We start from the raw sequence: 56,951 nt of genomic DNA, 5'->3' as shown, positions 1-56,951 counted from the left end.
TTGCCGGCTTATAGCACCGGTGAGCTTGGTGCCGCTGGCGGGCTTTATCGGTTTTTACATTTATATCTGGCTTATAGCAATGCAAACCAGCAAGGCGTAACCCTGCAGTGCGAGATTTCGGAGCGGTTATACCGCGCCGTGGCCGTTTTCAGCTGGCAGCAAGCCGGCAGCATCTCTGAATTTTAAGGACAATTATTGGCATGGCTGCGCATTCTTTAACCCTTAAATCCCGCTCGGGCAAAATGTATTTATTTTGCACTGAAAGTCAGGGACAAAGTGGCACGCCGTTGCAGTTTGCCAGTCGTGATGCGGCGACTAACTGGATCCGCCAGTCGTTTGACCGCAGTGCCAGCCAAAGCGACAGTATCCGCCATGTTTATCAGTGGTTCTGCAGTCAGTTAGTTGCGGCAGATTTAGCTGCTCCCTGGAGCGCGGTTCGCGATGCCGAGCTTTGCCGCACGCTCGCTAGCGCGCTGCAAGAGGGAAAGCTGCTTATTCTGCAGCTACCAGAGCGTAAAGCTGTGCTGACTGCGCCCGAATCAGTTACGCCACCGCCTGCCAGCAGTAAAACGCTGGAGCGCGGAGGTAAAGCTACAGACGCGCCCGCTGCCGCTACTGACAGTGTTGTGTCTGAGCAGGTCGGCGCGAACGCTGCCAGTCAACAGACCCCGGAGACTGCTAAAGTTGAGACCTGTGGCGACCCGGTATCCATGTGTACCGGTGAGGAAATTCTTGAATTAACTGATTTTGAACTGGCCGGGCCCCTGCCTATGGCGTGGCGGCGTACCTATCGCTCCAGTCAGAGTCATCAGAACATCGGTTTTGGTTATGGCTGGCGCAGTAATTTCAATTTGTATATTGATAGCGTGACCGACGAAGCCGGTACGGTGTCGCTGCAGTTAGTTAATGAAGAAGGGCGTCAGTTGCATTTCACCATGCCGGCACCCGGTCAAACCAGCTATCAGCTGGCCGAAGAGCTGGCATTGCGCGCAGAAACTGATGGCAGCCTGGTATTGCTGAAACCCGATAATAGCCATTGGGTATTTGTGCCCGCAGTAAAAACGGCGCAAAACGAGCACAATAGGTGTTGGGTGTTGCATCAGGTGATGGACAGTGTCGGACGCTGTCTGCAGCTGTACTATAACCAGCAAAGCCGGTTAAGCCGGATAGATTACACCGGCAAAAAAGGGATTGAGCTGCATTACAACAGTGCGGGTTTGCTATGCCGGATTGAAGCGGTAAGCCTCAGCAAAAGTAATAAGAGTGATAAAGGGTCGCAAGCAACCGGTATCGTGCTGGCACAATATTACTACAATGATGAAGATGAGCTGATCAGTGCCGTTAACAGTGGGGCGGAAACTGAAAAGTATCAGTACAGCCAGCATTTGCTTACTGTGCGCCAACGGGCCAGTGGCTTTTGTCATTACTTCAGCTGGCAAGGCAGCGGCCCGGCCGCCCGCTGTGTGCGTAACTGGGGCGACAACGGTATTTATGACTATCGTTTCAGTTACGATGACACAAATCACAGCGCTACCAGCATTGATGGTAATGGCCATCGCTGGCAGTATTTTCATAACGAACGTAACCTGCTGCTGAAAAAAGTGGCGCCCGATGGTGCAACCTGGCAATACAGCTGGAATAAGCAGGGTAAAAAAACCACCGAGACCTCGCCTGATGGCAGCAAAACCCGCTTTTACTACAACGACAACGGCCAGCTGGTTACCCTTGAGCAGGCCGATGGCGCCATTACTCATTTTCAATATAACGAACTGGGCCAGCGCAGCGTAATTATTGACGCTGAAGGCCGCCAATGGCGTCGGGAATACAGTGCTGCCGGGCTATTGCTAGCGGAAACCGGCCCCGATGATTTAGTTACGCGTTATCAATATGGCAGTAATAATCAGCTGGAAAGGGTATATCTGCCGGGCGGTAGCATTCAGCGCTTGCTGTGGAGTGACGAAAGCCAGCTGCTGGCACTCAAACACAACGATGCGCTGACCAGGTATAGTTACGACAGCCTGGGCCGCTTAAATGGTGTGGTTGATGCCAGTGGTCTGGTTACTGAGTACCATTATAATCTGGCAGGTAAGCTGTTAAAGCAAGTTCAATATCCAGCAGATAAAACGGCAGAGCCGCTCGAGCAGCATTTTAGCTATGACAGCAGCGGCCGGTTACTGACGACCACTAATGCTAATGGCGACGTTATCGAGCGTCAGTATGGCGGTTTAAGCCAGCCAACCAGTTTACTGCAGGCCGATGGCAGTGCATTTAATTACCAATACGATAACGAGCGCAACTTAACAGCAATTATGCGCAGCGACGGTGCCCGCTACCAGCTGGAGTATGATGCACAGGAGCGGCCGGTAAGGTTACAAGGCTTTGATGGTCGCCAGCAGCATTTTCAGTATGATTTAAATGGCTTAATTGCCAGTGTGCGCGACGGCAGTAAACGCCAGCTGAAAGTAAAACGTGATAAACGCGGCCGCATTACCGAACAAACCGCGCTACATGGCCAGAGCCTGGCCAGCAATCATTTTCATTACGATAAAATTGGCCGGGTACTGCGGGCCAGTAATGGCCAGCGCAAACTGCGCTTTAATTATCATTTAAACGGCCAGCCAACCGAGATTTGGCAGGACGACAGCTGTATTGCGCATCAATATAACGAGCAGGGCAAGTGCAGTAGTACCTTATTACCTGACGGCACCACCCTGGATTACCGTTACAATGAAGAAGGCCAGTTGGCCCAGCTGGCGGTAGATCAGCAGCCGCTGTTATGGCGTACCTTCGATGCTGCCGGCCGCGAAACCGCCCGCGAGTATCAAAGCGGCTTGCTACTGGAGCAGCAATTTGATGCCTTTAACCGCTTAACCACTCAGCAGTGGTGCCGCGGTAGCCAAAACCAGCAACGCCAGTACAGCTATACTGCGCTGCATCAGCTGAAAAAAGTAACGGATAACCAACTGGGCACTACTGAGTACCAGTACAACAAGCTTGATCAGCTCGTCAGTAAGCAGCATAGCGATGATTCTGGCCAGAATGAAAACCATCAGTGGGACAGTTTTGGTAATCCCGCAGGCGATGGTATTGAAGTTAAGCAGGACCGCCTGCTGCGTTATCATGATAAACAGTTTCAGTACGACGACAGTGGTAACCAGCTCACCGCCACGGTTGGCGCCAGTGCCAGTGCCAGCACCGGTACAAATTCAAAAGTGGCTGCAACTACGCAGCAGCGTGAATTTAATGGCTTTAACCAGTTAACCAGTGTCAGTTGTAACGGTGTCATCAGCCGTTATGAGTACGATGCCTTTGGCCGGCGCAGTGCCAAAATCAGCGGCGGCGAGCGCACTGAATACTTCTGGGACGGCGATAAGCTTATCGGTGAACGCAGTTCTGGCAATAGTATCTGGTATATCTACGAGCCAGGTACTAACAAACCGCTGCTATTGCTGAAAAATGGTGAGGTATATTATTACCAGCTGGACCAGCTGGGCACGCCGTTATCCCTAACCGACAGCCAGAACAATATTGTCTGGCAAGCCAGCTATTCAGTTTTCGGTAAAGCATTTGTAACGCGTAACGAAATTAACAACCCAATCCGCTTTCAGGGCCAGTATTTTGACAGCGAAACCGGGCTACACTATAACCACTTTCGCTACTACGACCCCGAAACCGGCCGCTTTATCAGCCAGGACCCAATAGGCCTGCTAGGCGGTATTAACCACTACCAATATGCGCCTAATCATATCAATTGGGTGGATCCGTTGGGGTTGAGTTGTAAAGAGGGAGACGCTTGTAAACGGTTTAAAACTAGTGATCAGGCTGGCTTACATATTATGAAAATTGCTAACCCTTTGTCTAAAAGGGATAACTTGGAGTACGGGGGGTTAATATTTAAAGATAGTGGCGGTATGTATGGATTTACCGGTCCAATTATAGGTGACGAGGATGGTGTTAACCCTTTTAATGGTTCTGCAGCTGTCCCTGAGAATACCGTCGAAGTTGGATATTGGCATACACATGGAGAGTATTCTGCATTTGACGAAAATGACAATCTAATAAGGACAGGTGATCCATCATTGGATGACCTCAACAGTGACCACTTTTCAGTTCCAGATATAGATATTGCGAATGCTAGAGGAAATGTTTCACCAGAATATAAAGGATATGTTGGGACCCCAGGAGACATTTACAGAGGTTATGATGCAAAAATTAAAAAACATTATGTACTAGAGAAACCAAAGCATGATGATGATTAAAATACTATTAGCTTTACTAATTGTAGTTAGTTATAACGCTAAAGTCGTTTTAGCAGCGGGTGATGGAGAATTTATGGACTTAACAACAAACGCACGATTTGATGGTTTTGTCATACTTGGCATTAATTCGGCGTATGAGGATTTTGAAAAGTTTGGTTATGAAATAGCAAACTTTACGGTAATTATAAATGCCTCGGAAAACCTGACAGTCACCTTTGTTCCTAAGTTTCATCCTGACGAGGGGCATACTCTCGGCGGTCAGACTAAGTTTGGTCGACAAGTTTCCTACATTATTGATAAGTCTACAGGCGATATTGTCACAAAAAACTTCGCAAGGTAGAGTATTTTTATGTTTCCCGTACATCACGACAACAGTGGTAGAACATGCTTGATGTTGTTATCTAATTGCCAACAACATTGTGAAATATTAATTGCCACCCTTAGTTTCCTCGTTCTCACCTCGAAGCGAACTTATAACTTTTGATTATATTACTGACCTTGAGGCGCTCGAAAAACACCGACTGCAAACTGATATTTCAGGAGTGTATTTGAAAGCATGGCAAGCATTGAGTAATAACCAAGTATTGCAACCAAGTATTGGACAGGCACAACTTAAACTAAATTTAGGATAACCAAATGATGTAGATTTAGGACAGGCAATCAACTTACCAGTGCGAGCTCCAGATGAGTATCTATGGTATTACTCTGACGGAAAATTAGCGCCAATGGGTATGACTGACACCGGCGATATTGATAAGTCAAAGCCAGGAAAGATAAATACTTTTACACCGAAGAGTAAAGAATAGAACTATTAAATGAAATTACTTTTAATTGTTACATTATTCTCGTCGATGACTGAATTTAATCATATTAAAAATGAGGATAAAGCGGTGCCTATTTCAACTGGTAGTACGTTCTTCGTTAGTTCAGATGAACTTCCAAAACTTGCTGATGCGGCGAATAATGGCGATTTAGATGCTGCAGTTAGGCTTTATAAGCATTTTAGGTTTTCGAAATTGGATACTGAGAATGCTATTAATTGGTTACAAAAAGCAGCTGAGTTGGGTGATAAAGTGAGCCAATATAATTTAGCGTACTACTATCTGCAAAACGACAACATTGAATTAGCAAGACATTGGGCTTTAACAGCCATGGCGAACGGTGTGACAGAAGCCTCAGAACTACTTGAGGAAATAAATGGTAATCAATAATAGCCGTGTCATCTTCATATATTTTAAATCCTTGAGAGTTTTTGTTAAAAGGTAATGTCATGCAAATTGCCCTAAGTGCGGCCAAATGGACAGAGCAAAACCAGCAACTTATCTGCCGACTTGGCAGGGCGCTAACCGCTGAAGAACAAGCTATTGTAGATTTAGGACAGGCAAACAACTTAAAAAATTTTGCCAGTCGCCTGACAGATTTATGCTGGTTTGAATATGCAGTGCTAATGCGACAAGTAATACTGAAAGACAGTGTTAAACGAGTAAAGCTCGAGTGAGATGTGACCTATACAGTTTGTTTTCAGGTATGACGTTTCCCGAACGCAAGGTTGCGGCGCTAAGTATTTTTAGTGGGGGGGGGAACGAGATGGTCAGGCAGCGGCGCGGTGGGCTCGTCGGCTAAAGAAGATTGTGTAGCGAGTCTCGAATTGGGTAGCCCGAGTCAGCCATTCCTGCTGGCTGAGATTAAGCCGCTGCAGAATGGGGGGTAGTAGTCCTGCAATTAAGCCGCTTTTGTCGGTGCTGATAGCGCGACCTGTATAGTCCAACAGCAGCAGATAGTCAGATAGGTTAAACAATATGCCTTGTTGTGGTTGGTCAACCAGCGCTCCCTCGAAAGGCAGCAGAGGTTTGAGAGGATGCCTGAAATGGTGCAGATTACCTTGCCGGGTTTGTTCAGCAATAGCTTGTAACAAATCGAATGAGGGCGTCAGCCGCTCTTTGATGCTGGTGTAGTCAGAGCTTTCCGGTGTCTCAGCCATCTCAGTGCGCACCGGGTTCAAGTCGACATAGGCCATGCAGGATAACAGAGCCTCTTCAGTCAGCAGTGCCTGAGATTTAAATCTGGCCTCCCAGAAATGTCCGGTGCAGCCGTCTTCCTTGTTGGCCTGGCGGGCAATGGGTTCGTTGAGGCATTTCATAAACCAACTCAGGCTGGTCAACCGCTGGCGGTAAACGTCTGCAGTATGGTGCACTGTATCAAGCTCGGCGGCGCTAAGTGTACCGTTGGCCAAATAGCGCTTCACCAGCAGAGTACTCTTGTGAAGGCTGGTCCAGCGGGACAGCACATCTTGCAAATCCCAGTTACTTGCTTGATCTGGCTGAATTTTTACCACGATGTGCAAGTGGTTTGACATAACCGCATAGGCGCAGATGTCGATAGCAAATAGTGAGGCCAGCAGGCGGATGCGCTGCTCAATCCAGGCTCGGCGGTGTTCGTAATTTTCACCCGTCTCATTGTCAATACCACACAAAAAAGATCTACGCACGCAACGAGATACCACATGATAGTAGGGTGTATCTTCAACGGCGATGAGGGCTTTACGAGGCCTGGGCATAACATATCCGGATTGCTGTTTAAATATACAGTATTTAGGTTAGTAACCGAATATTAAGCTGTCAAGGTTCTGGTGGTTGAGTGCAAAAAAGTTTTGTTTGGCTATGCCTGTCCATTTCAATTGTCGTGCCTGTCCATTTCAATTGTCGTGCCTGTCCATTTCAATTGTCGCTTAACGCTGGGCTATGGCATTTATCTTAAGTAGGGCCACTTAACCACACGTTTGCTGTCGCACGAGCTGCGTCATGTTCACCAATACGAACAGGCCGGTTCGGCCGAAGCCTTTCTAAGCCGTTATATCGGCGAAATTATCCAGTTTGGTTATCTGGATTCGCCCTATGAAGTTGACGCCAGAGATCATGAGATAACTTTTTAACACATAATTCGCCGAGTTATTATTTTAGTGAGGCGCTCGTCGCTCCTCACCCCAATATCGCCCTTCCTGCAATACTAAATGCCGCTATCATGCCTACCAGCCAGATGGTGGAGCGTGGGGTAGCATAATCGAGCCAGTAGCATAGTAAATACAGGATGCGGCTGGCGATAAATACCCAACCCAATATTACCGTGGTGTTATCTACGGTGCCTGCGCCTGCAGCGATGGCAGTTAATACTGCACAGCCATAAATAATAAGGGCCTCGAAACTGTTGTAGTGAGCAGCGTTAGCACGCTGACCAAAGCCTTTTAAGGCGGCTTGTTGCTCTCTGGGATTATTGTTGTCATATCCGCCGGCTTTTTGCATGGCAAAGGCCAGTGGTGCTTTGGCTAAAAAGGGCAGTAGCATGGCGATAAACAGGGTGAGTAACAGCGAACTAAGCATTGAAAAGCCTCCGGTACAGCGTTGATCTTATTGCTGAGTTAAAAAATGTAGTATAGCTCCAGCTTACTGCTAAGTGAGTGACCTTACCAGTTTAAATCTGGTACTCTGTTCGGTGGGCCACAATAAAAATAATTGCCCGCTAAGATACTTAAAAGCAAAAATACTAAAAGCATAAAGATGGAGCAAATCTTGTGAAGCACTCAGTAAAGCACACATTTAAGCACAAAATCAGGCACAAATTTATTTCAATTCCGGTTTCAGTTATAAGTTTAAGCTTGTTATTCGGCTGCACTGAAGCCGAAATATCTGAGCCAAAACCAGCAGTAGATAAAGGCGCCCTGGTATTGGTTGGGGGCGCGCTGGCGGGCTCTAACGCCGAAGTATACCAGCACTTTATTGAGTTGGCCGGTGGTGAACTGCAAGCCCGGATCGCGGTTATTCCGGCCGCCAGTGGCCAGCCGGTAAAATACTTTAAGCAATTTCAGGAAGATATGCAGCGCTATGGTCTGGATGAAGACCAGATGACATTGTTCCCGGTAGCCGTTGCTGATGATAAAAGTACTAAAGACGTTGATGAGAGCCAGTGGCGCCGCGGTGCCACCGATAGTAAATTAGCTGAGCAGCTTAGCCAGTTTACCGCCGTCTGGTTTTTAGGCGGTGATCAGCTGAATATAACAGCAACACTGGCTCCCGATGGCCAGAAGTCAGTGCTACTGGAGGCTATCTGGGCACTGTATCAGCGAGGCGGTGTGGTCGGGGGAACCAGTGCGGGCGCTGCAATGATGAGTGACGTGATGATTGCCGCCGGCGACTCCTGGGGCGCACTCACTGAGGGCACGACAGAAAGCTATAACGGTATGCAGGATCAGGAAAACGGGCCATTAATGCTGGCTCAGGGCCTGGGTTTTTTCCCGCACGCTATTATTGATCAGCATTTTGACCGCAAAGCCCGTTTTGGCCGCTTAATTGTGGCGGCTGAGTTAAACAAAGCCACCTTCCCAATGGGCTTTGGTATTGACGAGAATACCGCCCTGGTTTATACCGCATACAACAACAGCGCCCAGGTTATCGGGGCCGGTGCCGTTACTGCTATAGATGTGAGTAACGCCAGACGACTCGATAACCCGCATGGTTATCATATTGAGAATGTCCGGGTTAGTGTGATGCAAGGGGGGGATCATTATCATTTTGATACCGAGCAGTTTGTGGCGAACCCGCTGAAATCTGCCACTGTTGGCCATGAGTATCTTAATCTGGCAAAACCGGTGGTTTCAGGCGTGTTCAGCCGCAATAGCAGATTAAAAGACATGCTGACCTTTGATCTGGTTGATAATAAAGGCACTAAGGAAGTCGTCAGTTATCTGCATCAGGGGCAAGGGCTTGGCTTTACCCTGCGCTTTAGTCAGGATGACTACACCACCGGCTACTGGCAATACCTGGATGGTTTACTGGATAGCGGCAGTGCTTTTGGCGTAAAGCTGGATATTGTGCCTACACAATTCAGTATTAAGCCATTAACTGCGACAACAGCTGTGGCAGATAAAGAAACAGCTGATAACAATTAATCTCAGCCATTATTTAGCCCTGCCTTCATAAGGCTTCCAATTGATACTGGCCGCTGGCAAATGCCGTGGCCAGTTCGTGGGAGCGTTCCAGTACAATTTGCCAGTTAGCTAACCGCTGCGCGTCACTGAGTTTAAAGTCATTTCTGTCGGGTATTTTACCATTAGGTAAGCTGGCTACCCAGCTGGCACTGGGGCAAAGCAGTACCACATTATGTAAATGAGCCGGCTTCGCCCGGCGCCATTTTAATGCCTTGTCGAACCAGCCCGGGGTAAGGTGAGGATAAAAATGCGGATACAACACCAGGCCGTGGCTACTGAACGGCAAGTCGAAATGATAGTCGGTAATACCGCCATCATAATACAAGCCCGGGCCGGCTCCGGCGATGTCTTTTACCGGTGACAAGACCAACGGAATAGAGCCACTGGCCATTACCGCCTGGCGCAAGTTTGCCTGGCTTAATGGCACATGCTGGGTCGGCAGGCCGGTATAGCGATGAAAGGGCGCCGGGCTATGCTCTGGGTAAAACTGTACCCGCTGATAAAAGTGTTGCAGGTAGCGCCGGCCCAGTAAATTTGCGCCGGCGGCCAGGGTTAACCCGGCTGCCTGCCATAATTTGCGCTGACTTCGGTTGATCCCTCTGGCTTTGGCAACGATCAGGTTTAGCTTCATCACCGGATTGTCCAGCACCTCGGTTACCTGCTGCTCGCTTTGAAAAACCTCGTCAATAATTGCTGCAGAAATGCGGGTGACTTGGTCAATATCAGCGCCTGCAGGGTAGCAGATGGTCGAGTAAGCTTTGGCAAAGCGCTGGGAGGCAGCAACCGGATCCGCCTGGGCATAGCAGGCAAAGCGCCAGGCGCCGGCCGAACTGCCGAGTAAATGCAGTGGCTTAGTGCGGCCGGCAAAAAAGTCTGCCAGCAGGTACTGATCCAGTCCATACAGGCTGAACCATTTAGGGCCACCACTGGCACCCACCATTACGCTGATATCGTCGGCCTGCAGGCCATGTTGTTTAATATGGGCCATAGCGCCGGGGCCGGCCAGCACACGTAGTTTATTCAAAACAGCGGGGTTCTCCAGTTACAGGTAAACAGTTAAGCGGCCTTCGTTCAGAATGGCCCGAACAGGGTTTTATGCATCCGTTCGGCGTAATCGTCGGTCATGCCGGAAATGTAATCACAAATCACCCGCATACCCTGGCCATGCTCACTGGCACTGTGCCAACGCTGTTGGGTGTTAAGCGGCAATAAGCGGCTTGGATCAGAGGCGAACGCATCAAACAGCTGCAATAACATGTTCTGGCAGCGAAACCGTGACTGCTGAATTAACGGTTGGCGAATAACACAGTTAAACACCAGTTGTTTCAGGCTGTGCAGCAACGCAGTTTCGGCGCTGGGTAAGCGGGCGTTATAACGGATTAACGGCTCAGCGGCTTGTGGCAGTGCCTGATAAACCTCTACCGAGGTAATAAGCCGGTTTACCAGGGCTCCGATGGCGTCTTTTCGGATATGATGTTCGCTACTGAATAATTTGGCGCCCAGTTGCTGCATGTCATCCCCGGTGTAGTGCTGCCACTGACTATAGCTGACATTGCCCAGCACAATGGCATCTTCTAAGTCATGCACGCCGTAAGCAATATCGTCTGCCAGCTCCATAATAGAAGCATCCAGCGATTTGTAGCGCGACTTTATAAAAGGTGACTGCGCCAGGGTATCCACCTGCTGAAAGGCGTCGCGGTCGGCAGCGCTTAACGGTTGCAGTATCCAGTCCAGAATATCGGCGTCGGCCTGATAAATAGCTTTTGCGGGTTTCCAGTGGTTCAGGTTAAGCGGGTTATCTGTGGTGCTTACGGCCGGCAACGGTGGTTGTAACACCGGATATTTCAGTAAACCCAGCAAGGTGCGTCTGGCTAAATCCATGCCGTGCTGCTGGGTATAGGGCTCCAGTTTGGCGACTATCCGTAAAGTCTGGCCATTGCCTTCAAAGCCGCCATCAGCCAGCATTTTATAATTCAACGCTGTTTCACCACCGTGACCAAAAGGAGGGTGGCCAATATCATGGGCCAGGCACAGCGCCTCCATCAGGCTTGGATCCGGCAGTATCACCTTAATATTCTCTGCAGATTTTTTCACCAGCTGGCTAACTAAACCTGTGCCAATTTGGGCTGCTTCCAATGAGTGGGTCAGCCTGGTGCGATAAAAATCGTTCTGACCAATGCCTAAAATCTGCGTCTTCGATTGTAAGCGGCGAAAAGCGGCGGAATGCAAAATGCGGGCCCGGTCGCGTTGCCAGGGCGAGCGCTGATCATTGGGCCGGTCATGGCTGTCTTCTGAATGTCGCGCTGACCAAATTGCTAACATAACCTTCCTTAATCATGGTAAAACAGCTTAGCAAGACCCGCTATACTACGCGACAATTGATTTTAATTCGAGCACTCGACACCGGCTAAATTATACTGTATAAAATAACAGTTAAAATTAATCAGGGGCAGCAAAATGGCAGTGGTAATTAAATATATTGTAGAACGCAATGGAGTAGAGAAAATGACTTTTACCTCAAAAGCGGAGGCTGATGCCTATGACAAAATGCTGGATACCGCTGATGAGTTAGCCAGTTTTTTAAATGCCAGTAGCTTATTAGCTGACGAAGCACAAACCGAAAGCCTGGCCTTATATCTGGCCCAGCATAAAGAGGCGTTACTGGTGGCACTGGGCGCGAAAAAGCCGGCCAAAGCGGCAGCAAAGCCAGCAGCTGCGCCAGGCGATACCGCTAAGACACCGCTGAAAGCCGACAAGAAACCGGCAGCAGAGCAGGCCGCCTGAGCCAGCAGTGTTAGTCAGCCATAGCAGCCGGCAAATCGGGGATCAGCATAGCCGGTAGCGTTAACAAATTCCGGCTAGCGCTAGCGGGGTAATTTCTGCCAGTAGGCTTTTAAGTCTGCTTTTACTTCGGGCAACAGCAGATACAGCGCCAGAATATTGGGCACGGCCATTAAAAATATCATTGAATCAATAAAGTCGAATACTGCCATTACGTTTGGCACAGCACCTATTGAGACAATAAGACAAAACAGCACTTTATAAAGCTGAGTCAGTCGCTGGTCGTGGCCGACCAGATAGCGCCAGCCGGTTAAACCGTAATATGACCAGCTGATCACAGTTGAAAACCCAAACAGTAGCAACGCTACCATTAACACCCACGGAAACCAGCTTACTACCGAGGCGAAAGCGCCTGAGGTGATCTGTACGCCGTCCAGACCCGGTGTCTGATAAGCGCCGGTTAAAATAATTACCAGTGCGGTAATGGTACAAATGACAACGGTATCGATAAACGGCTCCAGCAACCCGACAAAACCCTGGCTAACCGGATCCTTAGTCCGGGCGGCAGCATGGGCTATAGGCGAAGAGCCAATACCCGCTTCGTTCGAGTAGGCGGCCCGCCGAAAACCCTGAATAAGCACGCCGATAAAGCCACCGTAACCGGCTTCAGGGGTAAAAGCGCCCTGGACAATTAACCAAAGAGCAGAGGGAATAGCACTGAAATGAGTAAACATCACCAGTAGTGACGCTGCCAGATAAATACCGCACATTAACGGTACCAGTTTACTGGTTACCCGGGCGATACTTTTTAAACCACCGATAATAACCGCACCAACCAGCAGCGCATATACTGCGCCAAACAGCCAGGCATTTTCAAAGCCGGTGACGGTTTTAACCTGAACAAACCCCTGATTAACATGGACAAAACCGGCTGAACCAAAAATAACGAATACTGAGAATGCCATAGCCAGTACAGTGCCGGTTAGTGGCAGGTTACATTTATCCAGCGCGGCTTTAATGTAGTACATCGGGCCACCGGATACGCTGCCATCGCTGTTAATTTGCCGGTATTTTACTGCCAGGGTACATTCCACAAACTTGGTCGACATGCCGAGTATACCCGCCACTATCATCCAGAAGGTGGCCCCCGGGCCACCGAGACTAATGGCAATGGCGACGCCGGCAATATTACCGGTGCCAACAGTACCTGACAGGGCGGTACTCAATGCCTGAAACGGGCTGATTTCACCGGTAGCCCCGCTGCTTTTATTGTTCTTCAGCAGGCCAACGGCATGGCCAAAACCCCGCACGTTAATAAAGCCGAGGTAACAGGTGAAAACCAGTGCACCGCTAATCAGCCAGATTAATACCATGGGTATAGCAACGCCATTAATTTCAAAGGCATAAAATACTACGGCGGCCAGCTTTGAAGTCAGGCTTTCAAACGCCTGTTGAAACGAAAAGTCAGTGATCATTATTATATTCAGCAGTATGGACGGCTATTTATTAATATAAGCCTACTGTTAAATCAAAGTAGAAACAAGAAATTAAACCCAGAGTTGCGGTGATTAACCACCAGAACAAGGCATCTGGTGGCCTGAGGGAATAAGCGACCGCTGCATCTGAGCCGGTCGCTGTTATTGTTAGCGGTACTTTACTGGTTATAGCCCGGTAAAAACTGACCAAGCTTGCCAAGGGCTGCCGCCAGTTGCTCTTTATGAGGCAGAAACACGATGCGGAAATGATCAGGTTCCGGCCAGTTAAAGGCACGGCCATGCACCAGTAGTACTTTATGCTGACGCAAAAAATCCAGTACAAATAACTCATCGTCTTTTATCCGGATTTTTTTGCGGTCTATTTTCGGAAATAAATACATGGCGCCTTTCGGGCGCATGCAGCTTAAACCATCAATTTCTGTTACCAGCTTATGCGCCAGGTCCATTTGCTCATATAAGCGGCCACCCGGTATCACCAGCTCATTGATACTCTGATAGCCGCCCAGTGCGGTTTGCACGGCATGCTGACAGGGTACATTGGCACATAACCGCATTGAGGCCAGTACATTTAAGCCTTCTATATAATGGCGGGCCAGGTTTTTCGCGCCGGAAATAAACAACCAGCCAACCCGGAAGCCAGCTATCCGGTAATTTTTTGATAAGCCGCCAAAGGTCAGCATAATAAGATCATCAGCCAGCGACGCCGTGCTGATGTGCTCAGTACCGTCATATAATACTTTGTCGTAAATTTCATCGCTTAACACTACCAGCCGGTGCTCACGGGCTATTTTCAGTAGCTCCAGTAAAAAAGCCTGGTGGTAAACTGCACCGGTAGGATTATTCGGATTAATCAGTACTATTGCTTTGGTTTTTTTACTGATCTTTTGTTTAATATCGGCAAGATCCGGATACCAGTCCTGCTGCTCATCACAGCGATAGTGAACGGCTTTACCCCCTGCCAGATTAACGGCTGCAGTCCACAAAGGGTAGTCGGGCGAGGGGATCAGCACTTCATCGTCATTATTCAGTAAAGCCTGCAACGACATTAAAATAAGCTCTGAGACACCATTGCCAATATAAACATCATCAGCATCGGCTCCTCTGATACCGCGCTGCTGATAATACTGTGCTACGGCGACCCTTGCCGGATAAATACCCTGGGAGTCTGAATAACCCTGGGCCGTAGGCAGGTTATGAATAACATGCTTAAGAATTTCATCCGGAGCCTCAAAGCCGAAGGGCGCCGGATTACCGATATTCAGTTTCAGAATACGGTGACCCTCTTCTTCCATTCGTCTGGCTTCCTGGGCCACAGGGCCGCGAATGTCATAACATACTCCATCGAGCTTGGTTGAACGTTCAATTGGTTTCATAGCCTGAACCGGTTTGCCCCCTAAAATAATATCCATCCAGATAGCTAAAACTTCAGAGTGTAGTTGTCACATAACCGCGGCTGATTTGCAATGCGCCGGTCATAAATGTTGACAAAAATTAGTAAAAAAACAGGGCAAAATATTTTTTAGTTCATTCTGTGCCACGCAAAGGTTAAAATAGCGCCTGATTTATTGAGACAGTAACAGACTTAACTGTCATCAGCTGGTCTGGACGCTGCGGAATTTAGTGGTGATTTTTTGATTAAAAAAAGCATAATAGTAGTTGGCTGGTGTGTCGTTGGTTTTGCCGCACTAAGCCCTTTTGTTGGTTTGCAACCGGTACCGCAGCAAGACTCACTTGATGAGTGGCAGCACCCCGGCAGAATTGCTGCATTAAGCCAGGCCGATCAGAAAAAGGTGCTTGAGCGGCTGGCCTATACTGAGCCGGCAGTTGCTTATAAACCACTGCCTGATTTCAATGCTATTACTGACACCAATGCCAAAAAGCGGGCATTTTTTAATTATCTGCGGCCGCATGTTCAGCGTGAAAATAACCGGTTACGTAATTTACGCCGGCAATTACTGGAACTGGCAGAAAAGAAGCAAAAAAACCAACGACTGAACATCAATGAATACGCATTTTTGTACAGTTTATATGATGAATTCCGGATGGACGTTGCTGAGACAGATCCGCAAATGCTGCAGGAGTTACTGAAAAGGGTCGATATTTTACCGGCCAGTCTGGTGTTGATGCAGGCTGCAAATGAGTCTGCCTGGGGAACCAGCCGCTTTGCGGCTGAAGGCTATAATTTTTTTGGTCAGTGGTGTTTCCGGGAAGGGTGTGGTCTGGTGCCACTGAGTCGGGGTGAAGATCAGAGCCATGAGGTGGCAAAGTTTGATACGCCGGCCAAAAGTATTCGCAGCTACTTCTATAACCTGAATACCTTTCATACCTATGAGCAACTCAGAGAAATCCGGGCGCAGCTAAGGGCTGAACGCAAGCCGATCCGTGGCGAAGCGCTGGCAGCGGGTTTAGGCCGCTATTCAGAGCGTGGTGACGAGTATATTGCTGAAATCAGTAATATGATCCGTTTTAACCGGCGCTTTCTGGAAGACTAAGTTAAAGCCGCGCTGCAGAGTGCGGCTTAATTCAGCTTTAATAATAGTGACGTTAATTCAGCTGCACTATTTTAAGTTCGTTATTACGCCCGGTCTGGCCTGACACAGGTGTAATGTCATCAGCTTCGTCATCGCTGGCCAGGCCAACAGGTACGATAGGTACTGCAACAGGGTCAAAGGCGGTATCACCCTCTACAGCGGTATTGCTCTGTTTCGATAACGCGGCAAAATCAAATAGGCTGTTGTCTGCAAGATGAGACGGCACAATGTTTTGCATTGCCTGAAACATGGTTTCAATCCGGCCCGGAAAGCGTTTATCCCAGTCCTGCAGCATCTCTTTAATGACCTGACGTTGCAGGCCATCTTGCGAGCCACACAAATTGCACGGAATAATCGGAAACTGCCGGGCCTGAGCGTATTTCTCAATGTCTTTTTCTTTGCAATAGGCCAGTGGCCGGATCACAATATGTTCGCCGTTATCGCTAATCAGCTTAGGTGGCATTGATTTCATTTTGCCGCCATAAAACATATTTAAAAACAGGGTTTCCAGCATGTCATCACGGTGATGGCCCAGGGCAATTTTGGTTGCGCCAAGCTCTTTGGCCGTGCGGTACAAAATACCCCGGCGCAGCCGCGAGCAGAGTGAGCAGGTGGTTTTACCCTCCGGAATTTTTTCTTTAACTATGGCATAAGTATCTTCAGTAACAATCTGATAATCCACGCCAATGCCCTGTAAGTAATTGGGTAGTACCTCAGCTGGAAAACCTGGCTGTTTCTGATCTAGATTGACCGCCACAATACTGAAATTAATTGGAGCAGACTGTTGCAGGTTCAGCAGAATATCCAGCATGGTATAGGAGTCTTTACCACCGGATAAACACACCATCACTTTATCGCCTTCGCTTATCATGCCAAAGTCGCTGATGGCCTGACCGACGCCGCGGCGCAGCCGCTTATGCAGTTTATTTAAATTGTATTGTGCTTTTGCTTGCGCTGCGTGAGACATAACGACAGTTACCCTACAGAAAAATGGCGCACATTATAACCAAGTGTGCGCCAATACCATAGGGCGGATTTTAGTGTTTTGCCAGCGGACTGACAAAGTTTGCAGGTTTTAACGCTAAAACATCACAATCAAGCTGATCAATTAAGTGCTCTGCGGTGTTGCCAATAATGGCGGCTGAAAAACCGGTGCGGCCAATGGTACCAATAACCACCATTTCAGCGTCCAGCTCAGTTGCTAAAGCTGGAATAATATCTTCCGGCATACCTTCCAGCACATGGGTGTCTTGCTCGGCCATGTCGAATTGATTGGCCAGCTCAGCGACGGCATTTTCATGATGGCGGCGCATCGCCGAGTTATACTGCTGTGGATTAAATTCCGGAATTTCTATCGCAATGTTGACCGGCGTGCCGGGAAAGGCATTAACCAGATGAACCTTACCTTGTAACACCTGTGCCATGGCTTTGGCATTACTGATCACCCGCTGATTTAGTGATTGATGATGGTCCTGTTCACTCCCTGCATTAACCGCTGCAATAATGTTGCCGTTGTCCGGCCACTCATGTTCTTTAACCAGTAACACCGCACATGGGCACTTTCGTAAAATATGCCAGTCAGTGGGGGTAAAAATCATCGATTTTAATATGTCGTGATTATGGGTGCCTTTGATGACCAGGTCGAAGTTCTGCTCCAGCACTTCATGTACTATCGCTTCAAAGGGCCGGTTATGCCATACCACTTTTAAATTGATATCAATGCCCTGATTTCTGGCATCATTGATAAGCTCGCCGACCCAAAGTTCGCGGTCGTGAATAACGGCCTGGCGCATCGATTCCCGTTCGTCACCTGACAGCATGGTGGTCATCTCATAGGAAAAGTCATATACCGATAAAAACGCGGTAAGTTTACAAGGCTGTTTGCGGGCTAACTCCAGCCCCCGGTTTAGGGCTTTATGCTGGTTATCGGTTGGGTCAAGCACAACTAACACATTGCTGAAAACGGTCATTACACTCTCCATGCAAAAATTATGGGGCAGCAGTAGCTACTAACGCTAGCTACTGAAAAGTGTAGTCAATAAAACCGTAAAGCGGGCAAGTTCAGTTTGTGCTAAATCAAAAAAACTAACAATTACCGGCTAATTGCTGCATTGCAGCAGGGTTATTGATGGTAATAAGTTTGCCATCAACAATTATTAATTCTTCTTTGTGTAATTTGCTCAGCAAGCGGCTGATAGTTTCTACCGTTAAGCCCAGATAATTGCCAATATCGCTGCGGGTCATCGACAGGCGGAACGCTTTTGCAGAAAACCCCCGGCTACCAAAGCGCTGGGCCAGATGGTTCAGAAAAGTCGCTAATTTTTGTTCGGCGGTTTTCCGGTTTAACAGTAACAACATTTGCTGATCAGCCTGAATATCCTGGCTCATCAGCCGCATCAGTTGCTGCCGTAGTTTTGGTAATTGGTCAAGCAGCGTTTCCAGATTAGGGTAGGGGATTTCACATACCATGCCGGTTTCCAGTGCTTCAGCATAGCTGTTATGCAGTTCGGTATTAATAGCATCAAAGCCAATGACATCACCGGGTAAATGAAACCCCGTGATCTGCTGTTCGCCTTGCTCGGTTAACGTAAAGGTCTTGAACGAGCCGGAGCGAATGGCAAACAGGGCTTTTAGCGGTTTGTTACTTTCAAACAGCATGTCGCCTTTATGCAGCGGCCTTTTGCGCTGAATAATATCGTCTAAACGGCTAAGTTCCTGCTCACTCAGGGAAAACGGCAAACATAACTGGCTGAAACCACAATCCTGACAATTAATCGCTGAACGTTGCATAAACTGGTTTCCTGATTGTCCCTGAAATAACCGCTACAGCTTAAAAAACTAGTCTTTTTAAAGCAAGGTAAATTGTATAAATACCATAAATAGCTAATATTCCGGCTGCGCTATAACGCACCAACGGCTTATTTTTAAATTTACTCAGATTGCTGGCCAGGCTACCGAATGTCAACAAGGCAGGCAGGGTCCCCAAACCAAAAAACAGCATAATCAAAGCCCCCTGGCCGGCACTGCCGCTGGCAAGACTCCAACCCAGCGTGGAGTATACCAGACCACAAGGCAACCAGCCCCAGCATAACCCATATAAATAGGCTTTGGGTAAACTATCGAGCGGCATCACTTTTTGACTAAGGGGTTTTATTAATGCCCATAAATGCTGGCCACCACGCTCCAGCACGGTAAGCCCGAACCATAATCTGGCGATATACAGCGCCATTAGCAGCAACAATATCCCGGCTATTAATCGCAGCCATAGCAACGACACACCGGCCAATGCCATCGCTTGCATACCAAAATAGCCTACCAGGCCGCCTAATAATGCGTAGGTGGTTAAGCGACCGAGGCTTAGCAACAGTTGCATGGCTAACTTCCAGCCAAAACTACGCTGTGGCAGCGCCAGTTGCAGTGCCGCGACAATGCCGCCGCACATAACGATGCAATGGCTGCTGCCCAGAAAACCTATTAACAGTGCGGCCAGTAAGTCAGCAGTCATTGTCCGGCGTCATCCTGCTGACGACGATTTTGTTCTGTACTGTCAGTTGCAGCAGTTGCCGTGCCCTGCGTTTCAGGTTTGGCGGCTGTTTTAGCCTGCGCCTGTTGTTCATCAAATAAAATGCTAAAACCTTCTTTGTCTAAATCTTCAAATTGTTTGCTGCGAACAGCCCAGAAAAAGATGGCCAGGCCCAGCATGACAAATAGAATAGCAATAGGAATTAGTACGTAGATGATGCTCATATCATAAAAAACTCATAGTATATAAAACTCACTTTTTCAGTAATCTGAGCGAGTTAGATACCACCAGCAGGGAGCTAAACGACATTCCCAGCACAGCAATATAGGGGGATACCAGACCAGCTACTGCCAGTGGAATAATCAACAGGTTGTAACCTACTGCCCAAAGCAAATTCTGCCGGATAACGCTGGCGGCCTGCCTGCCGGCAGTAAGTAATGTTGCCAGCAAACTTATCTCAGGTTGTAACAGTACCACATCGGCCTGATTTTTGGACAAGTCTGTGCCTGAATCGACTGCCACAGAAATATGGGCGGCGTTAAAGCCCGGACTGTCGTTGATACCATCACCTACCATTAATACTTTGTGGCCAGCGGCAACCAGGTCATTAATTGCATCTACTTTATCTGCCGGGCTGCAGCCTTGCTGCATAAAATCAAGTTTAAGCTCGTTAGCAAGTTGCCCGGCCAGGCCTGAACTGTCACCACTTAACATACCAACCTGATAGCCCTGTTGCTGTAACTGACTAACCAGCTGGGACGCTCCCGGGCGCAGGTTATCAGCCAGAGTAATGGCGGCCAGCACATGCTGGTCCAGGGTAATAAAAACGTTAGCGTTGGCTGTTGTGCCGCATTGTGCGCTGTCAATCTGACAAAAGGCGGCACTGCCTGCTCTGAGCTGCTGGCCTTGCCAGTCTGCGCTGATGCCCTGACCAACACTGATGCTAACGTGTTCCAGCGTGATATGTTGGGTCAGGTACGATTTAAAAGCGCGGGCGATCGGATGCTCAGAATGTTGCTCCAGATTTGCTATCAGGTTCAGTAATTCGTTGTCATTCAGGTTTTCAGCTAGTGACGATTGTAGCCGTTGCACCTTAACAATACTGAAGCGGCCTTCAGTCAGGGTACCGGTTTTATCGAAAATAATATGGCTCAGTGCTGGCAGGGTTTCCAGCGCCTGTGAGTTTTTTACCAGAATACCCAGCCGGTTTAGTCGCGATAGTGCGCAGGTAATGGCTGTCGGTGTGGCCAGACTTAGAGCGCAAGGGCAGGTTGCTACCAGCACTGACAGGGTAACCCAGAATGCCCGATCGGCATCCAGCCAGAAATACCAAAGAGCAAAGGTAGCAGCGGCAATCAGCAACAACCGTTCGACAAAATAGCGGGCTAGCTGATCCGTTTTTTCTACCAGTCGTGGTTTGCTGTGCAACGTTTGTTGCTGCAACTGAATTATCTGGCCAAGCCGGGAGTGCGCCAGAACACTACTGACGTTAACTGTCAACAGACCATCATGGTTAATGCTGCCGGCCAGTACCGTGTCACCGTGGCTGCGGCTGATGGCAGTGTACTCGCCAGTTAACATAGACTCGTCTACGGTGCTGCTGCCGGACACTATCATGCCATCAGCGGGTATGGTTTCACCTGGTTTAACCAGGATAGTATCGCCGGCTTGCAGGCGGCGGGCTGACACTGCCTGCTGTTGCCCGTCTTTTAGCAATGTTGCCGATACCGGCATTATTTTCAGTAAGTTGCTGGTTGCATCCCGCGCTTGCGCTCGCGCCCGGTATTCAAAAAACTTACCCAGTTGCAGCAAGAAAGTAAACATACAGACCGACTCGAAATAGACTTCGCCGGTCTGCATAATCGTTGCATAAGCAGATGCGAAAAACGTGTAATAAATCGCCAGACTGACAGGCACGTCCATATTCAGCTGCCGTGCTTTAATGCTGCGCCAGGCGCTACTGACAAAAGGCAACGCGGCATAAAGTACCACCGGCAATGTCAGCAACATACTAATCCAACGCAGATAGCCATGATGCGACTCATCAATACCGCTGTATTCACCAAAATACAGGGCAAATGCCAGCATCATTACCTGCATCGTCATAATGCCGGATACCGCCAGTCGCTTTAAAAACCGGTTAAGTTCGGTTTTAAACTGGCTTTCCTGCTCGTCTGCAACAAAAGGGCTGGCCTGATAGCCAAGCTGGTTGATCAGCAGCAAAATTTCACTAAGGGCTAATTGCTCAGGTTGCCAGTTAAGCAGAGCCCGCTGGGTAGAGGAATTAATACTGATTTTGTTGATAGCAGACTGTTTGCTCAGGTGTTTTTCAATTAGCCAGGCACAGGCTGCGCAGCTCATGCCGCTTATGGCAAGTTCAAGCTCTGAGCCATTCTGTTGCTGCTGACTGATATCGGCCAGCACGTCAGCACTGTCGTATTGTTGTAAACTGGCACGTAATTCAGCCGGGATCACCTCGGCTTTTGCAGCCGCTTCCGTCCGGAATTTATAGTAATCATCCAGACCGCTGTCGATAATAGTCTGTGCCACGGCCTGACAGCCGGCGCAGCAAAACAATGCCGGTGCGCCATTTATGGTTAACTGAAAACGCTCGCCGGTTAGTACCGGCTCAAGACAATGAAAACAGCTTATTGTTGTCAACCAGGCCTCTGCTTCTGTTTACTTAGCATCCGAGTTTACTTAGTATCCGAGCTTAATTTCCTGTTCCGCGGGTAGCTGGAAGGTCGCTCTTAGTTTCCATTCATTGCTGTTGTCACTAACGTTAAGCCGCCATTTACCACTCGGGGTCAGCGGCAGGGTTGCGACATACAGTAATTCGCCGCTGCGTTGTGCATCGACAGCAAAATCCTGTGCGGCCAGGGTAGGGTGATAAAAATCGAGATGGACACTGTCATCCAGCACAGCATTCTCTGCAAAACGCACCACAGCGCGGTTGCCTGCTATCAGTACCGTGGCGTTTAAATTGCGCAAAGCCGATTCGCGATATTTGGCCAGTTGTAAATTAATACTTTTTCCGGCTTTATAGTAATCATCAATCACCAGATCAGGTTGTTGCTGGTTCATCAACACTACGGCGTATATCGCCCGTAATGCGGTCAGTACCGGGATGGCAATCAGGATCCACGGCCAGACTTGCTTATACCAGGGTTTCGTATCCTGCTGCATTGTTACCTCATATTTAATAATACTAAGCCCCTTTACGGGGCTCAGTAGGTATTAGCCTGATTTTTTAACAGTTAGCACAAGCGTAACTGTTTTACCGTTGGTCTTCCGGATTAGATAACCGGTAAACATAGGCCGTTAAAATATGCACCTTATCTTCACCCAGGGTGTCTTTAAAGGCCGGCATAACGCCATAACGACCTTTTACCAGCGTTTCTTCAATGGCACCGGCTGAGCCACCATATAACCAGATATTATCGGTCAGGTTAGGTGCACCGAAGGGCAGGTTATGCGCTACGCTGCCTTTGCCATCAGCTCCGTGACAAGCAGCACACAGAGCAAATTTCGCTTTACCAGCAGTAGCTTCCCGCTCATTTACTGCCCGGCCGGATAAGCTCAGGACGTAAGCTGTCATTTCTTTAATACCTTGCTCACCCAGTGCTTCCTGCCAACCTGGCATGGCGGCTCTGCGACCATATAACAAGGTTTCTTTGATCTTGTCCGGGCTGCCACCATACAACCAGTCGTTGTCGGTCAGGTTAGGGTAGCCGCGCTGGCCCCGGGCATCAGAACCATGGCACAAAGCACAGTTTTGTAAAAACAAGCGCTGACCAATTTTCAGTGCATCGGCGTCATAAGCCAGATCCAGTACATCGCGCTTGGCAAACTGCTGAAATACCGGACCGTAAGTCTCTGCCGCAGATTCATTTTCAACATCCAGCTGAACATAACGTCCGTCGGCTTTGGCTTGCGCCACAGCAGCACGTGACTCTTCCAGGTTTTTAATACCCTGGTTAGAGCTGGTCCAGTTTAAAAAGCCCGGCCAGTTACCTAAACCCGGATAGGCGGCCAGATAAAACACTGACCAAATCAGGGTGCCGTAGAACATATAGGTCCACCACTTTGGCAGCGGATTATTGACTTCTTCCAGGCCGTCTACTTCATGGCCGGTTGTTTCATCTTCCGGCACACCGACGTAGTTAGTTAAATTCCAGCGCAGTAAAATAAAGCAGCCAATTAGCACAGGTAAAGTTAAAACAATGATCCAAGCACTCCAGAAGCTACTCATGATCTGACTCCCGTTTGATTTTTTGTTCTTTAGATTCTGGTTCGTCGTCAAATACCAGGTTGGCAGCTTCGTCAAAATCTTTCTTACGCTTTTTGCTGTAAGCCCAGATAACGAAAGCGACAAAGCCGACGAACAGAATTACGGTTAATACGCTATGAACTGTTGCAAATTCCATAATGGTTACTTCAACGCTGTGCCCAGTGATTGCAGATAGGCAATCAGGGCTTCCATTTCAGTTTTACCTTTAACTGCATCAGCAGCGCCGGCAATGTCTTCGTCGGTGTAAGGCACGCCAAAACCACGGAAGATCTCAAGCTTGCGGGTAGTATATTTGCCGTCAAGGATATTGCTGTCTAACCACGGATAACCCGGCATATTAGACTGTGGTACCACAGAGCGTGGATCCATTAAGTGGGCATAGTGCCAATCATCGCTGTAGCGTTCGCCTACCCGGGCCAGGTCAGGACCAGTGCGTTTCGAACCCCATAAAAACGGGTGTTCCCAGACGCTTTCACCGGCGACGGAATAATGGCCATAACGCTCAACCTCGGCCCGGAACGGACGGATCATCTGGCTATGGCAGTTAGTACAGCCCTCCCGGATAAAAATATCCCGTCCTTCCATTTGCAGTGCGGTATAGGGTTTCAAACCGTCAATTGGTTGCTTGGTTTCTTCCATAAACATCAGCGGTGTAATCTGGACCAGAGTACCGAAGCTGATAGCGATGACGGTGAAAATACCCAGCAAGCTAACACTTTTTTCTATTTTTTCATGATGATTCTTCGACATGACCTGCCCCTTATGCCGCTACTGGCACTGCTTGTGCCACTTCATCTTTACTACGGACGGTTTTGTATACGTTGTATGCCATAATCAACATACCGGTGACCACAAAAACCCCACCAATAAAGCGCATCAGATAAAATGGCATTGACGCTTCCAGACTTTGCACGAAACTGTAAGTCAGAGTGCCGTCAGTGTTAACCGCCCGCCACATCATGCCCTGCATAATACCGGAGATCCACATGGCTACGATGTAAAGCACCACACCTATGGTATGTAACCAAAAGTGAGTATTGATTAGCTTGGTGCTATACATTCCAACCTTGTTGTAAACCACCGGAATAAGGTGGTACATGGCTCCGATAGAAATCATTGCTACCCAGCCAAGCGCACCAGAGTGAACATGACCAATAGTCCAGTCAGTGTAGTGCGACAGCGCGTTTACCGATTTGATTGCCATCATTGGCCCTTCAAAGGTCGACATGCCATAGAACGATAACGACACAATTAAGAAGCGAAGGATAGGGTCGGTTTTCAGCTTATGCCAGGCACCAGACAGTGTCATGATACCGTTAATCATGCCGCCCCAGCTCGGTACGAACAGCACGATAGACATTACCATTCCGAGTGACTGGGTCCAGTCAGGCAGGGCGGTGTAATGTAAGTGGTGCGGACCAGCCCAGATATAGAGAGCGATCAGGGCCCAGAAGTGAACTATCGACAAGCGGTAAGAATAAACCGGCCGGCCGGCCTGCTTCGGCACAAAATAGTACATCATGCCAAGGAAGCCAGCTGTTAACAGGAAACCAACCGCGTTGTGACCGTACCACCACTGTACCATGGCATCTACTGCACCGGCATAAATGGAGTAAGATTTAAATAGGTTGAGCGGAACCACCATGCTGTTAACGATGTGCAGTGCGGCTACCGTGATAATAAAACCACCATAAAACCAGTTTGCTACATAGATATGGCTGGTTTTACGTTTGACCAGAGTGCCGAAAAACACGATGGCAAAGGATACCCAGACAATGGTAATCAGAATATCTATCGGCCATTCAAGTTCAGCGTATTCTTTGCTCTGGCTCATACCCAGTGGCAGGGTAATGGCAGCGGCAACGATAATCGTTTGCCAACCCCAGAAAGTGAACATGGCCAGTTTTTCAGCAAACAACCTGGTTTGACAGGTTCGCTGTACTACATAATAACACGTAGCAAACAAGGCACTGGTGCCGAACGCAAAAATCACCGCGTTGGTATGCAGTGGCCGCAAGCGACTATAAGTCAGCCACGGAATATCAAAGTTTAATGCCGGCCAGTAAAGCTGGGCTGCGAGTAATACGCCCACCACCATGCCAACTATACCCCATAAAACGGTAGTAATGGCAAAGAGGCGGACAACGCTATAGTTGTATTCAACATTTAACGGTTTGGTCTGGCTCATGTTGAGTTCCGCTGCAGTTATGCTGGTTACTAAAATCCACCTTGAGGTGGCCCTATTGTTATAAAGTGGACAACTAACAACATGTTAACTTTGCTGTTGCAGCCACTGAATTTTGGGCGAAATGATACGAGTTTTGACTTTTAAAAGATAGGTAAACTCATCCATTTTATGACGTAGAACAAAGTCCCTGTGCAATAAGTAACCAATTGTAGTCACTATTTCGCCCTTTTGCTGAAAAGCCGGTAAACTGGCGCTTTTTAATAAGTACAAAGTTACCGATGAAAAACATTAGTTCGTTGTGTTTGTGCCTGCTGTTGCTACTGGCTTGCCAGCCAAACCAGCCAGATGACAGTGTCCGGGTATTGCATCGGCAGGCTGACTTGCAGTTGAGTTTAAGCCCGGCTGGTGCGCCGGTAGAGACGCCGTTACTTATTAGCCTGGTTAGCAAGCAGCCGATAGTCAGCATCAGTGCAGAGCTCAGCGGCATTAGCATGTATATGGGGCTAATCCCTTTGCGTTTTGATAAGCTTAGTACGCCAACCGGTAGTGGGGCAGAGCACTGGCAAGCTGAATTTCTGCTGGGGGCATGCAGTGATCCGGCGATGTTATGGCAACTGAACTTGACGGTACAGTTGGCTGATGGCAGAAAACTTTCGATAAATGAGCGGTTTAATTCAAGCTGGTAAAAAGATGATTTTAAAGCTTGTCAGCTGGCGAAAATTTGTTCAGTATAAGCGGGCGAAACAGACAAAAGCTTTTGCCAATACCACAGAGGTTAACAGTCATGACCAGTGAATTTGTCCGCAATATTCATTTAGCTACCGCCCAGCAGCTTCGGGATCAAGGCGCTGATTTATATGGTATTTTAGAGCATTTTGAAAGCGTGTTTATGCCGCAGGACGAGGTGCCGGAATTGCTCGATCAGTTAGGATATCCGCAGCAGGATTTGAAGCAGTTTTTACACGGCCAGCTCTAAACTGGCCGCTGTAGTGTGGTGTAAGTCTTAATGCGGTATTAAGGTCTGGATCAGATATAGATTCTGTGGCTGGGCTAATCCAAGTCTGGCGCTTTCGACACAAACAAATTCGGTGAAGCCGTGATCTGCCATATCGGGCAGTTCACGGCTTTTTTGTTGCCATGGGTTCCAGATAACGCTGGCATCATGACCTTGCTGATTAATAGTTAACTGTTGCTTATCATCAGCTAAGTGCAACTGGCTGCCGGTTTTAAAATAAATGCGGTCGGTTTCAGCACTGAAACATGCTTTATCATCAGGACTATCATGTTCAGCGTTACTGACTTTATCGAAGTAGTTCTGGCTTAAGCCCGTTACCGTGGTTTGTTGCAGGTTTTGTATCCGAAAATAGCTATGCAGTGCTGCTTGCTGATATAGCGGGGTATCACAGCTTAACTGCATGGTTAGCTGATTGGCACTTAATATCAGGCTGAGGGCAAGATTAACCGGATGCGCCTTTGCGTCAGCCGGCCATAATGACTCAGGTAAATCGTTAACAACAATCGACAAATTTACGCTGGTTGACACAGCGCTGCTTTCACTGTGCCGAATCTGCCAAAGCCGGTTTCGCACCAGACCGTGATTGGGCAGAGGCTGTTGCTCCGGGTTAATCTTGGCAGAGGCCGGGCCAAACCAGGGCCAGCACACCGGCACACCGCCACGGATAGCCGCACCGTTATGCCATTGAGCGTTGTCGGACAACCACAGTAACTCCTGGCCGGGCGTTGGCTGATAAGACAATACCTGGCCGCCATATAACGAGACTACCGCACTGGCATTACCATATTGCAGTTTAAGGCAGGGTAAGTCGCTAAGCTGGCCAAAACCCGTTAGAGTGCTGATATTTACTTGTGACATAAAAAGCCCCTCAAGTGCGGTTGAAGGCGGTGCAGAAAGAATTTCCTGCTCTGCTATCTTTAGTAGAGCACTAATAAAACAGCCAGCTTAAAGCTGGCTGTAAAAAAAGCAACATTATGGCTTTACTTCATCAACTCAATGACGTTATCCAGCATCCGGTTACTAAAGCCCCACTCATTGTCGTACCACGACATCACTTTTACCAGCCGGCCATTCACCCGGGTTTCAGTGGCATCAAAAATAGATGACATTGGGTTATGGTTAAAATCAACTGACACCAGTGGTAAATCGTTAACCGCCAGTACCTGGTTCATCGGGCTTTGCGCCGCTGCAGCGCGGATAATATCGTTTACTTCGGCAATGCTGGTATCACGGCCGGCAATAAAGGTTAAATCTACCAGCGACACATTAAGGGTTGGCACCCGCACCGCTAAGCCATCAAACTTACCTTTAAGCTCTGGCACCACTAAACCCACCGCGGCGGCAGCGCCGGTTTTGGTTGGGATCATCGACATGGCTGCAGCCCGGGCGCGGCGCACATCGGTATGATAAACATCGCTTAAGCGCTGATCATTAGTATAAGCATGAATAGTGGTCATTAAGCCTGACTCAATACCCAGCGCATCAGACAACGGCTTAGCAATGGGTGCCAGACAATTGGTGGTACATGACGCATTTGAAATAATGGTCATCTGTGGGGTAATGACCTGATGGTTAACGCCGTATACTATCGTCGCATCGACATCTTTTCCGGGGGCTGAAATAATAACTTTCTTAGCACCAGCCGTTAAATGGGCGCCCGCAGTTTTGCGATCGGTAAATAAGCCGGTACACTCTAATACAACATCGACCTTTAAATCCTGCCATGGCAGATCAGCCGGGTTTCGAATGCTTAAGGTTTTAATCTGGTCGTCATTAACATAAATAGCTTCATCGTCATGCGAGACAGTGGCAGCAAAAATGCCATGTGCTGTGTCATACTTCAGCAGGTGGGCATTAATAGCAGCGTCACCTAAATCGTTAATGGCAACAATTTTAATATCGTAATTTTTGCTGCTTTCATATAAAGCGCGTAACACATTGCGGCCAATGCGACCAAAGCCATTAATTGCGACCCGAATAGACATAGCGACTCCAGAATTAAATTTGACAAAGTTTAGGCTGAAAACGTATGCAACAGGTCGCCTTCAGCCAATAATGTGTAGTAAAATTACATTATTGCTGGCATTTTTCAAGTTTTAAACTGCATTAAATTGGTTTTTTGTAATTTAATAACGTAAATTGGTTTGGTGTTATCGTCGCGTATAGCGGTAAAATACTACCAACATACTGTTTGTATTAAGGAATAAATAATGGATGCCGCCCTGCAGGCCGAACTGGTTGCTTTTTCCGGAATTGAAACTGAATTTAATGATGCCTGGGGTAACCGCACGAAGGTTGCCAGTGCTGATCAGTTAGCCTTACTGGCAGCTCAGGGTTTTAATATAGCAGACGATGCGGCCGCCAGAGCCGAACTTACTGAGCGACAGCTGGACTTCTGGCAGCAAATTCTGGCACCGGTGTCGGTACAGCTGCTGGGAGAACCGCTGCATTTTGAATTGCAGGTGCCACTGGCGCTGGCTAACAGCCGCTTCGATTTCACCTTACAAACTGAGCAGGGGGCCAGCTATCAGTTCAGTACCGAGCCGGTTGCCGGAGAGCTGGTGCAGGTTGCGGTTATTGAAGATGAAGAATATCAGCAATACCAACATAGCCTTACTTATCCGCTTGAAACCGGATACCACTGCCTGACCCTGACCTGCAGTGATACTGGTTTTAGTTTTGAACAGCGCTTAATTATCAGCCCCGGTAAGTGTTATCAACCAGCAGAGTTTGAGCAAAAAAAACAATGGGGCGTATCAGTTCAGTTGTATGGTCTTCGCTCAGCGCGCAACTGGGGTATCGGTGATTTCAGTGATTTAAGCACTCTTGTCGGCTATCTGTCAGCACATGGCGCTGATTTTGTCGGCCTTAACCCGATTCACGCTTTGTATCCGGCGATGCCCGAAAGTGCCAGCCCGTATAGCCCTTCTTCGCGCCGATGGCTTAATATTATTTATATCGATGTCAGTGCTATGCCTGGCTACGTTGATTGCAGCAAAACTCAGGGCCTGGTTGCTGCACCTGCATTTACGCTGGCGGTTGCCGAACAACGCAGCCGTGACTGGGTTGATTACAGTGGGGTACTGCAATTAAAACTGCCGGTTATGTACAGCTTATATCAGTGGTTTGTGCAGCACTGCGGTAAAGAAGCGCATTTAGCTGCTGAGTTTGCAGAATTTAAACAGCTGGGCGGCGACAGCTTGCAGCAACTGGCATTGTACGACGCACTGCATGCCTTTTTAATCAAGCAGGACAGTCATCATTGGGGCTGGCCAAACTGGCCAGAGCAATACCGTGATCCACAAAGCGAGGCAGTGCAGCAGTTTGCGCTGGAGCATCAACAACAACTGGATTTCTACTGCTACCTGCAGTTTATCGCCCAACAACAACTTAAAGCCGTACAGCAGCAAGCAAAGACAGCGGGTATGTTATTGGGGCTATATCGTGATTTAGCAGTGGGGGTTAGTGATGCCTCGACTGAAATCTGGGGCAATGGTGATTTATATTGCCGTGACGCCAGTGTCGGCGCACCGCCGGATCCGCTGGGTCCAGCCGGGCAGAACTGGGGCTTACCGCCAATGCAGCCATACCAGTTGTTTAGTCAGGCTTACCAGCCGATGGTCGACTTATTTCGCAGCAATATGCAGCACGCCGGTGCGCTACGGATTGACCATGTAATGGCGCTGCTGCGGTTGTGGTGGGTGCCGAAAACCGCGGCCAATGCTGGTGGTGGCGCTTATGTATATTATCCGATCATGGACCTGCTGGGCATTCTGGCGCTGGAAAGTCAGCGTCAGCAGGCGGTGATTATTGGTGAAGACTTGGGCACGGTGCCAGATGGCATTCGCGAGTTATTAGCCGACTACGGTATCTATTCGTACCGGGTATTCTTTTTTGAAACGGCTGCTGACGGTGGCTATATTTCACCGGCACATTATCCGGTGCAGGCGATGGCAACCTTAAGTACCCATGACTTACCTACCTTAATTGGTTTCTGGCACTGTGAAGATTTAAAACTGGGCCAGCAGCTGGGCTTATATAAAGACGAGTCACAATTACAGGGCTTGTATCAGCAGCGCCATGCTAACAAGCAGCAGATCCTTGATTCTTTGCACGGCCATGGCATGTTACCGATGGATTACCCGCGCACTGTTGATAGCCTTGGAATGGATCGCACCCTGAATTATGCCATGCAGCGCCATCTGGCGGCCGGGAGTAGTCAGTTGTTATGTCTGCAGCTGGAAGATTGGCTGGAAATGACTCAGCCGGTTAATGTGCCCGGCACCAGTGACGAATATCCAAACTGGCGGCGCAAATTAAGCCGGGAGCTGGAGCAGTGGACTGCTGAGCCACATATTCAGCAGTTGCTGGCAGAATTAACGAAAGCAAGGGCCAGCTAATCCGCTGTGCGGCGATAAATTAATACTATAAGGACAGATACAATGACATTAGCGCAGTTAAATCAGGCAAGTTGTGCCCATCCTTTTGCTCTGTTGGGTTGGCAGGCAAACAGCTACAGTGCCAAAGGCACCGGGATGCTGCTACGAACCTACTTGCCGCATGCGCTAACCGTTGAAGCCTTTGAATTAAAAAGTGACAAGAGCCTCGGCAAGTTAACGCCACATCCTGAATTTAGTGGCGTATTTGAACTGGTATTAAGTCGAAAACGCAAAGCCAGTGCTTATTATTTACAGGTAACAGACGCGAACAGTAACTACCGATGGATTGACCCTTATCAGTTTCGTGAACAGGCTTTTTATGCGGTGCATCATGTGCATAGTCAGCCTGAAAACCTGTATCGTCAGCTGGGCGCTCAGGTTATTAGTCTGGCGCCGGATGGTAAGCCCTTAACTGCCACCCGTTTTGCGGTGTATGCACCGAACGCCAGCAGCGTTAGCCTGGTGGGTGATATGAACAGCTGGGATGGCCGTTGTCACCCGATGGAGCGCACCGATTGCGGCCACTGGGTGCTGGTAATGCCGGAAGTAAGCAGTGGGGTACGTTATAAGTTTGAAATTAAAGATAAAGCTGGCCATTTACTGCCACATAAGGCCGACCCGATGGCATTTTATGCCGAGCAATATCCGTCTCATGCCTCCCTGGTCTATGATCACAATAACTATCAATGGCAGGACAAAAACTGGCGTGAGCGACCGGCGGTAAACCCTTACCAGAGTGCAATGAGTATTTACGAGCTGCATATTGGCAGCTGGCGCCGTAAAGACGACAACCAGCCGCTCAATTATGCTGAGTTGGCGGAGCAGCTTATTCCTTACATGCAGGATATGGGCTACACCCACATTGAGTTGCTGCCGGTTATGGAACATCCGTTTGATGGCTCCTGGGGTTATCAGCCACTGGGTTTATTTGCGCCGACGTCACGTTTTGGCACCCCCGATCAGTTTAAAGCCTTTGTTGACGCCTGCCATCAGGCCGGCATAGGGGTAATTCTGGATTGGGTACCGGCGCATTTTCCGGAAGATGGCCATGGCTTAGCCCGCTTTGATGGCAGCCATTTATACGAATATGCTGATCCACGCCGCGGCTGGCACCCTGACTGGAACTCCTGTATTTATGATTACGGCAAAGACTATGTCCGGCAGTTTTTAGTGGCCAGTGCCCTGTATTGGCTGGAGCATTTTCATATCGATGGCATCCGGGTCGATGCCGTGGCATCGATGCTGTACTGGGATTATTCCCGCAACGAGGGCGAGTGGGTGCCAAATATCGATGGCGGTAATCATAACTACGAAGCGATTAGTCTGTTTAAATGGCTGAACAGCGAAGTGTATGGCAAGTTTCCGCGGGCGATGACCATTGCTGAAGAGTCTACGTCGTTTCCTCAGGTATCGCGGCCGGTTGACAGTGGCGGCCTTGGTTTTGGCTTTAAATGGAATATGGGCTGGATGAACGACAGCCTGCGCTATATCAGTAAAGATCCGTCTTATCGTAAATATCACCATAGCGATTTAACCTTTTCGATGGTGTATGCCTACAACGAGAACTTTATTTTGCCGCTGTCACATGATGAAGTTGTGCATGGCAAAGGCAGCTTAATTAATAAAATGCCGGGTGACGAATGGCAGCAAGCGGCCAATTTACGCGCCTATATTGCCTTTATGTTTGCTCACCCGGGTAAAAAGCTGAATTTTATGGGTAATGAGCTTGGCCAGAGCCGGGAGTGGAGCCACACTCAGAGCCTGGACTGGCATTTGCTTACTTTTCCAAAACATCAGGGCATTCAGCAGCTGTACCGTGATTTGAACCACAGCTACCAACGTTGCAAGCCGTTGTATGAACTGGATTACCAGCAACAAGGTTTCAGTTGGCTGGATCACAATGATTCAGAGCACAGTACGCTTAGTTTCATCCGCCGGGATAATGACGGCAATGCCATTTATGTGCTGGCTAATTTCACCCCGGTACCACGCGATAATTTTATGCTGGGGGTTGAGCAAGCAGGTGAATATGAGGTTATTGTTAATACCGACAGTGAATATTACTGGGGTGGCAATTATGCCGTGGGCAGCTATTTACCGGCAGAGCAGCCGGGCTGTCATGGTAAGGCCCAGGCAATCCGTTTAAACCTGCCGCCCCTGGCGTGTTTATATATACGGAAAAAGGACAAAGCGTAATGCGCGATAGCATGGCTAATAACGCCTCGTTTCTAACCACAGCCCATGGTGACAGCTACCCGTTGGGGCCAAGCAAGGTGGCCGATAGCTGCTGGAATTTTGCAGTATTTGCCCCGGACGCTACAGGGCTGACGTTGTGCTTGTATCAGCCCGATACCGAAGAGGAACTGGCCGAGCTGGCCTTTACTGCCCGCACCGGCAGTGTCTGGCACCTTAAGGTTAGTGATATCAGTGATGGCACGCTGTATGCGCTAAAAGCTGATGGCCTGAGTAACGGTAGTGCGGGCTTACGTTTTGATAAACAACGAGTGCTGATTGACCCGTACGCCCGTAAACTTAATCGCGCTCAGGTGTGGCAAAGTGAGCAGTATCAGCAAAAAAGTCATCTGGCGTTGGCAAAAGGGGTGTTGGACCCGGCTGCGGTTAACTGGCCGCCCGCTGCGTTTGACTGGCAAAAGAGTACAAAACCAAAAATTGCCCGTGAAAAAACCGTTATTTATGAGGCCCATGTCAAGGGCCTGACCATGCTGCACCCAGACGTGCCTGAAGCGTTACGCGGTACTTATTTAGGCTTATGTCATGCCAGTATTATTAACCATTTAAAACAACTTGGTATTACAACGGTGCAATTGTTGCCGGTAGCGGCATTTATGGCAGAGCCACGGTTAACCGACCTTGGCCTGACCAATTACTGGGGCTATAACCCGGTCAATTTTTTTGCGCCTGACCCACGTTATCAGCTGGATGATGCTGTTGCTGAGTTTAAACAAATGGTTCGTACTTTGCACCAGCATGGCATTGAGGTGATCCTCGATGTGGTGTTTAACCATAGCGCCGAGGCCGGCGATGATGGCCCTGTGCTTAGCTTCCGTGGCCTGGCCGATCGCCATTATTATCTGTTTCACAGCCATGCCGATATGGTTGATTACCAGAACTACTGTAATTTTACCGGTTGTGGCAATACTCTGAATATTGCCAACCCGGCAACCCAAAAGCTGGTGATGGATGCACTGCGTTATTGGGTTACCGAGATGCAGGTTGACGGCTTTCGTTTTGACTTGGCCGTAACGCTGGGGCGTGAGCATAAAAGGTTTAACCCCTATGCCAGTTTTTTCCAGATTATTGCCCAGGATCCGGTGTTATCGCAGGCTAAGTTAATTGCTGAGCCCTGGGATGTTGGTCCTTTCGGTTATCATCTGGGGCAATTTCCGGCTAACTGGTCTGAACTCAACGACAAGTGCCGGGATACTTTCCGGGCTTTCTGGCGCGGTGATAAAGGCGTTCTGGCGGACTTTGCCACCCGTTTGCTGGGCTCGCGTGATATTTTCCAGAAACACCATAAGCCGGCCAGCTGCAGTGTAAATTTCCTTACTTATCATGATGGTTTTACTCTTGAAGATTTAGTCAGCCATAAAGATAAGCACAACTGGCAAAATGGCGAGCAAAACCGGGATGGTCACAGCCATAACCTAAGTTGTAACCACGGGGTCGAAGGACCAAGCAGTGACCCTGTAATTCTGGCCCGGCGTTATCAGCATAAGCGTAATCTCGCCGCCACCTTGCTGTTAAGCCAGGGTATGATCCACTGGTTGGGTGGTGATGAGCTAAGCCATACCCAGGGGGGCAACAATAACGCTTATTGTCAGGATAACCCGGTAAGCTGGCTGAACTGGCAGCTTAATGGCCAGCAGCAGAAATTTTTGGAGTTTGTTCGTCAGTTACTGAAACTGCGTAAACAGTTCAGCTGTTTACAGCAAATATCGCTGCAGGACGATCACTACCAGCTGCATGGGGATAAACACCAGGTTTGCTGGTTTCTGGCTGATGGCACCGAAAAGCAGCAACACGACTGGCATGACCCCGAACGCGCTATTTGTATTTTCCGGATAACCAACCGTCAAAGTGGCAAAGCCCTGTTGTTTGTGTTGAATGGTGCCGAGCAGTCGGTGGCGTTGACCTTACCGGCAGCGCGGGAGGGAACAGGCTGGCATCGTTTATTTGATACCGCTCACAATGACGGCCTGGTAGCGGATAACAGTGTTGTGCAAACTGAATATTTACAGGCGGCGCATAGTATATCGGTTTGGCAGTAGGTTTATTGCTGCTTTTGCTGTGCTTTTACAGTAGAATGCCTGCCATTTTCCGAGCCTGTTGTTGGCTTAGCAACACTAAGTAAAGGATCGTCAGATGACTGATACAGCGCCGCTTTGTGACATCGGTTTTGTCGGGGCCGGGGTTATGGGTAAAAACCTCATTCTAAACCTTGCCGACAACGGCTACCGGGTAGCAGCCTTCGATTTAGACCATCAGAAACTGGAAGCTGTTTTAGCGCAGGATACAGCCGAGCGCGGCGATAAGCCGGCCCGGGTAATTGGCTGCAGCTCTTATACCGAATTGCTATCGCGCTTATCGGCACCGCATTTAATTGTGTTATCGGTACCTGCCGGTAAACCCGTAGACGATATTTGCCATAAGCTTATCGACGCTGGCATTCAGGCAGACGATATTATTGTCGATACCGGTAACAGCCTGTGGACCGATACTGTGGCCCGGGAAAAACAGTACGAAGGCAAGTTTATTTTCTTTTCTACCGCTGTATCGGGTGGAGAAGTGGGCGCCCGTTTCGGCCCGTCGTTAATGCCAAGTGGCGACCCGTATGCCTGGACCCGGATTAAACCGCTGTGGCAGGCCATTGCCGCCAAAGTTGACCCGGCCACCGGCAAACCAATAGAACGCTTTGAACCAGGCAACCCGGTTACCGAGGGAGAGCCCTGTGCCACCTATATTGGCCCCAGTGGCTCGGGCCATTATGTGAAAATGGTGCACAACGGCATTGAATATGCTGATATGCAGCTTATTTGCGAAGTGTACCAGGTTATGCGGGACATTCTTGGTATGACATCTGCCAGTATTGCTGAAGTATTTAAGCAGTGGAACGAAGGGCCGCTAAACAGCTACTTAATTGGTATCAGCGCTGAAGTGCTGGCCACCAAAGATTCAGAAACCGGCCTGCCGCTGGTAGACGTTATTATGGATAAAGCCGGCCAGAAGGGGACCGGCCTGTGGACTGCCGTCAGCAGCCTGCAACTGGGCAGCCCGTCGCCAACTATTGCTGAAGCAGTGTATGCCAGATCATTATCAGCTCTGAAGCATGAGCGGGTTAAAGCGGCTACGGTGTTAGCCGGCCCGGCCCAGAATTTAATTTCAGCTGAGCAAAAAGACGAAATTATTCAGGCGCTACACGATGCTTTGTACTGCGCTAAAATTTGCGTATACGCGCAGGGCTTCCATTTAATGAAAACGGCCGCCGATGAACATGGCTGGCAGCTTAACTTTGCCGAAATAGCCAAAATCTGGCGCGCGGGTTGTATTATCCGCGCGGTGTTTTTGCAGTCTATTACCGACGCTTTTGATCGTAATGACGAGCTGGAAAATCTGCTGTTAGACCCGTTCTTCGCTAAGCAAATTTCGGTGTATCAGCAAAACTGGCGTAAAGCGGTTGCCAATGCCACCTTATCGGGCATTCCAGTTGCGGCACTTAGCTCGGCACTCAGTTATTACGACTCTTATCGCACTGCAGTGCTGCCGGCCAATTTGCTGCAGGGACAACGCGATTATTTTGGGGCGCATACCTTTGAGCGCACTGATAAAGCCAAAGGTAAAATGTTCCATGTGGACTGGAGCAATCCGGCCCGGCCAATGGTGAAAATAAAATGACCACATCACATAATATTGAAAAAATAGGCACGCCAGGCACGGCCAGCAGCACCAAGGTGTTGTTATTAGGCGCCGGTGAACTGGGTAAAGAGTTGTGTATTGAATTAAAACGCTATGGCTGTGAAGTGATAGCAGTCGACCGCTACCCCAATGCGCCGGCGATGCAGGTGGCCGATAAAGCGGTCGTGATGTCGATGCTGGACAATGCCGCGCTGCGCCAGCTGGTGATCAGCGAAAAGCCGGCCCTAATTGTACCTGAGCTGGAAGCCATTGCTACGTCAGTGCTGATTGAGCTGGAAGACTGCGGCTTTAATGTGGTACCCAGCGCCAAAGCTGTGAACCTGACCATGAATCGTGAAGGTATTCGTCGCCTGGCCGCTGAAGAGCTTGGCCTGGAAACTTCACCGTTTCAGTTTGCCAGCGACAAAGTCAGCTTTATTGCCGCAGTTAAAGCCATTGGTTACCCTTGTGTAGTAAAACCGATAATGTCATCAAGCGGCAAAGGCCAGAGTGTCCTGCGCAGCGAAGCGGATATCGACGCTGCCTGGCTATATGCTCAGGAAGGCGGTCGCGCCGGTAAGGGCAGGGTCATAGTGGAAGGTTTTATCGACTTTGATTATGAAATTACTTTGTTAACGATAAATTCGCTGACCGGGATTCAATATTGTGCGCCTATTGGCCATCGTCAGGAAAAAGGCGATTACCGCGAAAGCTGGCAGCCACAAGTGATGAGCGACAGTGCGCTGGCAGAAGCAAAACGCTACGCCAAAGCGGTGGTAGAGGCCTTGGGTGGCCGTGGTTTATTTGGCGTAGAGCTGTTTATTAAAGGCGATAAGGTATATTTCTCCGAAGTATCGCCCAGGCCGCACGACACTGGCATGGTTACGCTTATATCACAGCAGTTAAGCGAATTCGCACTGCACGCCCGGGCAATTTTGGGGCTGCCTATTCCTTATATTAAACAATACGGCCCGGCCGCCTCGGCTGTGCTGTTAGTACCCGGCCACAGCGCTGATATTCAATACCAGGGCCTGGCACAGGCGCTGAGCGAGCCGGATACCGAACTGCGTATTTTCGGCAAGCCGGAAGTGCAGGGCGAGCGGCGGATGGGCGTTGCGCTGGCACTCAGCGACACCGTAGAAGCGGCGACCGATAAAGCCCTTAAAGTTATCAGCCAGTTGAAGGTGACGCTTAAATAAGGCTGAGCGCTGAAGTATCGAACTTGAAAAACCACCTGCGGGTGGTTTTTTTTATCACAGCCTATTTAAGCCAAGCTCAGCCATGCGCTTTTAACGCTGGCTGAGCTTGTTTATTAAGTAAGTCTTTTAAAAACTCTGGTGCCAGATCGGCACCATTTGGCCAGATCACCGTTTCCAGCTCTGGATCGACGCTCACTTTTTGAAATGTAGTAAGGTTTTTCAGCGGTTCAAATACCGGGCCATGTAAAACGCCATCCAGATCAACCTCACCAGAAGTGCCGTCATCGAAGGCAACCCAAATTATGTAGTCCGACACATATTTGGCCGATTTAATATGTAACATAACTTACTCCAGTGGTGCGATGTAGTTTAAGGGGTCGCCCGCTCTGGCTCTGCGCCAGTTGTCTTCTAACTCTTTCTGATGCAATGTTATCCATTCCTGCACAAAAGTGGCTGCTCGTTTAGGCAGCTCGCCTTCCAGTATTGTTCCATCAAAAGCAAATAGCGCTTCATAACCTGAATATTTAGCGTGAAAGTGCGGCGGGTTATGATCGTTAAAATACATAGCAATCAGAATTCCATAGAAGCGACTGATAACTGGCATTGTCTAACCCTGAGCTTACGTTGCTATCCATCATATTGAAACTACGGGAAGTGTCAAATAAGCCACTTCAAATATAGTCGATCACCGAGACGGGGAGTATATTTGTGTAACAAAGCTGCAGCTCAACACTTAAGGACCGTCATAATTATCTGCTACAGTAATTGCAACTAAGTTGCAGCAGAACAACTGAAAACAGGCATTTATGAGCAGCAGCACACCTTTGGCAGCGAAGCGGGAAATTTTTGGCTGGTCGATGTTCGACTTTGCCAACCAGGCCTATACCTTACTGATTATTACCGTGATATATGGCGATTTATTTACCCGGGTAATCGTAGGTGATGCGCCGGATTACCGGCTGGGTAATTTGCTATGGAGTATTTCGCTGGCCGTCAGCTATTTAATGGTGGTGGTGGCGAACCCGGTTTGTGGTGCGGTAATGGACTATTCGGCCAGCCGCAAGCGTTTTTTATTCTGCAGTTACTTACTTACCGTTTTTGCCACCGCCATGCTGTACTTTGTTGAGCCCGGCTGGTTTTGGCCTGCGATGCTGCTGATAATTATCTCTAACTTTGCCTACGCTATTGGTGAGGGCTTTATTGCCAGCTTTTTGACTGATCTGGGGCCACGCAAGGCACTTGGCTGGATTTCCGGCCTCGGTTGGAGCCTGGGTTATATTGGCGGCCTGATTGCTACTGCTTTTGCGTTGTTATTTTTAGGTGAGGTGTCGTCCGATAACTACGAAACTATTCGCTGGGTCGGGCCTTTTGCCGCGGGCTTCTTTTTACTCGCAGCCATTCCTACCTTTGTCTGGCTGCGCGATCGCGGGGTAAAGCGTCAGTTACCTGCCGGCCAGAGCATGCTCAATATGGCGTTTCTGCGGTTAAATACCACCTGGCGGGCGATGCATCAGTTTCGGGATTTACGGACATTATTAATCTCGATATTTTTTGCGATGGCCGGCATTTATATCATTATCGCATTCTCGTTTATTTATGGTGCCCAGGTTATTGGCTGGGATGAGCAGGTACGGGTGCTGATGTTTGTCATTGTGCAAATAACGGCGGCGATAGGTGCTATTGGTTTTGGTTTTTTACAAAGCCGGATTGGCGCCAAGGTTACCTACATAATGACCTTAAGCCTGTGGCTACTGGCTATTCTGGCTATCTGGCAGACACCGTTAATTGCAGAGTTGTGCCGGCAATGGTTTGGGGTTGAGTGGCAGGCCCAGTATGTATTTTTAGTAGCAGGGGTGTTGGCCGGTGCCAGCTTAGGCTCGTCGCAGTCGGCAGCGCGTGCTTTGGTTGGGGTGTTAACCCCACTGGGTAAATCGGCGGAGTTTTTTGGTTTCTGGGGGATGGCGACTAAACTGGCGGCAGTATTTGGCATGCTCGGCCTGGGCCTGATGCAATGGGCTTTCGGCCTGGCCGATGCCATTATGTTCTGTCTATTGTTATTTGTACTGGCAATTATCAGCGTGCTGCCGCTGCAGGAAGCCAGAGGCAGTGCAGTAGCGGATAACTGGCGCGAACAAAGCTAATACATTGATTAAGAGTCATCCCTGATGCCAAGCAGGCGCAGTGGCTGGTCGCTAAATACCCAGTTAATGCCGCGGGCCGCTTCGCGGTTTGCAATGTCCGGATGGTTAACCTGACCGGTACCTATGAGCTTGCCGGTTGCTTTCAGTTGGTTTATCCAGGCCTCGCTAAGCAGAGCAAAAGAGCCGGCGACAGCGCCATGTCCCAGTGCATGATTCTGGCGGATAATCTCTTTGGTATTGGTTAACGCCACATCCATCAGCGCTGCGGGTGGCAGATGCCGAAACCCTTCCAGATGATCAGGCTCAAGACTAAGCAGGTGGTAATCTTCGCCAGGCTCTAGTTCCGTTAATAATCTGGTTAGCTGGGGCTGCAACGGCCGGCGCTGCCGCCACGATTCTTTTAGTTCTATCATCAGATGTAATTGCTTGCCGTAACGGGCAATGACGTCCTGTAAATGCGGAATTTGCGGCAGCTCGCGGCGCAGTGTGGCAAAAGAGATGTTAGCAATGTCCAGATCGGGCCGCTGAAATAACCGGCCACAGGCCGGATCATGATGTACCACCGGCTCACCGTCCTGGGTAAGCCTTACATCAAGCTCTATACCCCAGATATTATGGGTAAGGCAGCGATCAAAAGCGGGCAGGGTATTTTCAGGTGCCGGGCTGTTGTTGCCCGCAATGTAAGCACCGCGATGCGCTACAAGCTTTAAACTGGCCAGATTGGCCTGTTTTCGGCAGGCCGGGCTTAACCGCCATAACTGGTTTGCCAGGTTATTCAGGTGTTGGGTCCAGTCAGTCACCGTTTTTCATCCTGATTTTTTCGAAAAATAATAGCAGTTTATGCATTAAATCCGAAACAACTTATTCACTTTTGTCATAAAAACCACTAGCATCAGCGTTTACTTATGTCGTAAAGCAGTAATGAAGTATGAAATATTCAAAGTGGTTAACAGAGACCTATCCGCAACTGGAAAATGTCTCTGATGTCAGGGTTCAGAATTACATAAAACAAGCTAAAGACGATACAAAGAAAGTTCGGTTTGTCCTGGGTATATTTACTTTAGTACTGTCAGCTTTGATGGGTTATGCGATTGGCTATCTGATTGCCCGCTATAGTAGTTTCGGCATGGTCGAACGTTTTGCTGCTATTTTGCTTTATGCGTTATTGATAGGTTTTCTGCCACAGAAATTTGAACAGCGGCTGGTTAAAAACCGCATAACACAAGTTGTCGCAAGTTAGCAGAAACGTGACCGTTATGGTTGTATTCGCTAATAGTTAGCGGTTTTGGTAGTTTGGTTCATATTATCAAACCATAACATACTGATATATATGACTTAACAAACTGGCTTAATCTATGCTTGTTAGTTGGCGAGAATAATAAACTAAACAGGAGTTAGTTATGGCAATTGATACCAGTGGCGTAAAAATTGAGGATCGGCCTTTTGATCAGGTGCGACAGGAAGCGATAGACCAGCTGATTATGAATTACAGCCACGGTATTATATCGGCTGAAGCCTTTGAGCGGCGGCTGGATGTTGCTTCTGATGCCAGGACGCACCAGGAATTGGTGGATGTCGTAGCTGATTTAACGCTGCAGCCTGACGATACGTATCAGCAGCAGCGTGAGAAAAATTTCTCCCCACGCTATCAGGCCGGCAACGATACCCGTAACGAGAAAATTCTTTGTGTACTATCATCCAATGAACACAGCGGTCAGTGGTTGGTTCCGGCAGAAATCAGGGTAATTAACGTGCTGGGATCGGTAGAGCTGGACTTTTCTGAAGCCATTTTTCAGCACCAACATATTGTCATCCGGGTCAACAACTGGGTTGGTAGCCTGAATATTCTGGTGCCAGAGCAGGTTAATGTCGTATCGAATATGTTTAATATCGTTGGCAGTACTAAAAACCGCGCCAGATCAATGGGCGGGCAGCAGGCACCACAAATTACTATTGAAGGCTACTCTGTTCTCGGCTCACTGGATGTAAACCTGAAACGAACCATGAAAGAGAAATTCAGTGCCTTTGCCGACCAATGTCGTTCTATGTTTGGCTTAAATAAGCCGTGAGTGGGCTGGCTTATTGTCATGCTCTATTTTAAGGATGAACTAGTTGACCTTTCCAGCGTTAAAAACAGAGCGGCTGTTGCTCTCAGAGCTCCAAGATGATGATAAAGCAGAGATATTTGAGCTGTTTTCCAATCCCTCTGTAGTCGAATACTATGATTTGGCAGTGTTTACCGAGCCCGGCCAGGCTGGCAATCTTATTAGTCTATTTAAATCTCGCTACGCCGAGCAAGCGGGTATTCGTTGGGCTATACGCCTAAAAGCAACGGGCAATTTAATTGGCACCTGCGGTTTTAATTCCTGGAACAGTAAGATGCAGAACGCCGTTATTGGCTATGACCTTTTACCGGCGTTTTGGGGCAAGAGCTACTCTTCAGAAGCCGTGCGGGCGATTATTGAGATTGCATTTTCGGGTAAACTGGCTTGCGGCACATTACACAGAATTCAGGCGGATACAGTGCCAGGCAACAACGCCTCAGAAGCATTGCTTCTCAGGCTGGGTTTTAAAGAGGAAGGCCTCAGGCGCGAATGCGGATATTGGAAGAACAAGTTTCATGATCTTAAGTGCTTTGGCCTGCTGAGATCTGAATTTATTTCGATCTGATCCTCATTATCCGGCAATGATTAAAGCCGCTTTAGTTTGTAAGTTAAGCAGATTGAGATCGTTAAAATTTGAATACTATACAGCTTGCCCGTTATGTTATTGGTTTAACCTGGGTTTACCACGGCATCTTCCCCAAGTTATTGCAAATTGCTCCGTTGGAACAAGCAATGACCGGCAGCTTGGGCTTTTCTGACGACATTACGTACCTGCTGGTGAAAACGGCAGGTATAGCTGAAGTAATTTTTGGTCTGATATTTATCTGTTGTTACCGACTGAAAGTTGTTCAGCTATTGAACATTATTGGCTTAATCGGTTTGTTACTGTTTGCTGCAATAATGACGCCCTTTGTACTGCTCGAAGCCTTTAACCCGGTAACCACCAACGTGCCGTTAATTGTATTGAGTTATTACCTGCTTAAGCAGCAGGATTGCCGTGATGGCAAGGAAAATTTATGACAGAAATAGCTATCAGCGATGATAAATCGCGGCTGGATATTGGCAAAATTCATCATTTCCTTAGTACGCAAAGCGCCTGGGCCAAAGGTATTTCGCTCGATACGGTGCGCCGCAGCATTGCGCATTCGGTATGCCTGGGGGCTTATACTGCAAACCAACAAGTGGGGTTTTGCCGCATTATTACCGACCAGGCAACCTTTGCGAACCTGGTAGATGTTATTGTCTGGCCAGAGTATCGCGCTACGGGTATCGCCGCAAAGTTAATGGCTGCGGTACTGCAGCACCCCAGTGTAGCTGATGTACGCCGTTTTACGCTGGCTACGTCAGATGCGCATGGTTTATATGCCAAATACGGTTTTACTGCGTTATGTAAGCCCGAGAGTTTTATGGAAATTTATCGGCCAAACGTTTATACAGACTTAAAATGTTAAGAGCATAATCAGTAAGATGTCTTTGCTATGGAAGTTTTGTGATGCAAGGTCTAAACCATATCACCATCGCTGTTAGTGACATAGATTGCTCACTGGCGTTCTATAATGAAATACTCGGTATGAAAGGCCATGTTCGTTGGAATAGTGGTGCCTACCTGAGCCTTGGTGGTGTCTGGTTTTGTTTGTCGCGTGATGACGTGTCGCCAGGTATGGATTATTCTCATGACTAATTCGGGTTTGGTTTGGCTGTGAGCTGAGCAAAAGCAAAAAATTTACACTTTAAGCCCCCAATCTTGCCAGGCTTGCTCGGCAAGGTTAGCCCGAAACTGTGGTGCGGCTATCTCTATCAAGGCGCGGGCCCGCTCTTGTAAGCTTTTGGCTCGTAAATTAGCGATGCCATACTCGGTTACAATGTAATGGACATGGGCGCGGGTAGTGACCACCCCGGCACCCGGGCTTAACAGCGAGCTGATACGTGAGATGCTGCCTGCTGCGGCAGTAGCGGGCAGGGCGATAATAGCGCGACCGCCTTCTGATAGTGCAGCGCCGCGGACAAAGTCCATCTGGCCGCCGACGCCTGAGTATATTTTGGTGCCGAGTGAATCTGCACAGACCTGGCCGCTTAAATCGACCTGTAAAGCACTGTTAATTGATACTACCTGCGGATTCTGGCGGATAACTGCGGTGTCGTTGGTGTATTCAACATCCAGAAATACCACTTGCGGGTTGTCGTCGATAAAGTCATATAGTTTCTGGCTGCCCATGGCAAAGGTGGTGACAATTTTACCGCGATGTTTGCGTTTATTCTGGTTGGTAATCACCCCTTGTTCAATTAATGGCAGCACGCCATCAGAGAACATTTCAGTATGAATTCCGAGATTTCTTCTGTCGCCAAGATAGCCAAGGGTTGCATCAGGTATCGCGCCGATGCCCATTTGCAGACAGTCTCCGTCGCGGATCAGGCTGGCTACATTGCGGCCGATTTGCATTGAAACCGCATCCTGCAACGCGGCTTTGTGCAAGGGAAGTGGCGCTGCATGCTCGACATAGCGGTCAATCTGGCTTAAGTGAATAAATGAGTCGCCGTGGGTGCGTGGCAGCAGCGGATTTACCCAGGCAATCACTTTTTTTGCCATTTGCAGTGCTGCGCGAGTGGCTTCTACCGACACGCCTAAACTGCAAAAGCCATGATTATCCGGTTTGGATACCTGAATTAACGCGACATCAAGAGGTTGTTCGCCACTTCGGAATAGTTTGGGTATTTCGGATAAAAACATTGGCACATAATCGGCACTGCCGCAGTTGACTGCTGCGCGCGTACTGCTGCCAACAAAGAAACAGCGTTGGCGCAAATGGCCTTGCAGCGCCGGGTCGCATAATATCTCGCTATGCTCGGTATGCAGCTGCAACAGCGTCAGGTTTTGTCGGTCAAGGGCAACCTTTGCTAAGGCTTGCAGCAGGTAATAAGGTGTTGCTGCCATCGAGTGACACCAGATGATGTCGTTATCCTGAATGATACTAAGCGCCTGTTCTGGGCTACTGACTTGCATATTGCTACTCCGGGTAAAGCCGCTCAGGCCTAAAGTGTGCTTAGCCTAGCAGCACTGGGCGCAAAAACTATGATGGCGATCAATAGTTGCAAACTATAGCCTGAAATTTGAGCGTAGAAAAATTTGCTATTAATACTCCCTGGACATTGATTTTCAGCAGCTGGTACATGAAGATATGCACGATAATTTCAGTAGGAATTATAAATTACTGCGTGTCAGCCCGCTTTTTGGCGCTGCGTAAATAGCGGATCAATCTTGCTTCTTCGTCGTTTATCGGGTCGTTGCCAATATAGTTTGCTTCTTGCTTGGTGGCTTGTTGCTCTTCAATACTTTCCTGCCACAGCAGTAACTCGGCTTCTGTCAGTTGCTCCCAGATCCCATTTCGATCCGATGCCAGCTCACATTTTCGTGGCAACGACTCCAGAATTAAAATGGCGCCCAACGAGTAAAACTTATTATCATAAACGCAGCCTAAAATCTTGCCCCGGTCGACGACCAGTTGCCAGGGGAAGTTTTTATCGCTGACACTAATGCCGCCGTCAGTAAGGTTGGCTGACTCTTCTGCATAAGGCCCCGCAGTGAACACCATGCAAAGTGCTATTATCGCTAGCCTGATTAATGTCATTGAATTATTCCTAAGTCGTTTCGACGCAATACGAATTATGTAGTTGTTAACCTAAACAACATTATTCTCTAAATCAACTACAAATTAATGGGGCGACAACTATACATTGATTGATTTATAACGATTGGTTGACGCCAGCTTCTGTAAATAAGTTGTACCATAATTTGCCCATATCTATTAGCATTGGATTTGCCACGAAAACAACCTAACCGAAAGCGGTTGATTAACCATTTAACAAAAAAAAAAGTTTATGAAGTTACCCAGTAAAACCCAATTGATCATTGCTGCTGTGTTGGTGGTAGTGGGGGCGCTCATTATTTTCAATTTTCCCAATTACAGCCGCTCAGGCTGGTATCTGATTATTTTTGCCATAGCCTTTTTTATATTTCCCGTTCCGCAGTTATACAGCCGTACTAAGCGCTCCCAGCAACAGCGTATGCGTGAAAGAGTAATCGAAGCTAGTAGTAAGCCTTTAGCCTGTTGGGCATCGCCGATACCTTGGTTGGTTGTTCTAATATTAATTATGTTAGCCTTTTCATTTTAATTTTTTCGAAAGTTAATCAGAATCAGGACGTCGTTAACTAACAGAAGGAACGTGTTTTGAGCAGAAACCGATATCTTGTTGCCGCCGCAATCTGCTGCCTGTGTGCCGCACTGGCTCACCTTGGCTGTATTGTATTTGGCGGCGATTGGTACCGCTTTTTCGGCGCTGGCGAGCAAATGGCTTTGCTGGCGGAGCAGGGGCATTGGTACCCAACGGTTATAACATTGTTTATTTCATTGATGTTAGTAATGTGGGCGCTGTATGCCTTATCCGGTGCTGGAGTACTTCGCCGCTTGCCGTTGTTGCGTCCAGCGCTTTGTGTGATATCGGCTATTTTTCTCCTTCGCGGCCTGGCTTTTTTGGTCATTATGCCGATGTTTCCGGGTAACAGCCTGATGTTCTGGTGGGTTAGTTCTGCCATTTGTCTGCTGCTTGGTGTGCTGTTTGCTGCCGGCACGATCAAGGTCTGGCGTCGGCAGACAATTTAACATTTAACCCTGCCAAATTTGATAACTAAATTAGCTAAATCAGATTTATCAATTGCATAGCGGAACTAATCCATCTATAACTTAATGTGCGTATCTGGATATTCAGGTTCGTGTAGTAAAGTAGTGTAATGGAGGACGCAGTGTGAAAGTAATTAATAAGCCATATGTGTGGTTAGTTGTTGGTGTGATGTTGCTGTCGTTTAAAGCTGCTGCTTCTGCAACCGTGCAATTTAACGCAGACCGTAATGCCTCCTGCTGGCAGATTATTGAACAGAGAAAACCCGGTTTTTGCCGGCTGTACTTTCAGTTTGTGGGTGACAAACCTGATACGATATATGCTGATCAAACCTTACTGAGTCATTCTATTAGCGAATACCCCGCTAAACGCAGCGGTTACCCAACTACGTTCCAGCAACTGGAATATGCGTTACAATTTTTTCAGTATTCGGCAGAGCGTTTTAAAATACGTAATAACCTGGTGTTTATCCGCTCGGACGATGGTTCTGTGCAACTTAATATGGGTATTCTGACATCTGCGAGTGGCGGCTATAGTTACTTGATGGCAGATAATGAGACTCAGATTAAACAGCTTATTGCTGATTTACAGAAACCCGACGCGCAATCATCGCGTTACCGGCGAAGCATTGAGCAACTTTTCCGAAACTAAATTTTTTGCTCCACTAATTCAGTGCTAGTTCATGACCCGAATAGCAAGGTGTTGTCTTGTTTTAAAAACTTGTTGCAGCGGCGTTTAATTTCGCCGGTTGGAATAGGAGAGGAATGGATACCATCAATGCGTTATTAGCTAAATTACCCGGACAAAGCTTGCCTGATTATTATGTCTGGGTTTTTACAGCGATAAACTTGCTATGGTTTGCTTTATTTTGTTTCAGCAAACATGCTGCCAATAATCGTTTTCATAAACTTAAACACTCAATGAACCTTGAGCTTGAGCGCCGGCGAAAGGTTTACGAGTTGAAAGTTTGCGATTACGAAGACTATTGCAATGAGCTTGATGCTTTTTATCTCAGACATCAGAATGATTACCAAACATTGTTCCTGCCGTTGTTTACCGAATTTAATAGCCGCTATCAGGCGGCAGATGCTGCGGAGGATACCGCCGCCGCATCAATTGCTACGTTGTGGTTTTCCGGTGAAATTCAACGAGTCAGCAACGCTGGTTTAGCTGAGTTGCAGACACTCAATAAGCAAACTGCTGGGCTGAAACTTAGTGCCGCGGATGATATTTTGGAAATACTTGAAGAAATTCAAAAGTTGTACAACAAGCTGTTGGTCGTCTCCAGCGAGCAGATGAATAAGCTTGTAGCCATTACTCTGAGCAAAGATTATGAAGCAGTTAAATTTATTGGTGAGGAACTGCAGCAGGTGGGCAGGGAACTGAAAACACAATCGAATTTGCTGATGCATGCTATCCGGCGTGATTTGCTAAGTTTTTAACCTCATATTTAATTACGTTTAAATTAGTTATATTGGCAGTGCATAGCCTGATAAACCAGATGCAGTTGCATGCATGGTGGCAATGACCTGGGTTAGGAGCCATTTAAAGGCTCCAGTGCAGTCGAAAGGCACTGGCCTGACGTCGGGATATTTCAACCTGTTTATTACGCTGTAACTTTACATCGAACCCGCCAGCGACAGAGGGGGTTATCTCCTTAATATAGTTGGTATTTATGATCCAGCTGCGATTAGCACGAAAGAAGCTTTCAGCCGGTAATCGCTGCGCGATTGCGCTAATACTACGATAGGTTGCCGGGGTCGCATCTGCCAGGTGCACCCGGGTGTAGTTGCCCATAGCCTCAAAGCAAATTACGTCAGCTAGTTTTACAAAATAACAGTTGTCACCATCTTTAATAAAAAACTGTTGGTGCAGTGCTAACTTTTGCTCATTCTGATTAACCGGTTGTAATTTATCAAAGGCAGCTTGCAAGCGGTTTAATGTCACGGGCTTCAGCAAATAATCCAGAGCGTTATATTCAAATGATTTAACAGCATAATTATCATAAGCAGTAACAAAAATAACCTGCGGCAGGTAGTCGAGTTGTTCCAGCAATTTAAAGCCATCGCCACCTGGCATATTAATATCCAGCAACACGACGTCGGGCTTAAGCGCTTCAATTTGTTGTTTAGCCTGGCGAATATTAGCCGCCTCACCAACCAGACTGGTGCCATGAATGTGGTTTAGTTGCTCGGCTAACTCCAGCCGGGCCAGGCGGCTGTCATCTACAACGATTACCTTCATATCAGAACTCCAGTGGCAAACGAATGCGAGTTTTTACTTTACGCTGCTCGCTGTACAGGCTTAAGCCGGCGTGTCGGGAGTCAGGGTAAAGTAAGGCTAATCGTTGTCGGATGTTATGCAAGCCAACGCCCTGATGATTCGAAACTTTATCAAAACTACCATCATTAACAATGCTGATATCCAGCAAATTGTCGATTTGACGTATTGTCACGTCGATACTGCCTCCGTTGATATCTGTACTTATGCCATGCTTAATAGCGTTCTCGACACAAAGTTGCAGCAACAGTTTCGGTACCAGTGCTTGCAGGCAGTTATGTTCAACGTCGATAGTGAAACGCAGCCTTTCCTCAAATTGAATAGAGCACAGCTCGATATATTCATTAACAATGGCAAGCTCCGAACTGAGCGTTACTTTGGCTTTATCATCTTTACTGAGACTATAGCGTAGCATGTCAGCCAATCGCGCCAGCATTGTCCTGGCCCGCTGAGGATCTTCCAGAATTAATGCCCTGATATTATTAATGGCATTAAACAGAAAGTGGGGGTTAAGCTGGTTTTTTAATGCATCAAGCTGGCTTGATTTTAACAATTCATTTGTCTGGCGCAACTGCCGTACTTTAGTAATACTGAAATAAAGCGCGGACCAGAACAGCAACGCCATAAGCATATTGAAAAAATTACCGGTAAACACTACCCTGGCTACAAACCATTGTTGTGCAGCGGGTATCGGGTTGGTAATGCCGAAATGGGCCAGGGCAAGCGCCGTCACGACCAGCAACAGTGCGGCAATAGCAGCAATCAGCAGGCTGCTAACAGCCAGATACAGCACCTGTTGCCAGATAACTTTGCTGCGCAGTCTTTTTTTGTAGCCGAACCGGATTAAATGCGAGCCTATGGCGCTGCTACCCACTAAAACCAGCGCATATAACAATTCTACCTGAGTAAAGGTTAGCCGCGTCCATGCAGCGATGCTAATCACTGCATATAGCGCCAGCCAGCCGCTTAGCTGGCATAGCAGATAAACGTGGCGCTCGGGTGGTGCTATTGCTAAATTACTGGTCATTATTTACTGATGCTCATTACTTGTGGCTGCTGCTTGTTGCCGAAGTTGTTTTAAAAGTGCCATGCCGCCCGGGGTTACCGGTATAGTGGTATTGCTCAGGATAATGATACCTACCTGTTCTGCAGGCGCAAAACCAACAAAGGAATTAAATCCTCCGGTTTGACCATTATGCCAGACCAGCCCTTCGGGTTGCAGCATCCAGCCAAAACCGACAGTCGGATCTGAGGTTGGCGGCGTCACTGATAAACGCATAGCATCGGCCAGAGCCGCATTCTCACTAATGCTTGCAGTCACTGTGTTATTGGCAGTGGCTATCAGGTAATGTTGGATTAACAAAGCCATATCATTAATCGTTGAAAGCACCGCACCGGCACCTGCCAGTGCCTGGAAATGCCAATTTTCTGCTTCCGCACCATCAATCTGATAGCCCTGAGCCCGGTTTTTATACTTACCCTTGGTCAACGCCAGTGTACTGGCTGACATTCCTGTCGGCTCAAATAATTGTTGTTGAATCAGGGCGGCAAAGCTTCGGTTTTGCTGCTGACCGAGCAACTCTGCCAGCAAACCAAAACCTAAATTTGAATACTCAAAATGTGGTTCACCGGGTTGCATCTTTCGTAACGCTGCCATTAAATCGGCACGGGTATAATCTGCATAAGGATCAGTCAGATCGCTTAATGGCAGATTCTCTGGTAAACGCGGCAGGCCGCTGGAGTGACTTAATAACTGAGCAAGGTCATATTTGTGCTGTTGATAATCCGGGTGTTGCAGCAGGGACGCCACAGTTGTGTCGAGGTCGAGTTGATGGTTAATCACAGAAAGCGCAGTAAGCAAACCCACCAGAGGTTTGGTTACTGAGCCAATTTCAAATAACGTATGCTTACTGACCGGTTGTTGTTTAAGGTGGTCAGCGAAGCCGTGCAGATAATAGCGGGTTTTGCCATCGCTGATTATTGCTACTGCTATTCCGGCTTCGCCAAACTCCTTTTGTAACCATTGATCCAGTTGGGCAACCGTAGGGCTCACCTGATTACTCAGTCCGGCTTTTTTTTTAGCACCAGTGGCATTGCTGAGCCCTGAACAAAGGTGCCTTGCCAGCTGTCATCCTGCCAGGTAGCGCTATAGCTGGCGTTAATGATGGCCGAGTTGAACTCCATAGTATTGTCCGTTAGGTTGAATTTGTCTACCGGAATACCGAAGCTTTGCTGTTTGGGGCTGTCGAGCGTGACATGATAGCCCTGGTCAGCGACTGCTATATTCAGCACCAGAGGCAGGCGGGCGCTATTGTTAATAACAAGGTCACCAAACCAGCTACCCTCATTTTCCAGTAATTTAAGCTGAGTATCATCCAGTTTCTGCAAATTCAGAGGGATGGTTTTACCCTGGCTGAATTCGCCCCGTAGCTGGCCCTGCTGCAATGTGCCGTTAAAACTGGCATTCAGTTTGTCATCCTGAAACTGCACACTGTTGCCTTCGATTTTAAATTGCGAGGGGACATAATCAAACATTGTCTGATTGGGACTGTCGATGGTAAGGCTATAGCCCTCTGTTGCGTTGCTGATATTAATGCCAATAGTCAGCGCTGCCTGTGGGGTCATTTGCAGTTTTCCGCGCCATTTCCCCGTCAACTGCTCAGCATGCAACGGCGTCGCCAACATTACTATTAGTAACAAAGTGAACCATAAGAGTGGCTTTTGCATAATCATCTCCTTTGAAGTGTTGTAGATGCCTGCTAAGTGTACTGACTTAATAATTAGTAGGGTGGTTTATATGTCTAACGGCGCTTTTTAGATATTAAAGGCAAAATATCAAAATAAAGCTAAGCTGTTAGTGATTCCAAACTGTATTACTGCTTCAGCAACGTCGTGAACTGGAAGGTATTATGAAGTTAACAGAGCAACAATGGCAACAACGCTTAACGGATGAACAGTACCGGGTAACCCGGTTAAAAGGCACAGAGTATCCGTTTACCGGTCAGTTATTACATCATACTGCTGACGGCACCTATCACTGCATTTGTTGTGGTGCGGTGTTATTTGCATCTGACACTAAATTTGACGCAGGGTGCGGTTGGCCAAGTTTTTATCAGGCGTTGGAGGGGCGGGTAAAGTACCATACAGATACCAGCCACGGCATGCAGCGGACAGAAATTCTCTGTAGCAACTGCGATGCTCATCTGGGGCACGTGTTTGAAGACGGTCCGGCACCCACGGGGCAGCGCTATTGTGTCAATTCAGTGAGTTTACGTTTTCAGCATGCGACAAAAGCCTGAAATTAACCTGTAGTGGTTGTGGTAAGGTTTCAATATCTATTACAATGTGCCGCCTTTAATAAACAAGCTGTACCCTACGAAACAGCACAAGGCTCCGATTAATTCATCTTCTTGAAGTAAAAGGCCGACACATGACCCTATCACACGCAGAGCAGTACCAGAAAAGCTGGCAGGAACGCCAGGAATACGCCGAAAACATGCAGCCAATCATTGGCAGGCTTTATCGTAATAAAGGAATAGAAGTGGTGGTATATGGCCGCCCGCTGGTCAACGCCACCACTATCGATATCATTAAAGCCCACAAAACTGTTGAACGCTTTGAAGGCGAAAAACTGCGGCTGCGCGAGAGTTTTCCGGTACTGGAAGCCATCAGCAAAATGAATCTGGCGCCGGGACGGGTCGACATTGGTAAGCTGGCGTATGGTTTTTTATTTAAGAACTCTGGTGCAGGTCTTAACCTTGAGCAATATCTTGCCCATGAGTTAGGCGATATTCTTGATCATGAAGATAAAGTTAAACCAACTGATGTCGTGTTATATGGTTTTGGCCGGATTGGTCGTTTACTGGCGCGCCTGATGCTCGAGCGCTCCGGGCCAAGCAGTAAATTACGGTTAAAAGCTATTGTGGTACGCGGCGGTAAAAAAGGTGATTTGGAAAAACGTGCCAGCTTGTTGCGTCGCGACTCTATCCATGGTCCTTTCAACGGCAGTATTACTGTTGATGAAGAAAACCAGGGTATTAAAGCCAACGGTACTTTTATTAAAGTTATTTATGCCAGCTCACCGGAGCTGGTTGATTACACGGCTTATGGTATTGACAACGCCTTGGTTGTCGACAATACCGGTATCTGGAAAGACGACAAAGAACTGGCTATTCATTTCCAGAGTAAAGGCACTGCGCGGGTACTGTTGACGGCGCCGGCGAAAGGAGAGGTTCCCAATATTGTGTATGGCGTAAACCAGCATATGATTACGCCTGAGCACAAATTTGTGTCTGCTGCCAGCTGCACCACCAACGCCATTACGCCAGTATTAAAGGCATTGAACGATGAGTTTGGTATCCGCAATGGTCATGTTGAAACTGTCCATTCATATACTAATGACCAGAATCTGATTGATAACTTTCATAAAGCGGAACGGAGGGGCAGGGCTGCACCATTGAATATGGTTATCACCTCTACCGGTGCTGCCAGTGCGGTAGCCAAGGCATTGCCAGAGCTGAAAGGTAAACTGACCGGCAATGCTATTCGGGTACCCACACCAAATGTCTCTATGGCAATCCTGTCGTTAAACCTGAATAAAGAAACCAGCCGTGATGAGATGAATGCCTTTTTACAGCGCACTTCTTTATTTTCTGATTTACAGGACCAGATTGATTACACCAGTTCTACTGAAATTGTATCCTCAGATTTAGTCGGCTCACGCTATGCCGGTGTAGTTGATTCGCAAGCGACTATTGTTGATGGTGATCGTTGTGTATTGTATGTTTGGTACGATAACGAATTCGGTTACAGTACTCAGGTGATCCGGGTAATGAATGATATGGCAGGAATTAAATATCCGACCCTGCCTGTCGCCAAAGATTAAGTAGTACAAGTGCCCGATTGAAAAAGCCGCATTACGCGGCTTTTTTTAATTGCAGATTGTTCAAATGTTAAACAATAAAAAACGGCCGTTAAAACGGCCGCTCTTTTCAACTGAACACGCTTTGCTATTACAGCAGCGTTACGTTAGCAGCTTGTGGGCCTTTCTGACCTTGTTCTATTTCGAAAGCTACACGTTGGCCTTCGTTTAAGGTTTTGTAACCCTCAGTCATGATTGCCCGGAAGTGAACAAACGCATCAGCGCCGCCATTATCCTGAGTAATGAAACCGAAACCTTTGTCTGCGTTGAACCACTTTACTACACCAGTTACTTTAGCCATGAATGACTCCTAAAAATTTTAATAAAACGAATTTACGCTTAATGCGTTAATAGCCTGACTGTTACTTATGTGGCCAAACGTGCGTGAATCTTCAGGGACATGACTTACTATGAAGCTTGTAGCGAAGTGTTCAAAAACATGTTGTTACATAGGTCTGTTCAACAGGCCGGAAAGCATAATATCAGGTCTGGATTGAATGTATAGTGTTTATTCTGTAAACAATAAAATTAATCAAATAAAAAAAACCGGCCAGAAGCCGGTCTTTTTAAACTGAACGAACTGGACTATTAAAGAACAGTTACGTTAGCAGCTTGAGGGCCTTTCTGGCCTTGTTCGATTTCGAACGTTACGCGTTGACCTTCGTCTAAGGTTTTGTAACCTTCAGTCATAATTGCACGGAAGTGAACGAACGCGTCAGCGCCGCCGTTATCCTGAGTAATGAAACCGAAACCTTTATCTGCGTTGAACCACTTTACTACACCAGTTACTTTAGCCATGAATGACTCCTAAAAATTTTAATGAAACTAAATTACGCTTAATGCGCTGTTAGCCTGACTGTTAAATTTACTTATGCGGGCAAACGTGCGTGAATCTTCAGGGACATGACTTACTATGAAGCTGTGTAGCGAAGTTTTCAAAAACATGTTGTTACATAGGTCTGCTTTACAGGCCGGGAATCACTTTAACAGTTCTGAGCCGAATGTATAGCTTTATTATTGAATTAATGAAATTAATTGATAAAAAAAATAAAAAACCGGCATCAAGCCGGCTTTTTGTTTGTTTTACAGGAGCATTCTGGCTATTTGTCACTAATTGCCAGTTCGGGTGCAACATAGGCAAACCCCAATGCTTCTGCCACACTCTGGTTTGTCACTTTACCGTGGTATACGTTTAAGCCTGCTAATAAATGCTTATCTTCAGTTAATGCCAACTTATAGCCTTTATTCGCCAACCGGATAATAAAGGGCAGGGTAGCGTTATTCAAGGCAAAGGTAGAGGTACGGGGCACAGCGCCTGGCATGTTCGCCACACAGTAATGTACAACTTCATCGACAATATAGGTTGGGTCAGCATGCGTGGTTGCTCTGGATGTTTCTACACAGCCACCCTGATCAATAGCCACATCAACAATGGCCGAGCCGGGTTTCATCCGTTTAATATGCTCTGCGGTAATTAACTTAGGCGCTGCAGCACCTGGTACCAACACACCGCCTATAACTAAGTCGGCCGCCAGCACTTCCTGTTCTAATGCAGCAGCAGTTGAATAGATCGCTTTAACTGCACCATTAAACTGCGCATTAATTCGACGCAGTACATCTACATTGCGATCCAATACCGATACATCGGCACCCAGGCCAACAGCCATTTGTGCTGCGTTGGTGCCTACCATGCCGCCACCGATAACTACAACTTTTGCTGGCGCCACGCCAGGTACACCACCTAACAGTACACCACGACCACCACAAGATTTTTCCAGCGCCCGGGCACCAGCCTGGATTGACATCCGGCCAGCGACCTCCGACATCGGTGCCAGCAGCGGTAAACCACCTTTATTGTCTGTTACTGTTTCGTAGGCTATACACACTGCTTTAGATTTAATTAAGTCTTCTGTTTGCGGTAAGTCAGGTGCCAGGTGCAGATAAGTAAACAGGATTTGCCCCTCACGCAACATGGCGCGCTCAACCGCTTGTGGCTCTTTAACTTTAACAATCATTTCCGCTTTGGCGAAAACTTCTGCTGCGGTCGCTAACACCACTGCGCCAGTGTCAGTGTAGTCTTCATCCGTAAAGCCAATACCAATGCCCGCATTGTGTTCAACATAAACACTATGGCCATGGCCAATCAGCTCACGCACGCTGGCTGGTGTCATACCGACACGGTATTCGTGATTTTTTATTTCTTTGGGGATACCG

The 56,951-nt window shown here is 48.0% G+C and carries 59 protein-coding genes and 1 pseudogene (2 of these 60 cut by a window edge); 29 read left to right on the top strand and 31 right to left on the bottom strand.

Annotated features, from left to right (window positions below; translation table 11 throughout):
* The 5 genes from CRO03_RS01325 to CRO03_RS01305 all read left to right on the top strand — a co-directional run.
* Positions 1-186, top strand: the end of a protein-coding gene (locus CRO03_RS01325; RefSeq protein WP_097109771.1) for a hypothetical protein. The gene continues 795 nt to the left of window position 1, outside the view; the window shows 186 of its 981 coding nt (coding positions 796-981); the start codon falls outside the window, past its left edge; it ends in the stop codon at positions 184-186.
* Positions 187-200: 14 nt separating this feature from the next.
* Complete coding sequence (locus CRO03_RS01320; protein WP_097109770.1) at positions 201-4,259, top strand: RHS repeat-associated core domain-containing protein; 4,059 nt, start codon at positions 201-203, stop codon at positions 4,257-4,259.
* Positions 4,246-4,599 carry a hypothetical protein gene (locus CRO03_RS01315; RefSeq protein WP_141397713.1) on the top strand — a complete coding sequence of 118 codons (354 nt, stop codon included), beginning with the start codon at positions 4,246-4,248 and terminating at the stop codon, positions 4,597-4,599. Before CRO03_RS01320 ends, CRO03_RS01315 begins: the two co-directional genes overlap by 14 nt.
* Positions 4,600-5,074: 475 nt before the next feature.
* A complete protein-coding gene (locus CRO03_RS01310) occupies positions 5,075-5,470 on the top strand; it encodes a tetratricopeptide repeat protein (protein WP_097109768.1) in 396 nt (131 codons plus the stop codon).
* A 59-nt stretch (positions 5,471-5,529) separates the two neighbouring features.
* Complete coding sequence (locus CRO03_RS01305; RefSeq protein WP_097109767.1) at positions 5,530-5,757, top strand: hypothetical protein; 228 nt, start codon at positions 5,530-5,532, stop codon at positions 5,755-5,757.
* A gap of 93 nt (positions 5,758-5,850) precedes the next feature.
* Here the strand turns inward: CRO03_RS01305 and CRO03_RS01300 are convergent, their stop codons facing one another.
* The gene (locus CRO03_RS01300; protein WP_097109766.1) at positions 5,851-6,816 is read right to left on the bottom strand and encodes a transposase; all 966 of its coding nucleotides are present in this window, start codon (positions 6,814-6,816) and stop codon (positions 5,851-5,853) included.
* Between the two features lie 222 nt (positions 6,817-7,038).
* Here CRO03_RS01300 and CRO03_RS18410 point away from each other — a divergent pair, with 222 nt between their 5' ends.
* Positions 7,039-7,191 (top strand): hypothetical protein, encoded by a 153-nt coding sequence (locus CRO03_RS18410; RefSeq protein WP_170948907.1) that lies wholly within the window; start codon positions 7,039-7,041, stop codon positions 7,189-7,191.
* 46 nt (positions 7,192-7,237) lie between these two features.
* On the opposite strand, the gene CRO03_RS01295 is transcribed toward CRO03_RS18410, so the two are convergent.
* Positions 7,238-7,636 carry an MAPEG family protein gene (locus CRO03_RS01295; protein ID WP_097109765.1) on the bottom strand — a complete coding sequence of 133 codons (399 nt, stop codon included), beginning with the start codon at positions 7,634-7,636 and terminating at the stop codon, positions 7,238-7,240.
* 191 nt (positions 7,637-7,827) lie between these two features.
* On the opposite strand from CRO03_RS01295, the gene CRO03_RS01290 reads away from it, so the two are divergent.
* Complete coding sequence (locus CRO03_RS01290) at positions 7,828-9,201, top strand: cyanophycinase (protein ID WP_097109764.1); 1,374 nt, start codon at positions 7,828-7,830, stop codon at positions 9,199-9,201.
* Between the two features lie 25 nt (positions 9,202-9,226).
* Here CRO03_RS01290 and CRO03_RS01285 read toward each other — a convergent pair whose 3' ends face one another.
* Together CRO03_RS01285 and CRO03_RS01280 are read right to left on the bottom strand one after the other, a co-directional pair.
* Positions 9,227-10,264, bottom strand: a complete 1,038-nt coding sequence (locus tag CRO03_RS01285) for a patatin-like phospholipase family protein (protein WP_245861378.1) — start codon at positions 10,262-10,264, stop codon at positions 9,227-9,229.
* A 47-nt stretch (positions 10,265-10,311) separates the two neighbouring features.
* Positions 10,312-11,562: an anti-phage deoxyguanosine triphosphatase gene (locus CRO03_RS01280; RefSeq protein WP_097109763.1), complete on the bottom strand. Its 1,251-nt coding sequence runs from the start codon at positions 11,560-11,562 to the stop codon at positions 10,312-10,314.
* A gap of 135 nt (positions 11,563-11,697) precedes the next feature.
* Here CRO03_RS01280 and CRO03_RS01275 point away from each other — a divergent pair, with 135 nt between their 5' ends.
* The gene (locus tag CRO03_RS01275) at positions 11,698-12,024 is read left to right on the top strand and encodes a YebG family protein (protein ID WP_097109762.1); all 327 of its coding nucleotides are present in this window, start codon (positions 11,698-11,700) and stop codon (positions 12,022-12,024) included.
* Positions 12,025-12,104: 80 nt separating this feature from the next.
* Here CRO03_RS01275 and CRO03_RS01270 read toward each other — a convergent pair whose 3' ends face one another.
* Together CRO03_RS01270 and CRO03_RS01265 are read right to left on the bottom strand one after the other, a co-directional pair.
* On the bottom strand, positions 12,105-13,496 hold the full coding sequence (locus CRO03_RS01270) for an alanine/glycine:cation symporter family protein (protein ID WP_097109761.1): 1,392 nt from the start codon (positions 13,494-13,496) through the stop codon (positions 12,105-12,107).
* Between the two features lie 179 nt (positions 13,497-13,675).
* Positions 13,676-14,890 carry a pyridoxal phosphate-dependent aminotransferase gene (locus tag CRO03_RS01265; RefSeq protein ID WP_097110348.1) on the bottom strand — a complete coding sequence of 405 codons (1,215 nt, stop codon included), beginning with the start codon at positions 14,888-14,890 and terminating at the stop codon, positions 13,676-13,678.
* A 258-nt stretch (positions 14,891-15,148) separates the two neighbouring features.
* Here CRO03_RS01265 and CRO03_RS01260 point away from each other — a divergent pair, with 258 nt between their 5' ends.
* Complete coding sequence (locus CRO03_RS01260; protein WP_097109760.1) at positions 15,149-16,009, top strand: glucosaminidase domain-containing protein; 861 nt, start codon at positions 15,149-15,151, stop codon at positions 16,007-16,009.
* A gap of 52 nt (positions 16,010-16,061) precedes the next feature.
* Here the strand turns inward: CRO03_RS01260 and ttcA are convergent, their stop codons facing one another.
* The 11 genes from ttcA to ccoN form a co-directional block, all read right to left on the bottom strand.
* On the bottom strand, positions 16,062-17,015 hold the full coding sequence (gene ttcA, locus CRO03_RS01255) for a tRNA 2-thiocytidine(32) synthetase TtcA (protein ID WP_097109759.1): 954 nt from the start codon (positions 17,013-17,015) through the stop codon (positions 16,062-16,064).
* Between the two features lie 70 nt (positions 17,016-17,085).
* Positions 17,086-18,018 carry a universal stress protein UspE gene (uspE, locus tag CRO03_RS01250; protein ID WP_097109758.1) on the bottom strand — a complete coding sequence of 311 codons (933 nt, stop codon included), beginning with the start codon at positions 18,016-18,018 and terminating at the stop codon, positions 17,086-17,088.
* 115 nt (positions 18,019-18,133) lie between these two features.
* Positions 18,134-18,838, bottom strand: a complete 705-nt coding sequence (fnr, locus tag CRO03_RS01245) for a fumarate/nitrate reduction transcriptional regulator Fnr (RefSeq protein ID WP_097109757.1) — start codon at positions 18,836-18,838, stop codon at positions 18,134-18,136.
* A 40-nt stretch (positions 18,839-18,878) separates the two neighbouring features.
* The gene (locus tag CRO03_RS01240; protein WP_097109756.1) at positions 18,879-19,553 is read right to left on the bottom strand and encodes a sulfite exporter TauE/SafE family protein; all 675 of its coding nucleotides are present in this window, start codon (positions 19,551-19,553) and stop codon (positions 18,879-18,881) included.
* On the bottom strand, positions 19,550-19,795 hold the full coding sequence (gene ccoS, locus CRO03_RS01235; RefSeq protein ID WP_097109755.1) for a cbb3-type cytochrome oxidase assembly protein CcoS: 246 nt from the start codon (positions 19,793-19,795) through the stop codon (positions 19,550-19,552). The genes CRO03_RS01240 and ccoS overlap by 4 nt, the downstream gene beginning before the upstream one ends.
* A gap of 28 nt (positions 19,796-19,823) precedes the next feature.
* Positions 19,824-22,232 (bottom strand): heavy metal translocating P-type ATPase, encoded by a 2,409-nt coding sequence (locus tag CRO03_RS01230; protein WP_097109754.1) that lies wholly within the window; start codon positions 22,230-22,232, stop codon positions 19,824-19,826.
* Positions 22,233-22,271: 39 nt separating this feature from the next.
* On the bottom strand, positions 22,272-22,757 hold the full coding sequence (locus CRO03_RS01225) for a FixH family protein (protein WP_097109753.1): 486 nt from the start codon (positions 22,755-22,757) through the stop codon (positions 22,272-22,274).
* 91 nt (positions 22,758-22,848) lie between these two features.
* Entirely contained in the window at positions 22,849-23,823 is a 975-nt protein-coding gene (gene ccoP / locus CRO03_RS01220; protein ID WP_097109752.1) for a cytochrome-c oxidase, cbb3-type subunit III, read from the bottom strand.
* On the bottom strand, positions 23,816-23,998 hold the full coding sequence (locus CRO03_RS01215; protein ID WP_019674433.1) for a cbb3-type cytochrome oxidase subunit 3: 183 nt from the start codon (positions 23,996-23,998) through the stop codon (positions 23,816-23,818). The genes ccoP and CRO03_RS01215 overlap by 8 nt, the downstream gene beginning before the upstream one ends.
* Positions 23,999-24,003: 5 nt before the next feature.
* Entirely contained in the window at positions 24,004-24,612 is a 609-nt protein-coding gene (gene ccoO / locus CRO03_RS01210) for a cytochrome-c oxidase, cbb3-type subunit II (protein ID WP_097109751.1), read from the bottom strand.
* 10 nt (positions 24,613-24,622) lie between these two features.
* On the bottom strand, positions 24,623-26,050 hold the full coding sequence (gene ccoN, locus CRO03_RS01205; protein ID WP_097109750.1) for a cytochrome-c oxidase, cbb3-type subunit I: 1,428 nt from the start codon (positions 26,048-26,050) through the stop codon (positions 24,623-24,625).
* Between the two features lie 278 nt (positions 26,051-26,328).
* On the opposite strand from ccoN, the gene CRO03_RS01195 reads away from it, so the two are divergent.
* Positions 26,329-26,736: a hypothetical protein gene (locus tag CRO03_RS01195; protein ID WP_097109748.1), complete on the top strand. Its 408-nt coding sequence runs from the start codon at positions 26,329-26,331 to the stop codon at positions 26,734-26,736.
* Between the two features lie 98 nt (positions 26,737-26,834).
* Positions 26,835-27,026 carry a hypothetical protein gene (locus CRO03_RS01190; RefSeq protein WP_097109747.1) on the top strand — a complete coding sequence of 64 codons (192 nt, stop codon included), beginning with the start codon at positions 26,835-26,837 and terminating at the stop codon, positions 27,024-27,026.
* A 27-nt stretch (positions 27,027-27,053) separates the two neighbouring features.
* On the opposite strand, the gene CRO03_RS01185 is transcribed toward CRO03_RS01190, so the two are convergent.
* Positions 27,054-27,923, bottom strand: coding sequence for a D-hexose-6-phosphate mutarotase (locus tag CRO03_RS01185; protein ID WP_097109746.1), 870 nt, complete (start codon positions 27,921-27,923; stop codon positions 27,054-27,056).
* Between the two features lie 122 nt (positions 27,924-28,045).
* Complete coding sequence (gap, locus tag CRO03_RS01180) at positions 28,046-29,050, bottom strand: type I glyceraldehyde-3-phosphate dehydrogenase (protein ID WP_097109745.1); 1,005 nt, start codon at positions 29,048-29,050, stop codon at positions 28,046-28,048.
* Between the two features lie 225 nt (positions 29,051-29,275).
* Between gap and malQ the strand changes: the two genes are divergently transcribed.
* The 5 genes from malQ to purT all read left to right on the top strand — a co-directional run bounded on the left by malQ (position 29,276) and on the right by purT (position 38,616).
* Positions 29,276-31,465 carry a 4-alpha-glucanotransferase gene (gene malQ, locus CRO03_RS01175; RefSeq protein WP_097109744.1) on the top strand — a complete coding sequence of 730 codons (2,190 nt, stop codon included), beginning with the start codon at positions 29,276-29,278 and terminating at the stop codon, positions 31,463-31,465.
* A gap of 42 nt (positions 31,466-31,507) precedes the next feature.
* The gene (gene glgB / locus CRO03_RS01170; protein ID WP_097109743.1) at positions 31,508-33,700 is read left to right on the top strand and encodes a 1,4-alpha-glucan branching protein GlgB; all 2,193 of its coding nucleotides are present in this window, start codon (positions 31,508-31,510) and stop codon (positions 33,698-33,700) included.
* Positions 33,700-35,793 carry a glycogen debranching protein GlgX gene (gene glgX / locus CRO03_RS01165; protein ID WP_212682308.1) on the top strand — a complete coding sequence of 698 codons (2,094 nt, stop codon included), beginning with the start codon at positions 33,700-33,702 and terminating at the stop codon, positions 35,791-35,793. Before glgB ends, glgX begins: the two co-directional genes overlap by 1 nt.
* Positions 35,794-35,887: 94 nt before the next feature.
* Positions 35,888-37,417 (top strand): NADP-dependent phosphogluconate dehydrogenase, encoded by a 1,530-nt coding sequence (gene gndA, locus CRO03_RS01160; protein ID WP_097109742.1) that lies wholly within the window; start codon positions 35,888-35,890, stop codon positions 37,415-37,417.
* The gene (gene purT / locus CRO03_RS01155; protein ID WP_097109741.1) at positions 37,414-38,616 is read left to right on the top strand and encodes a formate-dependent phosphoribosylglycinamide formyltransferase; all 1,203 of its coding nucleotides are present in this window, start codon (positions 37,414-37,416) and stop codon (positions 38,614-38,616) included. The genes gndA and purT overlap by 4 nt, the downstream gene beginning before the upstream one ends.
* A 76-nt stretch (positions 38,617-38,692) precedes the next feature.
* Here the strand turns inward: purT and CRO03_RS01150 are convergent, their stop codons facing one another.
* Positions 38,693-38,959, bottom strand: coding sequence for a DUF2442 domain-containing protein (locus CRO03_RS01150; RefSeq protein ID WP_097109740.1), 267 nt, complete (start codon positions 38,957-38,959; stop codon positions 38,693-38,695).
* 3 nt (positions 38,960-38,962) lie between these two features.
* Entirely contained in the window at positions 38,963-39,220 is a 258-nt protein-coding gene (locus tag CRO03_RS01145; RefSeq protein ID WP_097109739.1) for a DUF4160 domain-containing protein, read from the bottom strand.
* 202 nt (positions 39,221-39,422) lie between these two features.
* Between CRO03_RS01145 and CRO03_RS01140 the strand changes: the two genes are divergently transcribed.
* Positions 39,423-40,757, top strand: coding sequence for an MFS transporter (locus CRO03_RS01140; RefSeq protein WP_097109738.1), 1,335 nt, complete (start codon positions 39,423-39,425; stop codon positions 40,755-40,757).
* A gap of 8 nt (positions 40,758-40,765) precedes the next feature.
* Here the strand turns inward: CRO03_RS01140 and CRO03_RS01135 are convergent, their stop codons facing one another.
* On the bottom strand, positions 40,766-41,557 hold the full coding sequence (locus CRO03_RS01135; RefSeq protein WP_097109737.1) for a glycerophosphodiester phosphodiesterase: 792 nt from the start codon (positions 41,555-41,557) through the stop codon (positions 40,766-40,768).
* 128 nt (positions 41,558-41,685) lie between these two features.
* On the opposite strand from CRO03_RS01135, the gene CRO03_RS01130 reads away from it, so the two are divergent.
* The 6 genes and pseudogenes from CRO03_RS01130 to CRO03_RS01105 form a co-directional block, all read left to right on the top strand.
* Positions 41,686-41,997 (top strand): hypothetical protein, encoded by a 312-nt coding sequence (locus CRO03_RS01130; RefSeq protein WP_097109736.1) that lies wholly within the window; start codon positions 41,686-41,688, stop codon positions 41,995-41,997.
* Positions 41,998-42,157: 160 nt separating this feature from the next.
* On the top strand, positions 42,158-42,826 hold the full coding sequence (locus CRO03_RS01125) for a DUF1707 SHOCT-like domain-containing protein (protein ID WP_097109735.1): 669 nt from the start codon (positions 42,158-42,160) through the stop codon (positions 42,824-42,826).
* A 43-nt stretch (positions 42,827-42,869) separates the two neighbouring features.
* The gene (locus CRO03_RS01120) at positions 42,870-43,427 is read left to right on the top strand and encodes a GNAT family N-acetyltransferase (RefSeq protein ID WP_097109734.1); all 558 of its coding nucleotides are present in this window, start codon (positions 42,870-42,872) and stop codon (positions 43,425-43,427) included.
* Between the two features lie 68 nt (positions 43,428-43,495).
* Entirely contained in the window at positions 43,496-43,882 is a 387-nt protein-coding gene (locus CRO03_RS01115) for a DoxX-like family protein (protein ID WP_097109733.1), read from the top strand.
* A complete protein-coding gene (locus CRO03_RS01110) occupies positions 43,879-44,313 on the top strand; it encodes a GNAT family N-acetyltransferase (protein WP_097109732.1) in 435 nt (144 codons plus the stop codon). Before CRO03_RS01115 ends, CRO03_RS01110 begins: the two co-directional genes overlap by 4 nt.
* Positions 44,314-44,351: 38 nt before the next feature.
* Positions 44,352-44,537: pseudogene (locus CRO03_RS01105) on the top strand (VOC family protein); the annotation flags it as partial.
* A 48-nt stretch (positions 44,538-44,585) separates the two neighbouring features.
* Here CRO03_RS01105 and CRO03_RS01100 read toward each other — a convergent pair.
* Positions 44,586-45,863: an acetyl-CoA hydrolase/transferase family protein gene (locus CRO03_RS01100; protein ID WP_097109730.1), complete on the bottom strand. Its 1,278-nt coding sequence runs from the start codon at positions 45,861-45,863 to the stop codon at positions 44,586-44,588.
* A gap of 205 nt (positions 45,864-46,068) precedes the next feature.
* On the bottom strand, positions 46,069-46,488 hold the full coding sequence (locus CRO03_RS01095) for a hypothetical protein (RefSeq protein WP_141397712.1): 420 nt from the start codon (positions 46,486-46,488) through the stop codon (positions 46,069-46,071).
* A 250-nt stretch (positions 46,489-46,738) separates the two neighbouring features.
* Between CRO03_RS01095 and CRO03_RS01090 the strand changes: the two genes are divergently transcribed.
* The 4 genes from CRO03_RS01090 to CRO03_RS01075 all read left to right on the top strand — a co-directional run bounded on the left by CRO03_RS01090 (position 46,739) and on the right by CRO03_RS01075 (position 48,978).
* Positions 46,739-47,032, top strand: a complete 294-nt coding sequence (locus CRO03_RS01090) for a hypothetical protein (protein WP_097109728.1) — start codon at positions 46,739-46,741, stop codon at positions 47,030-47,032.
* A 56-nt stretch (positions 47,033-47,088) separates the two neighbouring features.
* Complete coding sequence (locus tag CRO03_RS01085; RefSeq protein WP_097109727.1) at positions 47,089-47,520, top strand: hypothetical protein; 432 nt, start codon at positions 47,089-47,091, stop codon at positions 47,518-47,520.
* Between the two features lie 142 nt (positions 47,521-47,662).
* Entirely contained in the window at positions 47,663-48,187 is a 525-nt protein-coding gene (locus CRO03_RS01080; RefSeq protein ID WP_097109726.1) for a hypothetical protein, read from the top strand.
* Between the two features lie 113 nt (positions 48,188-48,300).
* Positions 48,301-48,978, top strand: coding sequence for a hypothetical protein (locus CRO03_RS01075; RefSeq protein ID WP_097109725.1), 678 nt, complete (start codon positions 48,301-48,303; stop codon positions 48,976-48,978).
* Between the two features lie 103 nt (positions 48,979-49,081).
* Here CRO03_RS01075 and CRO03_RS01070 read toward each other — a convergent pair whose 3' ends face one another.
* From CRO03_RS01070 to CRO03_RS01055, 4 genes are read right to left on the bottom strand one after another with little or no spacing between them, the layout of a single operon-like run.
* A complete protein-coding gene (locus CRO03_RS01070) occupies positions 49,082-49,780 on the bottom strand; it encodes a LytR/AlgR family response regulator transcription factor (RefSeq protein WP_097109724.1) in 699 nt (232 codons plus the stop codon).
* A 1-nt stretch (position 49,781) separates the two neighbouring features.
* Positions 49,782-50,843, bottom strand: coding sequence for a sensor histidine kinase (locus CRO03_RS01065; RefSeq protein WP_097109723.1), 1,062 nt, complete (start codon positions 50,841-50,843; stop codon positions 49,782-49,784).
* 3 nt (positions 50,844-50,846) lie between these two features.
* Positions 50,847-51,869 carry a serine hydrolase domain-containing protein gene (locus CRO03_RS01060; protein ID WP_170948906.1) on the bottom strand — a complete coding sequence of 341 codons (1,023 nt, stop codon included), beginning with the start codon at positions 51,867-51,869 and terminating at the stop codon, positions 50,847-50,849.
* A gap of 8 nt (positions 51,870-51,877) precedes the next feature.
* Entirely contained in the window at positions 51,878-52,543 is a 666-nt protein-coding gene (locus tag CRO03_RS01055) for a hypothetical protein (protein WP_097109721.1), read from the bottom strand.
* A 182-nt stretch (positions 52,544-52,725) separates the two neighbouring features.
* Here CRO03_RS01055 and msrB point away from each other — a divergent pair, with 182 nt between their 5' ends.
* Positions 52,726-53,115: a peptide-methionine (R)-S-oxide reductase MsrB gene (gene msrB / locus CRO03_RS01050; RefSeq protein WP_097109720.1), complete on the top strand. Its 390-nt coding sequence runs from the start codon at positions 52,726-52,728 to the stop codon at positions 53,113-53,115.
* Positions 53,116-53,246: 131 nt separating this feature from the next.
* Positions 53,247-54,701 carry a glyceraldehyde-3-phosphate dehydrogenase gene (locus CRO03_RS01045; RefSeq protein WP_097109719.1) on the top strand — a complete coding sequence of 485 codons (1,455 nt, stop codon included), beginning with the start codon at positions 53,247-53,249 and terminating at the stop codon, positions 54,699-54,701.
* Between the two features lie 127 nt (positions 54,702-54,828).
* Here CRO03_RS01045 and cspE (CRO03_RS01040) read toward each other — a convergent pair whose 3' ends face one another.
* The 3 genes from cspE (CRO03_RS01040) to ald all read right to left on the bottom strand — a co-directional run.
* On the bottom strand, positions 54,829-55,038 hold the full coding sequence (cspE, locus tag CRO03_RS01040; protein WP_019674402.1) for a transcription antiterminator/RNA stability regulator CspE: 210 nt from the start codon (positions 55,036-55,038) through the stop codon (positions 54,829-54,831).
* Positions 55,039-55,325: 287 nt separating this feature from the next.
* Entirely contained in the window at positions 55,326-55,535 is a 210-nt protein-coding gene (gene cspE / locus CRO03_RS01035; RefSeq protein ID WP_019674401.1) for a transcription antiterminator/RNA stability regulator CspE, read from the bottom strand.
* A 302-nt stretch (positions 55,536-55,837) separates the two neighbouring features.
* On the bottom strand, positions 55,838-56,951 hold the 3' portion of the coding sequence (gene ald / locus CRO03_RS01030) for an alanine dehydrogenase (RefSeq protein ID WP_097110346.1). The gene runs 8 nt beyond the window's last position; only the last 1,114 of its 1,122 coding nucleotides appear in the window; its start codon lies off the right edge, out of view; its stop codon occupies positions 55,838-55,840.

The organism is Arsukibacterium tuosuense (genome assembly GCF_900215315.1).
GTDB lineage: Bacteria > Pseudomonadota > Gammaproteobacteria > Enterobacterales > Alteromonadaceae > Alishewanella > Alishewanella tuosuense.
The sequence above is the reverse complement of the archived record's forward strand: the minus strand, read 5'-3'. Positions and strand labels throughout refer to the sequence as shown.

What these genes read in the sequence shown, in the direction of transcription:
- CRO03_RS01070 (WP_097109724.1), bottom strand. Translation starts at nt 49,780, where the DNA reads ATGAAGGTAATCGTTGTAGATGACAGCCGCCTGGCCCGGCTGGAGTTA.
- CRO03_RS01215 (WP_019674433.1), bottom strand. Translation starts at nt 23,998, where the DNA reads ATGGAATTTGCAACAGTTCATAGCGTATTAACCGTAATTCTGTTCGTC.
- CRO03_RS01225 (WP_097109753.1), bottom strand. Translation starts at nt 22,757, where the DNA reads ATGCAGCAGGATACGAAACCCTGGTATAAGCAAGTCTGGCCGTGGATC.
- CRO03_RS01190 (WP_097109747.1), top strand. Translation starts at nt 26,835, where the DNA reads ATGACCAGTGAATTTGTCCGCAATATTCATTTAGCTACCGCCCAGCAG.
- CRO03_RS01140 (WP_097109738.1), top strand. Translation starts at nt 39,423, where the DNA reads ATGAGCAGCAGCACACCTTTGGCAGCGAAGCGGGAAATTTTTGGCTGG.
- ccoP (WP_097109752.1), bottom strand. Translation starts at nt 23,823, where the DNA reads ATGAGTAGCTTCTGGAGTGCTTGGATCATTGTTTTAACTTTACCTGTG.
- ttcA (WP_097109759.1), bottom strand. Translation starts at nt 17,015, where the DNA reads ATGTCTCACGCAGCGCAAGCAAAAGCACAATACAATTTAAATAAACTG.
- malQ (WP_097109744.1), top strand. Translation starts at nt 29,276, where the DNA reads ATGGATGCCGCCCTGCAGGCCGAACTGGTTGCTTTTTCCGGAATTGAA.
- glgB (WP_097109743.1), top strand. Translation starts at nt 31,508, where the DNA reads ATGACATTAGCGCAGTTAAATCAGGCAAGTTGTGCCCATCCTTTTGCT.
- CRO03_RS01295 (WP_097109765.1), bottom strand. Translation starts at nt 7,636, where the DNA reads ATGCTTAGTTCGCTGTTACTCACCCTGTTTATCGCCATGCTACTGCCC.
- CRO03_RS01320 (WP_097109770.1), top strand. Translation starts at nt 201, where the DNA reads ATGGCTGCGCATTCTTTAACCCTTAAATCCCGCTCGGGCAAAATGTAT.
- CRO03_RS01100 (WP_097109730.1), bottom strand. Translation starts at nt 45,863, where the DNA reads ATGCAAGTCAGTAGCCCAGAACAGGCGCTTAGTATCATTCAGGATAAC.
- CRO03_RS01275 (WP_097109762.1), top strand. Translation starts at nt 11,698, where the DNA reads ATGGCAGTGGTAATTAAATATATTGTAGAACGCAATGGAGTAGAGAAA.
- ccoS (WP_097109755.1), bottom strand. Translation starts at nt 19,795, where the DNA reads ATGAGCATCATCTACGTACTAATTCCTATTGCTATTCTATTTGTCATG.
- cspE (WP_019674402.1), bottom strand. Translation starts at nt 55,038, where the DNA reads ATGGCTAAAGTAACTGGTGTAGTAAAGTGGTTCAACGCAGACAAAGGT.
- CRO03_RS01075 (WP_097109725.1), top strand. Translation starts at nt 48,301, where the DNA reads ATGGATACCATCAATGCGTTATTAGCTAAATTACCCGGACAAAGCTTG.
- CRO03_RS01195 (WP_097109748.1), top strand. Translation starts at nt 26,329, where the DNA reads ATGAAAAACATTAGTTCGTTGTGTTTGTGCCTGCTGTTGCTACTGGCT.
- CRO03_RS01045 (WP_097109719.1), top strand. Translation starts at nt 53,247, where the DNA reads ATGACCCTATCACACGCAGAGCAGTACCAGAAAAGCTGGCAGGAACGC.
- CRO03_RS01240 (WP_097109756.1), bottom strand. Translation starts at nt 19,553, where the DNA reads ATGACTGCTGACTTACTGGCCGCACTGTTAATAGGTTTTCTGGGCAGC.
- purT (WP_097109741.1), top strand. Translation starts at nt 37,414, where the DNA reads ATGACCACATCACATAATATTGAAAAAATAGGCACGCCAGGCACGGCC.
- CRO03_RS01125 (WP_097109735.1), top strand. Translation starts at nt 42,158, where the DNA reads ATGGCAATTGATACCAGTGGCGTAAAAATTGAGGATCGGCCTTTTGAT.
- CRO03_RS01280 (WP_097109763.1), bottom strand. Translation starts at nt 11,562, where the DNA reads ATGTTAGCAATTTGGTCAGCGCGACATTCAGAAGACAGCCATGACCGG.
- CRO03_RS01110 (WP_097109732.1), top strand. Translation starts at nt 43,879, where the DNA reads ATGACAGAAATAGCTATCAGCGATGATAAATCGCGGCTGGATATTGGC.
- CRO03_RS01055 (WP_097109721.1), bottom strand. Translation starts at nt 52,543, where the DNA reads ATGCAAAAGCCACTCTTATGGTTCACTTTGTTACTAATAGTAATGTTG.
- glgX (WP_212682308.1), top strand. Translation starts at nt 33,700, where the DNA reads ATGCGCGATAGCATGGCTAATAACGCCTCGTTTCTAACCACAGCCCAT.
- CRO03_RS01270 (WP_097109761.1), bottom strand. Translation starts at nt 13,496, where the DNA reads ATGATCACTGACTTTTCGTTTCAACAGGCGTTTGAAAGCCTGACTTCA.
- fnr (WP_097109757.1), bottom strand. Translation starts at nt 18,838, where the DNA reads ATGCAACGTTCAGCGATTAATTGTCAGGATTGTGGTTTCAGCCAGTTA.
- CRO03_RS01130 (WP_097109736.1), top strand. Translation starts at nt 41,686, where the DNA reads ATGAAATATTCAAAGTGGTTAACAGAGACCTATCCGCAACTGGAAAAT.
- CRO03_RS01150 (WP_097109740.1), bottom strand. Translation starts at nt 38,959, where the DNA reads ATGTTACATATTAAATCGGCCAAATATGTGTCGGACTACATAATTTGG.
- CRO03_RS01315 (WP_141397713.1), top strand. Translation starts at nt 4,246, where the DNA reads ATGATGATGATTAAAATACTATTAGCTTTACTAATTGTAGTTAGTTAT.
- ccoN (WP_097109750.1), bottom strand. Translation starts at nt 26,050, where the DNA reads ATGAGCCAGACCAAACCGTTAAATGTTGAATACAACTATAGCGTTGTC.
- CRO03_RS01300 (WP_097109766.1), bottom strand. Translation starts at nt 6,816, where the DNA reads ATGCCCAGGCCTCGTAAAGCCCTCATCGCCGTTGAAGATACACCCTAC.
- msrB (WP_097109720.1), top strand. Translation starts at nt 52,726, where the DNA reads ATGAAGTTAACAGAGCAACAATGGCAACAACGCTTAACGGATGAACAG.
- CRO03_RS01065 (WP_097109723.1), bottom strand. Translation starts at nt 50,843, where the DNA reads ATGACCAGTAATTTAGCAATAGCACCACCCGAGCGCCACGTTTATCTG.
- gap (WP_097109745.1), bottom strand. Translation starts at nt 29,050, where the DNA reads ATGTCTATTCGGGTCGCAATTAATGGCTTTGGTCGCATTGGCCGCAAT.
- CRO03_RS01145 (WP_097109739.1), bottom strand. Translation starts at nt 39,220, where the DNA reads ATGCCAGTTATCAGTCGCTTCTATGGAATTCTGATTGCTATGTATTTT.
- gndA (WP_097109742.1), top strand. Translation starts at nt 35,888, where the DNA reads ATGACTGATACAGCGCCGCTTTGTGACATCGGTTTTGTCGGGGCCGGG.
- cspE (WP_019674401.1), bottom strand. Translation starts at nt 55,535, where the DNA reads ATGGCTAAAGTAACTGGTGTAGTAAAGTGGTTCAACGCAGATAAAGGT.
- CRO03_RS01265 (WP_097110348.1), bottom strand. Translation starts at nt 14,890, where the DNA reads ATGAAACCAATTGAACGTTCAACCAAGCTCGATGGAGTATGTTATGAC.
- CRO03_RS01090 (WP_097109728.1), top strand. Translation starts at nt 46,739, where the DNA reads ATGAAGTTACCCAGTAAAACCCAATTGATCATTGCTGCTGTGTTGGTG.
- CRO03_RS01305 (WP_097109767.1), top strand. Translation starts at nt 5,530, where the DNA reads ATGCAAATTGCCCTAAGTGCGGCCAAATGGACAGAGCAAAACCAGCAA.
- uspE (WP_097109758.1), bottom strand. Translation starts at nt 18,018, where the DNA reads ATGACCGTTTTCAGCAATGTGTTAGTTGTGCTTGACCCAACCGATAAC.
- CRO03_RS01095 (WP_141397712.1), bottom strand. Translation starts at nt 46,488, where the DNA reads ATGACATTAATCAGGCTAGCGATAATAGCACTTTGCATGGTGTTCACT.
- CRO03_RS01185 (WP_097109746.1), bottom strand. Translation starts at nt 27,923, where the DNA reads ATGTCACAAGTAAATATCAGCACTCTAACGGGTTTTGGCCAGCTTAGC.
- CRO03_RS01310 (WP_097109768.1), top strand. Translation starts at nt 5,075, where the DNA reads ATGAAATTACTTTTAATTGTTACATTATTCTCGTCGATGACTGAATTT.
- ccoO (WP_097109751.1), bottom strand. Translation starts at nt 24,612, where the DNA reads ATGTCGAAGAATCATCATGAAAAAATAGAAAAAAGTGTTAGCTTGCTG.